Raw genomic sequence first — 57,671 nt, 5'->3', positions numbered from 1 at the left:
GCGGCGTCGGCGCCGAGTCGGGCGGTTTGGCCGCTGCCCATGCGATTCATAACGGCATGACCGCCGTTCCGTCGCTTCATAAGGCGCAGCATGGGGAGAAGGTTACCTTTGGGCTGCTTGCCCAGCTTGTGCTGGAAAATGCTCCAAAGGAGGAGCTGGAGACAGTAATCGGCATCGTGAAAGGGGTCGGCCTTCCTCTAACCTTAAAGGATCTCGGCGTAACCAAATTCGTCGAGGAGGAATGGCGCCAAGTGGCCGAGGCGGCCTGTGCGGAAGGCGATACGATGGGAAATATGCCATTTCCGGTCACCCCGGATGACGTGTATAGTGCCATTGTGGCGGCCAATGCGATTGCAGAATCGTATCGCAACGAGTAATCCACTGTCATGACGTCTATGATATTTTCAGGGATAATCCGCTATAGGCGGATATAATCCCTTTTGCGTTATAGTTAAAACCTATAGCATTAATAGATTCTATATCTTTGTTTATCCTTACCCGTTATGTTACAACTAGAAGAAGAGTATTGTTCGAAGAGTATAGTGATGAAGAGGGAGTTGTAAGTCATGACAGAAGTGAAGAAAATTGCGGTTATCGCTGGAGATGGAATCGGCCCTGAGGTTGTAGCTGAAGCAGAAAAAGTCCTCAAGCGTACGGAGGAAGTGTTCGGATACCGTTTTGAGACGGAGCATGCTTTGTTTGGAGGCATTGCAATCGATGAGAAAGGCACTCCGCTGCCGCAGGAAACCTTGGAAATTTGTCAGCGTGCCGACGCTGTTCTGCTTGGGGCAGTTGGCGGTCCAAAATGGGACAACAATCCGAAGGAGCTTCGTCCGGAGACAGGGCTGCTGGGCATCCGTAAAGCGTTGGGGTTGTTCTCGAACCTACGTCCGGCAGTTGTGTTCGATTGCCTGAAGGATGCTTCCACATTGAAACCGGAAGTGCTTGAAGGAACCGATTTGATGGTTGTTCGCGAACTGACAGGCGGTATTTATTTCGGTGAGAAATTCCGCCGCGAAACCGAGAACGGGCAGGAAGCTGTGGACACTTGCGCATACAATGTAAACGAAGTGGAGCGCATCGTGCGCCAGGCGTTCGAGATTGCCCAGAAGCGCCGCAAGAAACTGGCTTCTGTCGATAAGGCCAACGTTCTGGAAACTTCACGTCTCTGGCGCGAAGTCGTCAACCGGGTTGCTCCCGAATATCCGGATGTCGAACTGGAACATGTGCTTGTAGACAATTGCGCGATGCAGCTGCTGCGCCGTCCAGCCAGCTTCGACGTTATTGTTACGGAGAACATGTTCGGCGATATTCTTAGCGATGAAGCAGCGATGCTGACAGGTTCGATCGGTATGCTCTCGTCCGCATCCCTTGGGGAAGGCAGCTTCGGTCTGTATGAGCCTGTTCACGGTTCTGCGCCTGACATTGCCGGACAGAACCTGGCGAACCCGATCGCGACGATTTTGTCCGTCGCTCTGATGTTCCGCCTGACCTTTGGTTACGCCGATGCTGCAGATGCCATCGAGGCAGCCGTAGCTGAAGTATTGGACGCGGGTCACCGTACCGGGGATATTGCGGTCGACAAGAGCAAAGCCATCGGCACGAAAGAAATGGGCGACCTGATTGTAGCGGCTATCCGCAAATAAGGTTCTAAGTTTATAACAGGATGCCCTAGGCATCCGAAGTGGACTGGAACGAGGCGATAATAACTTGAGCTTATGAACGGAATAATGATGTCCCCTGTCTGGCGGTTTGACCAGAGGCAGGGGGCTTTTTTTCCCTCATATATAGTGGGGAAATTTAGTTCTTTAAGCTCAAAAATCGCAAAAAGAGTGTATAATTACAATGATTCGAAGGAATCTAAAGCAGCGGTCACGAATAAATTAAAGGAAATACCGAAGTCTAAATCGGGAAAGGGTGATGGGGAATGAGTTTTTGCTGTGGAGCCAGTATGGTCGGGACTAAGGGGACGTTGAAGCATTATCGTACACAGGTTCATAATGTTCCCCTGCTGCTTTGTCCGGTATGCCATCGGGTGGAAGTTCATTATAAAGTAGAGCATGAATATGAGATACTGGCGGAATATGCGCATGGTGACGGCGTTTCGGAAATCGACTTCGGGGATTTTATTATGGAGGACGAGGAGACGATTTTTGGCAATTGCGTCAACGTTGAGGATGAGGATCCTCTGGATATCGTGCAGAGTCAAATTGATATGGCGCTGGATCTGCTTGCGGTCGCCAAAGGCATTCAGGACGCGAAATGGGAAAGTGAGTTGAAGAAGCGTCTCGCCGTCATGAGCCGCCGTAAAGCACGGCTGCAATACAATAAATAGGACGATAGTATGAAGTGGCCCCCAAGCGGGCTGCTTCATTTTTTTATCCATCTTTTTTCGACAGTATCTCTGATTGACGTTAAATAAAAATGTTTACTATGATAAGAGTGATTAAAATTCTCTATTTAGGGTAATAACATTTGATATTTGTCTGACTATAAATGGGAGAATCTAATCGGTTCTTTGTCTTAGGGAGCCCGATGTTTGAAATGGTAAGGTTGCAGCGTGGAGTAGGGTTGAATGTTGTCGGATTGGCAGGGATACCATTGTGGGAAAAGGGGGAATCAACTTGTTAAGTGAGTTCCAAGAAACTTTGCTGCAGTCTGTCAAGGCATTTCAATCGACGCAGCTTGTCAAGAACAAGTATGAGAATGTCCTAGAAAATCTCGATAGTGGGATTATACTGTTTGATAGCGAAGGCGTATTAACTTTTATTAATGTGCAAATGGCCAAGCTTATGGAGATCCCACGCCAGTCGCTTATCGGCTGCAACTTGCTGCAAATGCTGCGTCACCCTCACCTTAGTCGTTTCAAGAAGCGAAGAATATTACGAATATATAGAGAAGCTATTTTTCATCGCAAAAAATATCATGAGCTCATTGACGAATACGGTCGTCATTGGCTGATCACGATTACTTACGGGGATCAGATGGATGGAGATTATTTGCTCAGCGTAAAGGATGTATCGGATTACAAGCAGATCGAGCAGACGGCTTACCAGAACGACAAGCTCGCTATGCTCGGTAAAATCTCCGCGGCGATCGCCCATGAAATTCGCAATCCCTTGACCGCAATCCGTGGATTCATTCAGCTATTACGTCCGCATTTGATTCAGCTTGGCCGCGATGAGTATGCGCGAATCATTTTGACGGAAATCGATCGGGCTAATGACATTATCCATGAATTTCTGAACTCTTCCAAACCGTCTGCTCCCCAGAAAAGCGTCATCAGCGTTTCTTCTTTGCTGAAGGAAGTCGTTCTGCTGACAGAGAGCGAGGCACTGATGAAAGGGTGCGAAATCCATTTGCAGGTCATGGATGGAGAATTATACGTATCTATTGACGTTAAGCAGATCAAGCAGGTTCTGCTCAACATCATCAAGAATGCGATGGATGCGATTGAGGAAGTAAGCGATGCAGAATATACCGGAACTATACATCTAGATGCGAAGCTGGTAGATAAGTACGTCCATATTTCAATACAGGATAACGGGAATGGCATGGACAAGGGGTTATTAAGCCGATTGTTCGATCCGTTCTTTACGACGAAAGAGAAGGGAACCGGTCTTGGGTTATCCGTCAGCTACCGGATCATCAGAAATCATAAAGGCAATATTTCTGTCGATAGTATGAAAGGGATTGGGACTGTTTTTGTGATAGCGCTTCCAATTGTGTCGAATAAAGTCGTTTAACCTTAAGAGAACTCCGTTAAGTATGAGCATAACCGAATATTAGTTAGAGCTGGAGGAAGGTGCTGAGGCATTATTGCAGCCTGCTGAACGGGAGTTTTTCTGGGAGCAGGAGGCGCAGGCGCCTTTTTTGCTTTTTTAATAATTAATACTAGGAAGACGGTTATGATGTCAAACATGGAAGTGAATCAGTCCCGCTGACCCCTAGGCCAGGTGCTCACATATTCATTAGAAGAGGTAGCTTACAAATAAGGAAGTTCCCGCGTTGGGATTGCCCGTCAGATTGATAACCAGTCTCAATTAGATACAAAAATAATAGGTCATGTGAAATTTATCATCCCTGTGATAAAGTTCATGACAATAATTACTTTACTTTTTGAATTCTATTAAAGTAAGATGGATAGTAAAACATACGACGAAGGGAATCGGTAACATGAAAGTGAATCAGAGCAAGATTGTAGATTGCACCATTCGCGACGGCGGATTAGTCAACAACTGGGATTTCAGTGTGGAGTTTGTGCAGAAGCTGTATGCCGGACTTAATGAAGCTGGCGTTGATTATATGGAAATCGGATATAAAAACTCTCCAAAGCTCTTGAAGGGGGCCGATGATGCAGGTCCTTGGCGCTTCCTAGACGATGAATTTTTGCGTACAGTAATCCCGCAAAAGGGTCATACTAAGCTTTCCGCGCTTGTAGATATTGGCCGCGTTGACGAGAATGATATTTTGCCGCGCAGCGAGAGCCTTCTCGACCTCATTCGCGTGGCGTGTTATGTTAAGGACGTAGATAAAGCTTTGCAGCTTGTTCAAGTATTCCATGACCGCGGATATGAGACAACGATTAATATCATGGCGCTGTCCAATGTGATGGAGCACGAGCTGCTCGAAGCGTTTGAAATGATCAAGGAGAGCGTCGTAGACGTAGTTTACATTGTAGACTCCTACGGCAGCCTGGATTATAAAGACATGGAGCACTTGGTGAACAAATTTAAGACGCATTTGCCCAATAAGCGGCTTGGGGTCCATACGCATAACAATATGCAGCTTGCATTCTCTAATACGCTGGTCGCTGCGGACCTGGGCGTAGAGCTGCTGGATGCTTCTGTATACGGCATGGGCCGCGCGGCGGGCAACTGCCCTACGGAGCTGCTCGTTACTCATTTGAAAAATACAAAATACAATCTTCGCCCTGTACTTGGGGTGTTGGAAGAACTGATGATTCCGCTTCGCGAGAAGGAAGAGTGGGGTTACCTTATCCCTTACATGATCACGGGAACTCTGGATGAGCATCCGCGTTCGGCCATGGCTTTGCGCGCTTCGGCTGACAAGGATAAAGCGGTGGAATTCTACGATAAGCTGACGACGCCTGAAGTGAGCTTTGAGAAAAAGTAATGTAATGTTAGCGTCATGGTGACACAAACCATGGCGCTTTTTTTTGCTAAAGAAGCAGGAAAATAAACGAAAAATGTTGAAATATTAATAGCTGCAAACCATCGGGATAATACCTAGTTTCGTTAAGCGCAACATGACTGGGCACCGCATTTTACCATTTCCGGGGGTTGAATATTATGGAAATCAGGAAAGAAGAGAAGTCTACGATCATTCAGGGCTCGCTCGGTTTGCTGGCGATGCTGGGTGTTGTATATCTTTCAACAGCCATTGATACTCCTGTTATCTCTGCTTCGGCCCGTCTGGCGATGTATTTGCTCGCAGGGCTGATGTATGGAGCGGTTGCCTTCGCAGTCTTTGCACAGGGCTGGATGCTATTTACGGACAAACTGTCCAGACAGCGTCTTTATTCTGCCGTGTTGTTTTTCATCGTCGGTATATTGGATGTGCTTCATATCGCCACTTTCGTCGGCGTTTCTTTGTTTGGTTTTATGCCTGGATATACGCTCTCCGCGTGGTTCATGTTATTATCCCATTTGCTCGGGGCGGTAGGGATGCTGTTTATTTTCAGTGTGCCGGACAAGCAAGTATCCATGCGCCATAAAGCGGCTGCTTTTTCAGGAGCTTCAGTCTTACTGCTGGTAGGTATCGTACTGCTGTACAAATACCAGTTTCAGCTTCCCCAGCTTCTTGGGAATCAGGCTCCCGGCACAACGAAGCAGGCGGTCTGGATTGTCGTGCCCTTTCTATATACGCTCGGAATATTCGCAATATTGTACCGGTACCGGAAGGAGCGTCCGCCAGCGGCATTAACAGTCGTCTGTGCGCTTTTATTTATGATGATCGGGCATATATTATTGACGGCAGCGGATCCCTCCGATATTGGCATTGCGCATGTTGCCGGGGAATGGTTTACGGCTATTTCCTATTATTATGTGCTAAAAGGGGTCTACCGCCTAACGATTGAGGAGCCGTTTCGCGGCCAACAGCTTGCGGAGGCTCAAATGATGCATATGGCCTATCACGATGATTTGACGAATCTGCCTAATCTTCGAAGGCTAAAGGAACGGCTGGCCGGCCATCTGGTCCCAGAAGGCAGGACGGGGCTTTACACGGGAGTGGCCGTCCTGAACATCAATCGCTTCAAGGCGATTAATGATGCTTTCGGATATCGTGCGGGCGACAAGCTGCTAACTGATTTAGGAGCACGGGTGAGCCGGCGCTGTTTACCGGAGGAGGGCGTCTACCGTATGGGAGAAGACGAATTCGCGGTCACGATCCCGGAATATTCGGATCCGCGTGCGATTGAGATCAGGGCATTGCAGTTGCTTAAATCGATTCACCCTGCGGTAACGATTGAAAATACCGAGTATCATATTTCCTTGAGCATGGGGCTCTCCATATATCCCCTTGACGGCCAAAACGTAGAGCAAATCATTCAAAATGCCGATATGGCTGTACATAATGGCAAGGAACAGGGACTGGAATTCGTCCGCTATACGCCTGCGATCAAGAATCAGACCCAATCCCGAATAGAGCTGGAGAACGATATGCGTAAAGGCTTGGAGCGGGAGGAATTTTTCCTGGAATTTCAGCCTCAGGTCAGCCTCGACAGCGGCCGGGTAGTTGGCGTGGAGGCCCTGGTGCGCTGGAACCATCCGCGCCGGGGAGTGCTTTCGCCGGGCGAGTTCATTCCGGTCGCTGAAGACAGCGGACTGATTGTTCCACTGGGGGAATGGGTGCTGCGTACCGCCTGCAGCTATAACAAGAAGTGGCAGGACGATGGTTATACCCCGATATGCGTGTCCGTCAACTTATCCATGCGGCAATTCCGCCAGCACAATTTGGCCGATAAGGTCGATTGCATTTTGCAGGAGGTCGGCCTGGAAGCAAAATATTTGGAGCTGGAGGTAACGGAAAGCATGACATTCGACATCGACACGGCTTTTGAGCAGCTTCAGAGGTTGAAGCGGCTAGGTGTTCACATTAGCATCGACGATTTCGGCACGGGCTACAGCTCTCTTTACTATTTGAAGACGCTGCCGATCGACCGTCTCAAAATTGATCGTTCCTTCGTCAAGGAGGTTATGTTGGACGGAAGCGGAGCGGCTATCGTCTCCACGATTGCGATGATGGCCCATCATCTGCAGCTGAAAGTCACAGCTGAAGGGGTCGAGAACGAGGAACAGCTTGAATTTCTCAAGCTTCAGAATTGCCATGAGGGGCAAGGTTATTTGTTCAGCAAGCCGGTGCCTGCAGGGTTGTTTGAGCGCCGTTTCCTCACCCGTATCGCCGGATAGGGCAATCCTCAATGTTATAACAAAGTTATACAGGTGCGCGGGCCAATTGTAATAAATTAGCTGTTGCATTGATGGAACAGAAGTGGTATATTTATTTTTGTCTTCACGAGCAGCTTGCTCGATTGAAGCCTCGGGACGTAGCTCAGCTTGGTAGAGCACCTGGTTTGGGACCAGGGGGTCGCATGTTCAAATCGTGTCGTCCCGACCATAATATAGTAGCCCTTGCAGAAGCAATCAGTTTTTACTGAAACTTATCTTCACTTTTGTGGGTAGAGCTGCGGGTGTAGTTCAATGGTAGAACTCCAGCCTTCCAAGCTGGTAGCGTGGGTTCGATTCCCATCACCCGCTCCATAATGCAATTGATAAACTGCCTATTGGCAGTTTTTTTGATTTGGCGGGTAGGGAAGAGAACCCGCAAAGGGGTTCGACCGTCCGTGAAAGCATCTCGATAAATTCCCGAAAGGACGCGCGTCAGCCATAACCTCTAATCGCGAGCCGAGGGATCGCATTTTAATCAAGTGGCTGAGTATTCCCATCACCCGCTCTATAAACAAATGACAAACTGCCTAGTAGGCAGTTTTTTTATTTTACTGGGGGCGGGGAAGAAAACCCGCCTGCTTTCTGCGTTTAGATGTCGGCATAATGGTTAATTATCCAGTGTAGCGTATTTGATCAGACATTCCTGAGGAGGTATGCGGTATGATGCACAAAATTGTAGGCGTCTTTGCTTCGGAACAGGATGCAACAAATGCAATAGAGGATCTGAAACGATACGGCTTTTCAACCGATGACATTTCTGTGGTTGGACGGAACAAAGACAACATGGATGCCATGCGCGAGGAGACGGGAACGAAAGCGCCGGAAGGCGTCGCTTCGGGAGCGGCTGCCGGAGGCCTCGTAGGCGGCCTTACAGGACTGCTGGCAGGGCTGGGAGCGCTGGCGATACCAGGGATCGGCCCGATCGTTGCAGCCGGCCCTATTGCAGCTACACTTACGGGTGCGGCGGTTGGCGCGGGAGCAGGAGGACTGGTCGGAGGATTAATTGGCTTAGGCATCCCCGAAACTGAAGCCAAGGAATACAGCAGTCACGTAGAGCATGGTAGAATTCTAGTCATCGTGGACGGGAATGATGCTCAAAGAAACGATATATATCAGATTTTCCGCAATAACCAGGCCATGAATTCCCGGAACTTCGGACTAACCGGCGTTCATCCTGCGAATTCCACCATGCCTAGAGAGACTGAAGCGCCAAGCACTGGAACGGGAATGGAGACGAGAGAAACAGCGGGAACTTTCTATCAAGAAATTCCGCCGGAGAACGGAGAGCAAGCCCTGAGGGAACGGGATGAAGATGGGGAGCAGACGAATTATCGCAGAACAAGAGATATAGGGAAGGATCGCAGAACTTGGTAACGTAATTTCTGAAATGTTAGAAAATACAGAAGAAGGACGGGCAGCGCTTGCTGCCCGTTCTGTTTTGGTTATAGAATCCCGAATTTATTCTGTCGTCTGTATTTCGTTATTGGAGTCGGCTATAATCGTTTTAACGCGGCCTACCTGGCCATCCTGCAGGCGAACTTTGACTCCATGGGGATGGTTCGGCGAGTTGGTCAGGATGTCCTTGACGATCCCGCGGGTCAGCCGGCCGGTGGCCTGATCTTTTTTGAGAACGATATCAACGGTAAGGCCAGGTTTAATATTGCTGCGGAGGTTGCCGTTCATTTTGTCAGCTCCTTGAACATTAGGTCAGTGTATTTAATTTAACATAATTACGGGATATGATAAAATAAAGCATGGTCAAAGACTCCAGCCTTGCTATCGCTGCGAACTTTTCATATAATAACAGATAAGCCATCGCCTTAGGGCTATGAATGACGAGGCGATAATTAAAATAAATGCAATGATGGAGAAGAGTAAGCAGAAGCCTCCTAACAGGGAAGAGCCGCCGTAGATTGAGAGCGTCTCTAGGGAAACAGACTGCCGAAGTTCGCTCCTGAGCAGTTCCTTGAACCCGCATGCAGCAATGTTTTGGGCAGCGATAAGTAGGGGATACCGGCCGCGATCCGTTATGTCGTTCGAGTGAGAGTCAACTGGCAGGTAAGCGTTTGTCCTGAATTGCGGCAATGCTTTGCGAGGCAAGTATGTGCAAATCCTGCTTATGCTCTAACAAGGGTGGTACCACGGTCTTTTCGTCCCTTTCAGGGAGAGAAGGCCTTTTTTTGTTGGATATCAGCGGTTTGTCTGCTGAGAATGTACGTCGATAGACGTTTTTCTTTTATTCAATACTAAGGAGGATTATCCATGAAAGAACGTTTGGAAGCACTCAAACATGAAGCTGTGGCTCAATTGAATGCCGTGGCTGATGCAGCTCAATTAAACGACCTTCGGGTCAAATATTTGGGCAAGAAGGGTGCATTGACTGAAATTTTGCGGGGCATGGGCGCGTTGAGCGCGGAGGAACGTCCCGTCATCGGGCAGGTAGCGAATGAAGTCCGCTCGGCGATCGAAGAGCTGGTGGAAGAGAAGCAGCAGTATTTCCAAAGACGCGAGACGGAAGAGCGTCTTGCAGCGGAGAAAGTAGACGTCACCTTGCCTGGCCGCCCATTAAAGCAGGGAGGCATCCATCCGCTCAACCAGGTTATCCAGGATATCGAGGATATATTTATCGGGATGGGTTATCGCATTGCGGAAGGTCCAGAGGTTGAGACGGACTACTATAACTTTGAGGCGCTGAATCTGCCCAAGAATCACCCAGCTCGTGACATGCAGGACTCATTCTATTTGACCGAAGATTTGCTGATGCGCACGCAGACTTCTCCGGTTCAGGTTCGGACGATGGAAGCGATGAAGGGAGAGGTCCCTGTCAAGGTGATCTGCCCGGGGCGCGTGTACCGGCGCGATGATGACGATGCTACGCATTCGTTCCAGTTCCACCAGATCGAAGGGCTCGTGATCGGCAAAAACATCCGGATGAGCGATTTGAAGGGCACCTTGCTCCAATTTACGCGCGAGATGTTCGGGCCGAACACGCAAATCCGGCTGCGGCCAAGCTTTTTCCCGTTCACCGAGCCTAGCGTCGAAGTGGACGTTACCTGCGTCAAGTGCGGCGGAAACGGCTGCCGGGTATGTAAACAGACCGGATGGCTGGAGATTTTGGGCAGCGGAATGGTACATCCTCGCGTTCTGGAAATGAGCGGCTACGATCCGGAGCAATACAGCGGTTTTGCCTTCGGGATGGGTGTAGAACGGATTGCGATGCTTAAATATGGCGTAGACGATATTCGTCATTTCTTTAATAATGATTTGCGCTTCTTGGGGCAGTTCGCCCGAATTTAAACCTGTATAAGAAAGAAGGGAACTGGCATGAAAGTATCAACCGGATGGTTGTCGGAATATGTATCACTGGAGCAAGTCAACATCGAGGATTTGGCGGAGCAAATTACCCGCTCCGGCATTGAGATCGATGCAATTGAGGACCGGAACAAGGGAGTTACGAAAGTAGTTGCCGGTTATGTAAAAAGCAAGGAGAAGCATCCTGATGCGGACAAGCTGAACGTATGTATCGTCGATGCCGGCCAGGAGGAAGACCTGCAGATCGTCTGCGGTGCCAAAAACGTGGATGCCGGCCAAATGGTGCCTGTCGCGCTCGTCGGCGCCAAGCTGCCGGGCGGACTGGACATCAAGAAGGCCAAGCTGCGGGGCGTGCTCTCCCAAGGGATGATCTGCTCGGCCAAAGAGCTTGGCCTGAATGACAAGCTGCTGCCGAAGGAGCAGCAGGAGGGCATTCTCGTACTGCCGGAGAGCACCGAAATCGGTACACCGATCTCGCAGCTGCTCGGGCTTGACGATAAAGTGCTTGATTTCGATCTTACGCCGAACAGATCGGACTGCCTGAGCATGCTCGGAGCAGCCTATGAGGTGGCGGCGATTCTTGGCAGGGACGTGAAACTGCCGGAGCCGGACAAGAACCTGATCGAGGCAGGAGAGCCTGCCAAGGAACGGATTTCTGTCAAAATCGATGCGAAAGGGCTGTGCAGCCGCTATGCCGTCAGATATATTTCCGGAGTGACGATCGGCTCCTCCCCGCAATGGATGCAAAATCGTCTGATGGCAGCGGGCATCCGTCCGATCAATAACATTGTGGACATTACGAATTACGTCATGCTGGAATACGGCCAGCCGCTGCATGCTTTTGACGCGGATACCCTTCAAGGCGGCGTAATCGGGGTACGCGAAGCGAAAGCAGGCGAGAAACTGGTCACGCTGGATGGCCAGGAGAGGGAACTGGAAGCGGGCGCCTTGTTGATCGTCGACGGCGAAGATCAGCCAGTCGGCCTCGCCGGAGTCATGGGCGGTCTTCATACCGAGGTTACAGAGAACACGGTAAATATCGTTCTCGAATCGGCTAAATTCGATGGGGGCTCCGTACGCAAAACATCGCGTAAACTGGGAATGCGTTCAGAGGCTTCGCTGCGATTCGAGAAGGAGGTCGATCCCGCTGCGGTGCTGCCTGCTCTGAATCGGGCTGCTGAATTGATGGCGCTCTATGCCGGGGGCAAGGTGCACCAGGGAATCGTTGAATCCGTTGTGACAGAGGCGGAGGACAAGATCATTCGTCTCTCTTTGGAGAAATTAAACGCGTATTTGGGAACGGATATTTCCACGCTGGAGACCAAGGCGATTTTTGCAAGACTGCACTTCGAGTGCGGGGATTCAGCGGATAATGTGCTGGAGGTTCGCGTGCCGACACGCCGCGGCGATATTACGCGTGACGTGGATCTCATTGAGGAGGTAGCGCGCCTGTATGGCTACGACAACATCCCGACGACAGCAATCGAAGGGCCAACGACGGCAGGCGGATATACGAAACCGCAGGCGCTTCGCCGCGCTTTAAGAGGTTTGCTCGTACACGGAGGCTTGCAGGAGGTTATGGGATACTCCTTCATCCATGAAGGTTTTGGCCCGCAGTTTCCTAAGCTGGGGGCAGGCGGAAAGGAAGTCAAGCTGGCGATGCCGATGAGCGAGGATCGCAGCGTGCTCCGCATGAGCCTCATTCCAGGCCTTATTCAGATTGCCGCCTACAACCGTAATCGCAAGCAGGACAATCTGGCCTTGTTCGAGATGGGCAGCGTCTTCCTGACGGACGAGGAGAAATTAACGAAGCAGCCTGGGGAGATTCCTGTGCTGGGCTTACTGCTTGCAGGGGATCGCGAAGAGAAGCGTTGGAACGCAAATCCGGAGAAGGTCGATTTCTTCGATCTGAAGGGTGTGCTGGAGAGCATTTTCGCATATCTTGGAATCAGCGATCTTGTCAGCTACGAAGCGAATGCGCCGGAAGGCTTCCATCCTGGACGGTCGGCTTCCGTCTATTTAAATGCGCCTGCAGGCAAACAACATCTCGGCTCGCTTGGTCAGCTTCATCCTGAACTGCAGCGTGAGCACGATCTTGAGGATACTTATGTTGCGGAGCTGCTTCTGGAGCCGGTATACCAGTATGCGGGGGATACTGCCATATACCGCGAGCTGCCTAGATTCCCTTCCATGCAGCGCGACATTGCCGTTGTCGTGGATGCGGACGTAGAGGCGGGAGCTCTTCTGGCTGCTATTCGGAATACGGCTGGAGAACTGCTGGAAGAACTGAATGTATTTGACGTCTATACGGGCAGTAAACTTGGTGAGAACAAGAAGAGCGTCGCCTTGTCTTTGGTATACCGCCACAAAGAGCGCACACTGACCGATGAGGAGATCGCTGCCGTTCATGGCCAAGTCGTGTCGGTGCTTGAGCAAACTTTTGCAGCTGAATTAAGAAAATAGCAGGAATTGAACAGAGTCACATCGAATCAAGTTTAAGCATCGATTCGATGTGACTTTCGTGCAAGGACAGACACCTTAGATGAAACGTAAGGACCGAAGGAGGCACAACATTTTGACTACCCCTGACCGTATTAGTGTAAATGTTGAAATTTACGGTACATCTTATAAGATCGTAGGCAGCAGCGCAGATTACATGAAAGAGGTAGCGCGCCGCGTCGATAACCATATGCAAGCCATAGCCAAAATGTACTCCCATTTGGACACCCCGCGTTTAGCGGTGCTCGCTGCTGTCCGCATGGCCGAAGAGGCGATGAAGACGGAGCAGCTCAAGGAAGAACTGCAGAAAATGGAGAATGAGAAGGCGGGTCTTGCTCAGGAAATATCCGTGATGCAGGCGCTCCAATCCAAGCATGAGAAGGCGCATCAGCAGCTGCAGGAGGAGCATCACCAGCTCAAGAGCGAGAAGAAAGCGTCCTCCGAGCAGCTGACCAAGGCCGAGACGTCGCTCAAGGAGCAGGAAGCGATCGTCCGCAAGCTTCATGCTCGTATCAGCGATCTGGAGCGCGAGCTCAAGGAGCAGAGAGCGAGCTCGTCTCAGCTGCAGGCGAAGCTGCGCGGGACGGAGCAGGAGGTCAAGCGCGAGAAGGAAGAACGTGAGAAGCTCGCCGAGCAGTTGAAGGGAGCCACGCAGCGCGAGCATAGTGCGAAGGCTGCGGAGCAGCGCTTGAAGGATAATGTCGCGAAGCTGGAGCGGCAAACGAATAGCCTTCAGCAGTCGCTGCAAGCAGCTGAAGAGGAGAAGAAGCGGCAGCAGGGGCAGCTTCAGGAAGCCAAAGCCCGTGAGGAGAAGCTCCGTGTGGAAGCATCCGAAGCGGCTCAGAACGAGAAATCATGGCAGAGGCTGGCAGAGAAAAGAAATGAGGAGATCAGCAGGCTTGAAATCAGCCTCTTAGAGGCTTCCGAGCTGGGAGAACAGCTGCAAGCCGAATTAAATTCGGCGAAGAAGGAAGCTGCGGCTGCTCGGGAGAACTACGAGAGCGAACAGGCTAGCGCAGCCAAGCTGACCCAGGAAGCGGAATTTCTTAAATCCGAATTAAACCGGGTCAGACAAGAGCATGAGAATACCCTGCAATCTGCGGGGACAACCGCACAGGAAAATGCCCGCTTGCGAGAGGAAGTGCAGCGGCTTGGCGACAAGCTCAAAGAATTGGAACAGGAGTTGCAAGGCTATGTCTCCCTTGCCGAGGATCAGGAGAACTCTCGCCTTGCTGCCGAACGGAGAGAGCAGGAGTGGAGACAGCAGCTCGCTTCGGCCGAGCAGGAGCTCGTCTCCTGGCGCGAGACGGAAGCTGAGCTTCAGCGCCAGCTGCAGGATTGGCAGCAGCAGTGCGCGGCAGGCGGAGAACAGGTGATGGATCTTTCTTCACAATATCGCGAGCTGGAGGAGCAGAAGCAGCGGCTTGAAGAGCAGCTGAAGGAAATCTCGGGCAGCTATGAGGTCGTTTCCCATGAATATAGGCTGCTGCAAACGGCTCGAGAAATGGAGCGCGAGAGCATGGAGAAGACGAAGGCAGAGTACGACCGGTTGAAGGACGACTACACGAAGCTCCAGACAGAATTCAATGAGTGGATCGAACTGATCGAACAGGCCGGAAGTGATTGATGGCATAAGAGAAGAGCCCTCGGATGACCGAAGGCTCTTCGTTATGGTCTATTCTTCGACGATCAATTTGGAGATCATTGTGGAGTGTCCGGCTCCGCACATAATGGAGCAGGCGATTTCAAATTCTCCAGTTTCTTTAGGAACAACCACTTTGGATTGGCTTTTGCCTTTAAGCTCCAGCTTAAGGGCAGGAATGATGATTCCGTGGTTGCCTTCAACGTTCTTGAACGTAATTTTTACCGGAGAGTCCTTTTTGACGCGATATTCTTCCTGATCGAATTTGAAGTTTGTCGCCTCGATGACGATTTCCGATTCGGGTGTCAGATTGCTCTCCCCGGCACCGCTGCTGGAGCCGCCGCCGCATGCAGCCAGGAGAACCAATAGCATAGAACTAATCATAATAGCAATGGTTTTTTTCATAAAAATCCCCCTAAATACAAAGTATTTTGTGACAAATCACGAATTTATTTATATCATAACGCAAAAAAATGGACTTGACTGCCAAGGATTTGAAATATTCATGAACTCTCGGGCTGAATGCAAGCAGCTCCCTGCTTATAAGGCAGGGAGCTGCTTGCAAACCGGCAGTCTGAAGGCTAACGGTCTGATTTGTTCTTCGCTGCATCGAACGGCGAGCCGGCCGGGATGAACAGGTCGATAATCCCAATGACGAGAGCGGCCAGCAGCGCTCCGAGAATCGAGACGGATACGCCCGAGATGATAAACTGCGCAAGCCAGATGACCAAAGCGCTGGCGAGAAAGCCGACGATACCGCGGCCGAAAGGGGTAACCCGTTTGCCGAAGATCCCTTCAATAGCCCAGCCCAGAAGCGCGATGACTAGAGCAAGCAGAAGGGCGCTGCCGAATCCGCCTACGCTGAATTGCGGGACGATCCAGCCTACGACGAGCAGTACCAGAGCGGATACGATAAAGCGAACGACGTGTCCCAGGAAATTCATGGCACAAGGCCTCCTTTGTCAAATTAACGTTTCGTATACGTGTATATAATGTTCCGTAAGTGCATTTCTTATGTGTGTTACTTTGCAAAATGGCGCAAAATGTGTGATTTCGCTATAATAGGAGTTGTTCAAAAAGCTCCATTTTGATCACGCTGAAGTATTAGAACATAGTCCCGAGGGGAGTTGTGATCGTTTTTGGATGAGAAAATTTTGAAAACGATGGAATATCATAAAATTATAGATATGCTTGTGAAATATGCTCAGACATCGCTGGGCAAGACGGCGGCGGAACGCCTATCACCCGTCTCCGACCTTGATGAAGTCAAACGCCTGCTGCAGGGAACAGACGAAGCCTTTAAGGTGGATCGGCTAAAAGGCGCTCCATCCTTCGGCGGGATTGTCGATATCATACCTGCCGTGAAGCGTGCGCGGATCGGCGGTACACTGAATCCGCATGAGCTGCTGGGCATCGCTACCACGCTTGAGGGATCGCGCCGTGTGAAGCGGTATATTGCCAACATCCATGAGGATGAACCCGTAGATCTGCTGTTTACGTTAACCGACATGCTCAGCGAGCAGAAACCGCTCGAGGATAAGATCAAACGTTGTATCGACGACAGCGCGGAGGTGCTGGATTCGGCCAGTCCCGAGCTGGCACAAATACGCCGGGAGCTGCGCGGCGGCGAAGTGCGGATTCGTGAGAAGCTGGAGGCGATGATTCGTTCCTCCAGCGTTGCGAAGATGCTGCAGGATCAGCTGATCACGATCCGTGGAGACCGTTTCGTTATTCCCGTGAAGGCGGAGTACCGCGCGCATTTTGGCGGCATTGTCCATGATCAGTCCGGCTCCGGTGCAACCTTGTTCATCGAGCCTGAATCGATCGTAGCCATGAACAACAAACTGCGGGAGACGAGGCTGAAGGAAGAGCGGGAAATCGAAGTGATTTTGCAAAAGCTGACGGCGCTCGTCGGCGAGCAAGCCGAGCTTCTCAGCTACGATAGCGACGTGCTGGCCCAGCTCGACTTCATTTTTGCGAAAGCCCGCCTGGCCAGAGAGATGAAGGCTGAGCTGCCCCGCATGAACGACCGCGGCTTTCTGAAGCTGAAGAAGGGGCGCCACCCGCTTATTCCGGCGGATCAAGTCGTACCTATTGATGTGGAACTGGGTAACCAGTATACCTCGATCATCGTTACTGGCCCAAATACCGGGGGGAAGACGGTAACTTTGAAAACGATCGGACTGCTGAGCCTGATGGCGATGTCGGGCTTGTTTGTTCCGGCGGAGGATGGCAGCCAGCTCTGCGTGTTTGATGCCATCTATGCCGATATCGGCGACGAGCAGAGTATTGAACAAAGTCTTAGTACGTTTTCCAGCCATATGACGAATATTATTTCCATTTTGCGCCGGATGACGGCCAAGAGCCTGGTGCTGCTGGACGAAGTCGGAGCGGGAACGGATCCGGCGGAGGGCTCGGCGCTCGCCATTGCCATTCTGGAGCATATTCATTCGCTAGGATGCCGGATGGTAGCGAGCACGCATTACAGTGAACTCAAAGCCTATGCGTACGAACGCAAAGGCGTCATCAATGCGAGCATGGAATTTGACGTGAACACGCTGAGTCCGACCTATCGGCTGCTCGTTGGAGTTCCTGGGCGAAGCAACGCGTTTGCGATTGCAGAACGCCTGGGATTGTCGGAGCAGATCCTCGATTTTGCCCGTGGTGAAGTCAAGGAAGAGGATTTGCGGGTCGAGCACATGATTGCATCGCTTGAAGAGAACCGTCTTGGCGCCGAGCAGGAGCGGGAGACGGCGCAGCGGCTGCGCAAAGAGCTAGAGGAGCTGCGGAAGAGGCATGAAGCCGAGCTGGACAAGCTGACGCGTGAACGCGACAAGCGGATCGACAAGGCCGAGGAAGAAGCGAGAGCGATCATAGCCAAGGCGCGCAGCGAAGCCGAGCGGATCATTGAGGACCTGCGGAAGCTTGCCCTTGAAGAGGGCTCATCCGTGAAGGAGCATAAGCTGATTGCCGCCAGGAAGGAACTGGAGGAGGCCGAGCCTAAGCGGAAGAAGAGCGGGCCGGCTCGCCAGGGGAATAAGGCTCCGCGCAAAATCGAGGCCGGCGACGAGGTTATGGTCTACAGCCTGAACCAGAAAGGGCATGTCGTGGAGCTCGCCGGCAAAGAGGCGCTTGTTCAGCTGGGAATTATGAAGATGAAGGTCAGCCTTGATGATCTGGAGCTTATATCAGCCTCGGCCCCGTCTGCGGCGAAGGCAGCTCAAAAGGCTGTAGCCAGCGTCAAGCGTACTCGCGATGAGAACGTGCGCAGCGAACTAGATCTGCGGGGCGCTAACCTGGAGGAAGCGCTGATTGAGGTGGACCGCTTCATTGACGAGGCATATCTCGGCAACCTGGGGCAGATTTACATCATTCATGGTAAAGGAACGGGAATTTTGCGGACGGGAATATCGGAGTATCTCCGCAAGCATAAACATATAAAAAGCTACCGGTTGGGCAATTACGGAGAAGGCGGTACGGGAGTCACGGTAGCCGAGCTGAAATAAGCGGGAGGAGCGAAGGCGAATTGACAGGAAACATTGAACCGTTGCTGGAGCAGCCGTTCGGGCTGATGATCGGTTATCTATCCATCGCTGTAATGGAATTGATCGTGTTTTTGTCCTGCTTCGAATTGGTGGCCAAGTATCGCTGCTGGCAGGAAATCAAGCAGGGCAACCTGGCGGCGTCGATCGCCACGGGCGGCAAAATCTTCGGTATCAGCAACGTCATTCGTTATGCTGCAGTCCATTCCCCGATTTATGAATTCATGATTTGGTCATTGGTCGGGGCCGTACTGCTTTTTGCAGCTTATATTTTGTTTGAATTTTTAACCCCGGTGTTCCGCATCGATGAGGAAATCGCCAAGGGCAATGTCGCTGTTGGATTCATTGCGATGTCTGTATCGGTATCGGTATCTTTTTTGATCGGAGTCTGCATAGGATAAGGGGGACGTCATGCGAAATTTTATTAAAAACCTGACAAGCGTCATATTTGTGGCCGCCATATTGTTCCTGATCGGCGGGATTGTTTTTCTGTGGAAGTCATAACCGAGTTAGAAAGGACGGGCTGTATATGGAGTCGACGATTTGTCCCTGGTGTCAAACGGAAATCGTGTGGGATGAGGAGCTTGGAGCGGAGGAGCAATGCCCTTATTGCCATAATGAGCTGAAGGGCTACCGCACCTTGAACATTCAGCTTGGAGATGAAGAAGAGTTCGAGGACGAAGCTGACGGTGATGAGGAAGGGGCGGATTATTGGGAAGAGGGCGATACGCACCTGGACGCGATTCGCCGGGTTGAGAGCTTTGTAGCCGGCGGAGGGGATCTGCTCGCTTATGAATCCGGCGTAGAGAAAGTGCTGGATGGCCAGGATGAAGTCCCGGAATGCCCGCATTGCCGCGAGTACATGCTGCACGCAGGGCAACAGGAGATCAGCGGCAGCTCGTTTGAACCGGTCGTCCCGAAGGGGATGCAGAGTCCGCTGCTGTCCGGAACGCTGAAGCTTAACGTGTATGTATGTTCGGCCTGCTTCAGCGTAAGCCGCTTTTTGGCCGAGGAAGAGCGCAACACCTTTATTCGCACAGTGAGTGAAAAAGCATGATTTGATCATGCTTTTTTCTTTTTTTGGGCATCCTTACTGGGGAAATCAGTAACCTGTGGAGGAGCAAGCATGAAGAGCGCGCTAGATCAACAATGCAAGCTGCTGTTAACTGTTAATAGTTTATTCGTACTCGCTGGAGCATTGTCCGGCACCTTCCTGAACGTATACTTATGGAAATTCAAGCAGGACTTCACAATGATCGGCTGGTTCGCCTTTAGCCAGCAGTTGGCTATAGGCCTTACGTTCTGGATTGCCGGCAAATGGGTGAAGGAGCGGGATAAAATGATTATTCTGCGGTTGGGGATCATCATTTCTGGACTGTTCTATTTGCTGGTGCTGGCGACCGGCGCTCGAATGGTGCATTATATTTGGCCCCTTGGCATCCTATCCGGCATTGGGGCGGGGATCTTCTGGCTCGCGTTCAACGTCGTTTACTTTGAAGTGACCGACAAGGCTAATCGAGATCTCTTTAACGGTTGGGTAGGTGTTATGGGGTCGGTGATTGGGATCATCGGTCCGTGGCTGTCCGGATGGCTGATTTCAGTGATGCCTGGCGTACGGGGGTACAGAGTTATTTTCACGGTATCGCTGATCGTGTACGGAGGAGGAGTCCTGCTAAGCTTCCGTTTAAAAAAACGGGAGAGGGGCAAGGGGTACCGATGGCTGGAGCCCGTGCGGCGCCTTAAGCCAGGAAGCCCCTGGAGACAGGCCGTTCCCGCGTCGATCGTTTACGGTCTTAGAGAAGGGGTCTTCATATTTATGATTAATTTGCTCGTCTATATTAGCACGTCTTCGGAGTGGAAGGTCGGGCAATATATGCTGATCACTTCCCTGGTATCCTTGGTCAGCTACTGGGCGGCGGGCAAGTGGCTGGCCATACGTCACCGCTGGTTGGAGATGCTGATAGGCGCATTCATGATGACGCTCATCGTCATTCCGCTGCTATGGAAAATGAGCTATATGACCTTGCTTATATTCGGGGTAGGCACCTCGTTGTTCATGCCACTGTACATTATCCCCATGATCTCTTCGGTGTTCGATTTAATGGGTCGGGACAAAACGGATGCCGAGCATCGCGTGGAATTGATCGTTCTGCGCGAAATCAGCATGATGGTCGGGAGATTAGCAGGCATAGCTATCTTTATCTGGCTCTACACCCGTTCCCCGCATATGTCGACGATCTTATGGCTGATGGCCGGTCTAGGGGCCGCTCCGCTGATGAGCTGGCTTGCCATGCGGAAGCTGCTGGCGGCATAGGCCTTGAAACTCCTTCAGTTTCAGGGCCTGGTTCTTAAGCGGCTTGCTGCCGGGGCTGGTTTCGAGGTTCTTGTCAGCGAAAACCATTCCATGTCTGGCCGATTCTTTCCAAGAAGCACGTCGGTCAGCATTTCCGCGGCGATCATGCTGTATACTGTGCCATTGCCTCCATAACCCTCGATGAAATAACAGCAGGGAAAACTCGGGTGAGTGCCGATGAACGGCAATCCGTCCCGGCTTTGTCCAAACACGGCGCCCCAAGCATAATCAGCCTTCAACTCCCGCTTACCCGGAAACAGCTCATGCATCTTCTTCAGCAGTCTCTTCCCCTGGTTCAGATACCGGCTCTCATTCAGCTTCCCGCCTGGCAGCGGCTCGTCGAGGCCGCCAATTAATATGCGCTTGTCCGGCGTTGTCCGCAAATAAAGATACGGCCGGGCTGTCTCCCAAAGAAGGCAGCGTTCGAACCAATCGTCAAAATGCTCAGCGGGTTCGGTGGCCACCACATAGCTTGATGACAAATATGCGCCTCTTTCTTTATGGAACTCCTGAGTCTCATATCCCGTTGCAAAAATAACATGCCGTGCCCGGATCACATAGTTCCCAGTGCGGCACAGGACACCTTGTGGCTCAAAGTCAAAGCCGGTCGCTTCGGTGTTCTCAAAGACGGCTAGTCCCATGGCGGAAGCGGCTTCGATCAGCCCATGAACGAAAGCGACGGGATTTCCCTCACCATCTCCATCGTTATAAATAGCTCCCGGCTTCTCGAATGGGAAGCGGTCTGCAATATGCGTTCTGTCCCACCATTCGACCGGAAAATGGTATTTTCGAAGCGTTTCATATTCCTGATGCAGCATGCCTACATCGTCATCGGTACTAGCGAAGTACAGGCTGTTTCTCGTAAGGAAACGAGCTTCCGGCTTCAGGCCCTGACTAAGCTTAAACAGCTTGCTTACGGCTTCCCGGCACATTTGATAGAAACGGACGGCCTGCTTCTCTCCAAACGTATGGATTAATGATCTCAATGTTTTGTCATTTGAAAATTGTATTAATCCAGTGTTCGCCAAGGTGCTCCCCGATGCTATTTTTCTTTTGTCAATCAGTACGGTATGGATGCCGGATTCAGCTAGGAAATAGGCGCACAGCGCCCCGCTGACTCCTCCGCCAATAATAAGACAATCGCAGGATATATCGTGCTGGAGCGTTTCGTATTGCGGTGGAACAGGCAAGGTATTTTGCCAGGCGAAATTTCCGCTGTGCAGCTTCATGAGTGGCTATCGCTCCTTTATCACATGGAAATGGTCAAGATCTTGTTTTTTACTTTAAAATGGTGCGCAAAATATCGCTCCATATGTATAAAACTTGTACATTTTATGCGCGGTTACATATCCATGGTCCCCTTGGACATAATATTCCTGAATGGAATGCAACCAATTTTTCAGGAGGTAATCTTAATGAATGCTTCGCAAATGCAGCCGCTGACGGCCAAAGAACTAGAGTATATTTCCGATTCGGTATCCAATGAAGAAATGCTGCTAAAATTGACTGCGGCAGCTTTAGCCGTATCGCAGAATCCGAACATCCAGAACGTGATTCAAAGCCAGCTCGGAACGCATGAGCAGCATATCAATCAGCTTATCCAAGCCATGCAGCAGCATCAGGCGCTCGCCCCGACGCAAGCCCATTAAATCATTCGAACTTTGAACAGGAGGAATTCCTTTGACCCCTACTTCACAATTTCAAAATGCACACCTGCTGCCCGAGGAAGATTTGCTAAATGTCATTTTGGCCGACCTTAAACGGACCGTACGGGAATATACGACAGCGACGACCGAGTCCGCATGCCCTTCCGTTCGGCAAATGTTTACTCAATTGACGGACAGCACGCTGCAGCTCCAAGGACAATTGTTCCAGCTGCTGAGCAGCCAAAATATGTATACGGCACCCTCCAAGGCGATTCGTACGGAGGTTGACAAGAAGCTGCAGGAGGCTCAGCAGACCCAGCAGCAGCTTCAGCAATTTACGCAGCAGCGCACCGCGCAAATGAGCAGCGGCAGCCAGGCGCCGCAAGCCAATATGCAGCAAAATGCAGGAAACCATACTTACAGTTAATAACCCGTTTTTGCAGCGGCTCAAGCACAAGAGTTAAGAGCAGCCCCATACAACCGTCCGCCTAAGGAGCGCCTCCCGAAACGGACGGTTTTTCTTTGCAGGACTCCTAAATTCATGTAATATAAGTATTAAATTTAGATTCCGGTGAGCAGGGGGGAACGAGTGTCCTGCTCCACTGGAACAGCGCTGGAGGATGAAGCATGAAACCACTTAGCGAATTGAAACTGAAAGTGCTGGACCTTCTGAAAGAAGACGCCCGAAGAAGCCCTGCTCTTCTGGCAACCCTGCTGGGAGTAACTGAGGATGAGGTGTCTGTGGCGATCGCGGAGCTAGAGGAAGACAACGTCATCGTCAAATACGCGACGGTCGTCAACTCGGGCAAATTGGATGATGAGAAAGTAACCGCCTTGATCGAGGTGCAAATTACCCCGGAGCGCGGGCGAGGGTTCGAGGCCATTGCCGAGCGGGTTTATTTGTTCCCTCAGGTCAAATCGGTCTATCTCATGTCAGGAGCCTACGACTTGCTAGTAGAAGTCGAAGGGCGCACGCTCAAAGAGGTAGCCAGCTTCGTCTCCGACAAGCTGTCGACACTGGAGTCGGTGCTCTCGACAAAGACCCATTTCATACTTAAGAAATACAAACAGGACGGCATTATCTTTGAAGATCCCGAAGAAGACCGCCGTCTCATGATTTCTCCGTAAAGGAAGTAATATTATGACAGTAGAATCGCAACAATATTCGGACAAATCGATGTTATCTTATTTGGCCCCCCGGGTAAGAGAGATTCAGCCTTCCGGGATCCGGAAGTTCTTCGATCTTGCCAGCGGCAATAAAGATATCATCACTCTCGGCGTGGGCGAGCCTGACTTTATTACGCCATGGCATGTCCGGGAAGCCTGTGTCTATTCTTTGGAGAGGGGTTACACGAGCTATACCTCCAACGCCGGTACGCCCGAGCTGCGCGAGGCCATTGCGGAGTATTTGCACAATGGGTTCGGCCTGAACTATGATCCCAAGGATGAAATTCTGGTTACAGTAGGCGGGAGTGAAGCGATTGATTTGGCGCTCCGGGCGCTGATTGAGCCAGGGGATGAAATACTTGTTCCAGCTCCTTGCTACATCTCCTATTCCCCGATATCTTTTATCGGCGGAGGAGTCCCCGTGGAGATCGAAACTTACGCGAAGGATAACTTCAAGCTAAAGGCGGAGCATCTAGAAGCGAAAATATCGCCGAAGTCCAAGGTGCTGATTTTGAACTATCCCAGCAATCCAACGGGCGGAATCATGACTTACGAAGACTGGCTTCCGATTGCCAAATTGGTGGAGAAGCATGATTTGATTGTCATTTCCGACGAGATTTATGCCGAGCTCACTTACGGCAGCAAGCATGTCAGCTTTGCCTCCCTTCCGGGAATGAAGGATCGCACGATTCTTGTCAACGGCTTCTCGAAAGCCTTTGCCATGACGGGCTGGAGAATGGGTTATGCCTGCGGCCATCCGGAACTGATTTATGCGATGCTAAAGATCCATCAGTATACGGTGATGTGTGCGCCCGTGATGGGACAGGTCGCTGCTTTAGAAGCGCTCAAGAATGGCTTGGAGGAGAAGGATCAGATGGTCGAATCCTATAATCAGCGAAGAAGGCTGATTGTCCAGGGACTTCGGGACATCGGATTATCCTGCCACGAGCCGCAAGGCGCGTTTTACGCTTTTCCCGGTATAGAAACTACCGGCCTTAGCTCAGATGAATTTGCCCAGCGACTGCTGCTCGAAGCTAAAGTGGCAGCTGTGCCCGGCACTGCTTTTGGGGCTGGCGGCGAAGGGTACCTGCGCTGCTCCTATGCGACTTCGGTCAATCAAATTAATGAAGCGCTGGACCGGATGGGGAAATTCGTTCATAAGCTGAAGCAGGGCTAGCTTCCGGTGATTTTTAGTAAATGGGGGTTATTAACAAATTTCTCATTTATTATTTGATCATTGTCCAATAATCATGTTATAATTTGGTTTTGGTAGAGCTTGAGTTTCGCAGGGAGGGATTACTTTTGTTTTGTGGTGAATACAACATGCCGTACGAGAAGATGGGCGGTCATATTGCTGAAGGCGATGCAACGAATCAATGGATGGGCGAAGAAGGCCGGACGATATCACCACAAGCATTGACATTGGAAGATGAAATTCAACTGCTCCGTACTAGAATGGAAGAAATATTTTTAGAGGAGAAGTCTTTTACATCAGACATTGTCATCGAGATCAGCAGCCTGCTTGATTTAAAAATCAATGAATTTATGAAGAGTCAGAAAGCAAAATAATCCAGGCTCGTATCTATAGCATCCTGCGCAAAGAGGTGATCCGGAAGACGGATCGCCTCTTTTATGTCCGGCGACGCTGCAACGGTCCACGCTGAGAAGGGGACGATGGAGTAAACGAGGGCAGGAATATGTTATATTGGACATATATGATTTTTGCTTGAATGGGGGATTAAAGTGAATTTGTACACAAGAACCGGGGATGCGGGACAGACCTCCATCATCGGCGGCAGAGTGGATAAAGACGATGCCCGAATCGAGGCTTACGGAACGATTGATGAGCTGAACAGCTTTGTCGGTCAGGCAGTGAGCTTGATTGGTGCCAATACCGAGGTATTCGCGGACCTGAAGGAAGAACTGCTGCAAATCCAGCATGAACTGTTCGATTGCGGCTCTGATCTGGCTTATGCCAGATTGAACGAGGACCGCTACAAGGTCGGAGCCGAGCTGGCTGAACGGCTGGAAACATGGATAGACCGCCTTGAACAGAATAACCCTCCGCTGGAAAAGTTCATTTTGCCCGGAGGGACTTCCCTGGCAGCTATACTGCATGTATGCCGGACGGTGTGCCGCCGCGCCGAGCGCCGGGCGGTTACCTTGGGTCATCAGCATGAGGTCAATCCGGAGGTGCTGACGTATTTGAACCGTCTGTCGGATTACTTCTTTGCCGCGGCCCGGACGGCGAATGCCCGCATGCAAGTGCAGGATACAGAATATGTGCGCAGCGCAAAGGTGTTCGGTCGGAAATCATGACGCAATACTACGACCCTATTGTATACGTAGTAACGGAGGACGAGGACGGCTGGCAGCTTAAGAAGCTCCTGCAGCGCCGGCTGGGCGTATCCAGAAAGCTGATGTCCAGATTGAAGCTGACTGAGAAGGGGATAACACTGAACGGAGAAAGGGTGTATATCAGCGTTCCCGTAAAGATAGGGGATATCGCTGCCATTTCTCTGGAAAAGGAGACATCCGAGGACATTTTGCCGCAGCCGATTCCTTTTGAATGCATTTATGAGGACGACGCACTGTTAATCGTCAATAAGTCGCCAGGAATGATCGTCCATCCAACCCACGGACATTATACGGATACATTGGCGAATGGAGTGGTGCATTATTGGCGGGAGAAAGGCGAAATGTTCCGATTCAGGCCCGTGCACCGTTTGGACCAGGAGACAAGCGGCGTGCTGGCCATCGCCAAAAATGCTTACGTGCATCAGCATATTTCCGAACAGATGATCGCAGGACAGGTGGACAAAAAATATGTGGCGTTCGTGCATGGGACGCCGGATCCGCCAGAAGGAACAGTTGACGGGCCGATTGACCGCGATCCCGAGCAGCCGCATCTCCGGATCGTCATTTCGTCCGGTTATCCGGCGCTGACCTATTATTCAACGGCACAGACGATGGGGCCGGCATCCAAAGTTGAGCTGCGTCTGGGCACGGGCCGGACGCATCAGATTCGGGTGCATATGACTTCGATTGGGCATCCGCTTATCGGGGATAAGATGTATCAAGGGCCGGGCAGTTCAGGTTCACAGGATCAGGCCGATTCAGATGAGGCTAAACCCGGCAGAATGCTGGATGGTCTTATCCAGCGTCAGGCTCTGCATGCCTCCGAGTTGGCCTTCCGTCATCCGCTGACCGGAGAATTTATGAGCTTTCATGCTCCGTTTCCTCCGGATATGGCAAGTCTGGAACAGGCATTGATAGCTATGATTTAATCATAGAGATGATAATATTATGTATTGGATCAGGAGGTTGTACAGCAATGAGTAAGCTGATTGTGTATCAATACCCGAAATGCAGTACCTGCCGCAGCGCGGTAAAGTGGCTGGAGGCGCAAGGCCATGAGCTGGAGCTTCGCGACATTAAGGAATCTCCGCCGGACGCGAAAGAATTGTCCGCTTGGATTGACCGAAGCGGTTTTGAACTGAAGAAATTCGTCAATACGTCTGGAGAGATATATAGACAGGAAGGATTAAAGGACAAGCTGCCAGGCATGTCCCGCGAGGAGCAGATCGAGCTGCTCTCATCCAGGGGAATGCTGATCAAACGTCCATTGGTCAGTGACGGCAAACAGGTCACGGTTGGCTTCAAGGCTGAAGAATACGAACGGGTCTGGGGCAATTAGCTCCAAGCCGATACAGGGAGAGAGTAATTTGACGGTTATACCTAACAGTAAAGACAGCATGCTGCTGGTGGACGGGATGGCGCTCATGTTTCGCGCTTATTACGCCTCGGCTGCCACAGGCTATATACGCAGAACGAAAGCCGGACTGCCGACAAATGCGGTATACGGCTTCATGAGATATTTCTGGGACGCGGTGCAGAAATTCAACCCGACCCATATCGCCTGCTGCTGGGATTTAGGCAGTAAGACGTTCCGGACAGAGCAATTCGCCGCCTATAAAGGCAATCGCTCCGAGGCTCCTGACGACCTGATCCCGCAGTTTGCGCTCATTCAGGAAGTCATGGATAGTTTGGGAATACCGAACGTCAGCGCTCCGGGATTTGAGGCGGATGACTGCATCGGAACACTAGCCGCCCGTTTTAGCGAGCAGATGGACGTCTATATCTTGACGGGCGATCATGATATGCTCCAATTGGTCAATGAGACGACAAGCGTAATCATTATGAAAAAGGGTCATGGCAACTATAGTGTGTATACCCCGCAAAGCTTAATGGAGGAGAAGCAGCTGGCTCCTGCCCAAATCGTTGATTTTAAAGGATTGATGGGGGATACGAGCGACAATTATCCTGGAGTTCGCGGCATTGGCGAGAAAACCGCGCTCAAGCTGGTGCTGGAGTTCGGTTCGGTCGACGGCATCCTTAGCAATCTGGACAAGCTCTCCAAGTCGATTCGCGCCAAGATCGAGGCTGACCTCGACATGCTGCATCTGTCCAGGCAGCTTGCGGAGATCCGCTGCGATGTAGAGCTTGTATGCGATCAGGAGGCTTGCCGCCTTGAGCTGAACCATGCTCAAGTTGCCGCTAAATTCGAAGAATTGGAAATGGCAAGCATTATCCATTGGATGGGAGTGGCTGCGACAAATGAATAAGCATCATTGGCAAAGATGGGCCGCAGCCTGCCTTGCAATTTTCCTGCTTGCAGGCTTGATCACAGCTAGCGGGGGGAGCGCAGCAGCGGCCCCGTATTCAGGCATCAAGCAAGAAACGAAGAAAGTGAAGGTTGGCAACAAGAGCTTTACCGTGCAAACCGTACGTATTCCAAAGGGCACGCCGGTCACGGTAGGGTTAGCGAAAAGGCAGGTGGGCAGCACGGAGGAATTTGCTTCGATCGTCAAAAGCTACAAGGCGGAAGCTGCGATTAACGGAGCTTTCTTTGAAGCTTACGGCGGGCCGCCGGATCCATACGGAACGCTTATCGCCGATGGTGAAGTGATGCACAAGGGCGGCAATGGCACGACGATCGGCTTTAAGAAGGACGGCACAGCAATCATGGACGAGCTGCGCATTTCCATTACCGGGACGGTCGTCTCTCCGGAAGGCAAGTCCAGGGGCTGGTACGCAACATTTATGAACCGGGTGCCGCTTACGGGAAGCAGCGTCAGCATAATGTTTACGCCGGCCCGGGGCGGCAAGGTCGGATTCTCCGGCGGTCTGGCCGTTACGGTAATCGAAGGCAAGGTCGCTAAAAATGAAGTCAACGCCAATGCCGACATTCCAAAGAACGGGTATGTGCTTGTCTTTACGGGAACAGAGAAGAACATGGCGGAGCGGTTTGTAATCGGAAGCGAGGTAGCACTGAGCCTCAGTTACAAAAACCCGCAAGGCGATCCGCTGCCTGCTTGGGAGGAAGTCGTTACCGCTGTCGGTGCAGGGCCTCGCCTGGTGAAGGACGCCAAGGTTGCTTTGAATGCGGCTGCTGAGGGGTTCAACGATCCGAAGATATTGACCAGCTCGGCAGCCCGCAGCGGAATCGCCATCATGCCGGATGGTTCCATTATGCTGGCGACAGTCCCTGCAGCCACGATGAAGCAATGGGCGGATATTATGAAGACGCTTGGAGCGAAGCAAGCGATGAATTTGGATGGCGGGGCATCCTCCGCGCTTTATGGCGGGGGCAAGATGCTCACCACGGCCGGGCGGCATCTTAGCAATACTCTAGTCTTTAATTCAAAGGGCTTTAATCCGTAAAATAAGGGTCGCCCACAACTTGATACAGGAAGGATTTCAGCTCATCGGCTTCTTCCTCTTCCAGATTGTAGACATGCTCCAGATAGCCTTCCTCTTCCAGATCATCTGTGCCTAGAATCGCTGTTTTGCCATTTTGCAAATCAGTAACGAGCTTCTTGCCGTAGAAGCGGTTGGTCGTAGTTATCGCCAGATCGAAACGTTTTAGGGATGCTCCAATGAAGGTCACGAACCGGGTGGAGGTGCTTTCCGTGCTGTCGGACAGGAAGTCGAGCTCTTTGTGCGGGTTAGTCATTGATATTGCCTCCTTGAACAAATAGTGCGCGTATCGCGTTTTGTATATTTTAGAATTAAGCTGTTACTTCTAGATATTATAGCGGATAAATGCAGCTAATGGGAAAAAACATGCCAAGCATTGACATAGATCCTTAAAATGGTATCATTGGTTATAACAGTATATGAATGGGGGAGCACCTCTTCTGTAACTTTGCAGAAGGGGTGCTTTTTTTGCGTGCATTAGAAATGCTCCAGCCGGATGTCCGTTCAGATACTGAATTTTAAGGGAGGGAAATGATCGTGAGAATCATATTTTTGAACAGTCTGGAGAAGCGGGAGGCCGGCGCCGTGGTCGGAAGCGCACAGGTTTGGATGGGAGAGGAGGAGAGCATGTGGCGCATGGGGTGGAATGAAATTACGGCCGACGGCGAGCAGGAGTACATCTGGTATGAAGGCTCGTCCTGGTCGGAGATGCTCCATGTCTACCGACATCGCCTGGTTATCAAGCTGGGGGAAGGGTTCCAGCCGACGGTCGAAGGCGTTTGGGAGGATAAGGAACAGCTTCGCGGCAAGGCGATGACTGCCCAGAAGCTAATCTGTTATAGCGAAGGGCATCCCAATGAACCGGTCTATACCGAGCTGTGCAATTGGAGGAGGAAAAAAGCCTCCACGGAACGCAAGGCGCCTTATTTGATCGCGAGCAATCGCCTGCTTAGGCTGATTAGCGTATTTCTTCCCCATACACTGGAGGAATTGCTGCAGCTGCCGGGGGTAGGCCAGAATAAAGCGGGGGAGTTTGGTGACGAGCTGCTGGAGATGACCCGAAGACACTCGCAGCCGAGTCCTTTCCCGCTGGATTGGGTTGAGGAAGAGGTCAATCAGGAAACGCTCCGCTCCTGGCTGTATAAGCAGAAAGAAGCGAAATTCCGGGTAGAAATGGAGAAATACGGCGTGCGCCGAAAGCTGCTTGAAGGCATTGCCGAGGGGTTGAGCGTGGAGCAGATTCGCGAGCGCGTAACCATGGGCCGCCGGGAGATGATTGAATTACTTGAGGAACTTGAGAAGGACGGATACAGTACTGAGCAGTTGGTGAACAAAGAATTGCAAGAAATGCCCGATGAGGAGCAGGCGGCGGTCATGCAGGCTTATGAAGAGCTCGGAGACGCCTTCCTAAAGCCGGTGCTTCAACGGGTCTATGGCCAGGAAGCAGCGGAGGCCGAGGACCGGGAAATGCTGTATGAACGCCTGCGCCTGATCCGGATTCGCTACCGGAGAGACAGAAGCACCGTGCGTGATGCGGGCTAGCAGCGGAGCGAATATATAGTCAGATGCAAGCAAAAAGGACGAAAGCTGTCTCCGGGAATACGGAGGCCTTCGTCCTTTCCTGTTTCAAATCCAGTCCCGCTTGCGGAACAAATAGTACATTCCTGCACCGAGAACAATCATGATCCCGATTACCACGTAATAAGAATATTTCCAATGCAGTTCCGGCATGTTGTCGAAGTTCATCCCGTAAATACCGGTAATCAACGTAAGCGGAATGAAAATCGTTGTAATTGCGGTAAAGACGCGCATAATCTCGTTCGCCCTGTTGGCGATCGAAGACTGGTAGGCTTCTCGCAAGTTGCCCATCAGCTCCCGGAACGTCTCAAAGTTCTCGGAGATTTTTACAGCGTTCTCGTAAATATCTCTAAAATATTTCTGGAGCTGATCATCGATCAGGCGCAAATCCTTTTTGTTTAAAATATTGATAACTTCCTTCTGCGGCCCAAGCATCTTCTTCAGCCACAATATTTCGCTTCGCAGGCCGATGATCTCGCTTAGATGAGATCGCTTCGTATGCATGAGAATATCTTCTTCAAGCTTCTCGATCTTCACTTCGATCCGGTCGCTGACCGTGAAATAGTTGTCCACGACAAGGTCAATGAGCAGATACAGGAACCGGTCAGGCTCACTAACCTCCTGCTCCCAAAGTATCGGCTTGACCGCGCGAAGCTCGTTAATTTTTTGGTTGGTTACCGTAATAATATAATGCCGGCCCAGGAAAATATTCAGAGCCCGCAGGAAGATCTCTTCATCGTCAAAGCGGATGCTGTTCACGACAATGAAATAGTGATTGTCATACGTTTCGATTTTCGGACGCTGCTCCTCTTCCGTTAAACAGTCTTCTACAGCCAGGTCATGCAAGGAGAACAGCGGCTGCAGTATTTGCAGATCCTCACCGTCCGCATCAATCCAGTAAAAGCCTTCCTCCGGTGCCGTGGTCGTTAGCTCCACATCATCAACCGTTGTAAATACGCCGTCTTTGACATGACGAATTTTCAAGGGTATCACTCTCCTTTTCCCCAAATCCCTCGGATAATATGCTCTAGGTTGAGCACAGGAAAAAGGACCAGCAGCCGGCAACGCCTAAACGGGCGTTTTATGAAAACACCGGGAAACGAAAACGAAAGAGCCCCAATTCATCCGTGAGCGCTCTGCTGATCGATTTCCTATGCCATTGTTGTTGTGGGGCAGTTCTCTGCGGACTCGGGTCGCCTTCCATAATCGGTTTCACCTCTTTGCAAATAAGCTGATTAACACTTGTCTAGTATAACCCTGACATATGACATGATCAAGCCATACCTAGCATAATGGGGCTATTTTTCAGCATATGGCGAAGACATGCAGGTGGTGATCAAATCAGTGCTGGGTTCTTGACGGAAGCCTATTTATCCTTTAAAGTGATCTCAGGGAACGAAAGTGTTCCGTAAAAAATCAAATATGGCGAAATCTTATCAAGAGCAGGTGGAGGGACTGGCCCGATGATACCCGGCAACCGGCGATTTAATCGTACGGTGCTAATTCTTGCAGATCCGTTGACGTATAGACGTTTTCGGTTTCTGAGAGATGAGAGAGGCGCATTCATGATACCGATGAAGACCTTTCTCTAAGAGAGAAAGGTTTTTCTTGTATCGGCTGCGTCCGCTTTCTACTATAGGATGACTGCGCACAACAACAACGATTTGTCGAAAGAAGGAGTTGAAGAAAGTATGCCAATTAAAGTTCCTGATCATTTACCGGCAAAAGAAGTACTGGAGAACGAGAATATATTTGTAATGGATGAATCCCGGGCTTATCGCCAAGATATTCGTCCGCTGCGAATCGCCATTCTGAACCTGATGCCGACGAAGGAGACGACCGAGACACAAATTTTGCGTCTGCTCGGGAATACGCCGCTGCAGGTGGAAATCGTTCTGCTTCATCCCCGGTCCCATACGTCCAAAAATACACCCGCCGAGCATCTCGAAATGTTCTACCAGACGTTTGATGAAATCAAATCCCGCCGGTTCGACGGACTGATTGTTACGGGCGCGCCGGTCGAGCAGCTGGAATTCGAAGAAGTGAACTATTGGGAAGAACTGAAAGGGATCTTTGAGTGGAGCAAGACAAACGTCACTTCGACCCTGCATATTTGCTGGGCGGCCCAAGCCGGCTTGTACTATCACTATGGGGTCCGGAAGATCCCGCTTCAAGAGAAATGCTTCGGCGTGTTCCCGCACACCGTAAACATTCCCAACGTCAAGCTGCTGCGGGGATTCGACGAGGTGTTCCAGGTTCCGCATTCCCGGCATACGGACGTGGAACGCAGAGACATCGAGAAGGTGCCGGAGCTCGATATTCTGGCCGAATCCGAGGAAGCGGGCGTGTATCTTGTTGCGACGAAGGACGGCAAGCACATTTTCGTCACCGGGCATTCCGAGTATGATCCCTGTTCACTTAAATGGGAATATGACCGCGATGTAGCGAAAGGACTGGATATTGCTCTGCCTGTCAACTATTTTCCAAATGATGATCCGTCCCGGACACCGAAGTCGACCTGGAAATCCCATGCAAATTTATTATTCTCCAATTGGTTGAATTACTATGTGTATCAAGAGACGCCTTATGATATCGATCAGCAGGGCGGACTCATTTATCATATATAGGCTGTGGAGGGATTGTTAAATGTCAGAGAAGAAGTACCGCATTGAAAGTGTACTTGCGCAGATCGGATCGGTTGAGGAGCCGGTTACTGGCGCAGTAAACTATCCGATCTATCAGGCAACGGCTTTCCGCCATCCGCGTCTCGGACAAAGTACCGGTTTCGATTATTCACGGACGAAGAGCCCAACCCGTGCGGTGCTGGAGGAAGCGGCGGCCGCGCTCGAGTCTGGAGACGCTGGTTTTGCCTGTAGTTCCGGCATGGCTGCGTTACAGACGGTATTCACTTTGTTCGCCAGCGGCGACCATTTAATCGTATCGCTCGATCTGTACGGGGGAACATACCGCCTTTTGGAGCGGGTATTGTCCAAATACGGAGTTACCGCATCTTATGTAGACACGAATGATTTAAGCGCGCTTGAAGAAGCTAAACAGCCAAACACGAAGGCGATAATCATCGAGACGCCTACGAATCCGCTGATGATGGTCACGGATATTAGAGAGGTCAGCCAGTGGGCGCGTGATCACGGCCTTTTGACGATTGTCGACAATACGCTGCTGACTCCGTTCTTCCAGCGCCCGATCGAGCTCGGGGCCGACATTGTGGTCCATAGCGCAACGAAGTATCTCGGGGGGCATAACGACGTATTGGCGGGTCTTATTGTGACCAAAGGCAAAGAGCTGTCCGAAGAAATAGCTTTTCTGCATAATTCTATCGGGGCAGTGCTTGGACCGACGGATTCCTACCAGCTTATGCGGGGAATGAAGACGCTGGCGCTGCGTATGGAACGGCATCAGAGCAATGCGCTAGCCATCGCAAAATATTTGCAGAACCATCCACAGGTGACTGAAGTATTTTATCCGGGGCTGCCGGATCATCCGGGCTATGAGATTCAGAATGCCCAATCGAGCGGAAATACGGGGATTTTCTCATTTAAAGTCTCCGACGCGCGTTATGTCGATCCGGTGCTTCGCAACCTGAAGCTAATCGCCTTCGCCGAAAGCCTCGGCGGAGTGGAGTCTTTAATGACGTATCCTGCCGTGCAGACGCATGCCGATATCCCGGCTGAAGTTCGTGACGCTGTTGGCGTGGATGACCGCCTGCTGCGCTTCTCCGTCGGAATCGAGCATGTGGATGATCTTATCCAGGATCTGGAGCAGGCGCTGGAGGCAGCGCGGGCAGAAGTTGAAGGAGGCAGCAAGAATGAGTGATCAGGGCAACCCAAATGAATTATCGGGGGCAGGAAAAGAGGACAGGAAGTTCGATACGAAGCTGATTCATTTCGGCGGGGAAGTGGATGCTGCAACCGGAGCATCCAGCGTGCCGATCTATCAGGCGTCGACCTTCCATCACCACGACATCTATAACCCGCCTTCTTATGACTACAGCCGGTCGGGGAATCCGACGAGGCAGGCGCTTGAAGACTATATTGCCGTGCTAGAAGGCGGCCACCGCGGACTTGCCTTTTCCAGCGGAATGGCAGCGATCTCGACGGCCTTCATGCTGTTCTCGGCGGGGGATCATATCATCGTCACCGAGGATGTGTACGGTGGTACATATCGCCTGCTGACCGGCATCCTGAATCGGTTCGGAATCGAAGCAACCTTCGTTGATATGACGAAAATCGATGAAGTGAAGGCCGCGCTCAAGCCGAATACAAAGGCCGTCTATCTGGAGACGCCTTCCAACCCGACGCTGAAAATTACCGACATCGCCCAGGTAACGGAGTGGGCGCATGCCCATGACCTGTTGAGCATCCTCGACAATACGTTCATGACGCCTTATTATCAGCGGCCGATCGAACAAGGCGTTGATATCGTTCTACACAGCGCGACTAAGTTTTTGGGCGGCCATAGCGATGTTCTTGCCGGACTTGCCGTGACTAGAACAGAGACGCTGGGCCGCAAGCTGAAATATATGCAGAACGGCCTTGGCACCGTATTGGGCGTGCAGGACTCCTGGCTGTTGATGCGCGGAATGAAGACGCTCGGCGCGCGCATGGCGCACAGCGAGAAGAGTGCAGCGAAGCTCGCCAAGTGGTTAAGCGAACGCAGCGACATCAAGGCCGTATTCTATCCCGGCCTGGACAGTCATCCGGGACGTGAGATTCATGAGAAGCAGTCTTCAGGTTACGGCGCGGTTGTTTCCTTTGACGTAGGCTCCGGGGAGCGGGCCAAGCGTGTGCTCAGCAGTGTTAAGCTTCCGCTGGTTGCCGTCAGCCTGGGTGCGGTGGAGAGCATTTTGTCCTATCCGGCAATGATGTCGCACGCATCGATGCCTAAGGAGGTCCGCCACGAGCGCGGTATTACCGATGGCTTGCTTCGTTTCTCCGTGGGTCTCGAGGATATCGGCGATCTTCTCGCCGACTTGGAACAGGCATTGGAGAGGCAATAAATTGCCGCGTGATCCAGCAATAAGATTTCTATTTGTCTATATAGAGCAGCGGCATCCGATCTTGGATCGGGTGCTGTTTTTCTGTCTCGATTATGTTACGATAAAATCGTACTATTTAATTTCTAAATTTTTGATATTTATATCAGGGCAAGTGAAATAGAGCTCAAAGATTCTAAGGGAGAAGAGGAGGCAGCCCATGACTGCAATCGACGGCATATTAGACAAAGCACTTCGCGGAGAACGTCTTGACTTGAAGGATACGATCGCTTTATTCGAATCTGACGAAGTAGAGAAAATGGGGCATGTAGCTAATATTCTGATGGAACGGATGCATCCGGAACCGGTAGCGACCTTCGTTATCGGACGGAACGTAAACTATACGAACGTATGTGACGTATACTGCCGGTTCTGCGCCTTTTATCGCAGACCGGGGTCGGAAGAAGGATACGTGCTTCCGGATGAGGTCATTTTTCAGAAAATCCAAGAAACGATCGATGTAGGCGGTACCGAAATTCTGATGCAGGGCGGTACGAACCCAAACCTGCCGTTTAGTTATTATACAGACCTGTTGAAGGCGATCAAGCAAAGATTTCCTGATATTACGATGCATTCCTTCTCGCCGGCAGAGATTATGAAAATGAAGGAAGTGTCGGACGGGTTGTCTTTGGAAGAGGTCGTTCGGCAAATTCATGAGGCCGGTCTCGACTCCTTGCCTGGCGGGGGAGCGGAAATTCTTGATGATCGGACGCGCCGTAAAATCAGCCGCATGAAGGGCTCCTGGAGAGACTGGATGGACGTCATGCAAACGGCTCACCGGATCGGCATGAATACGACCGCGACGATGGTCATTGGTTTTGGCGAGTCGATGGAGGAGCGTGCGCTTCATCTAATGCGGGTCCGGGATGCCCAAGACGAGTGCCTGCAGAAGGGCTATGACTCCGAGGGTTTCCTGGCCTTCATTCCATGGACGTTCCAGCCGGACAACACGAACTTGAAGCGGGAGAGACAGACTCCGCGGGAGTATCTTAAGACTGTGGCGATCAGCCGGATCGTGCTGGACAACATTAAGAACATTCAATCGTCCTGGGTGACCATGGGACCTGAAATCGGCAAGCTGTCGCTTCAATACGGCTGCAACGATTTCGGCAGCACGATGATCGAAGAGAACGTTGTCTCCTCTGCAGGGGCCACTTACAAGGTCAATATCGAGTCAATTCTGTCTATTATCCGCGAGGCCGGCAAAATCCCGGCACAGCGCAATACGAAATATGAGATCCTGCGTGTATTCGATCAAGACAGCCAGGTTGAAAAAGACTTTGTCATGCAGAACTGATATACTTCGTAATCAAAAGGTTACCTTTTCAGCACCGAAGCTGTTTGCCAAAACAATGGAATAGCTGTTGATGTTTCCATGGACCGTCCCGTATATCTGCTACCTCCTCACCATATACTTTGAGAAGGAAGCGGAAAGGGGCGAGTTCATGGATTTTTTTACAATTAGCACGAATGTCGCATCCGCGGCGTCAGCAAGCCAATTCGCCGAGTATATGCAGCGGTTGACCAAGGGTTTACATAAAGGGAGCATCAGCTCTGGATTTGTATATATGCCCGAACACGCTAGAGCGGAATGGAGCATTAGCCTTAAGCCGAGAAAAGGCTCCCAGTCCGTATGGAGTAAGATAAACCTTGAATTGGCTAACGCTGTCGCGGAGTATGTCGTTGATGTTAAGGAGCCGGGAATCGTCCGCAAAATTCTCACGAAGGATTATGAACTCGACGAAAGCGAGAAGCAGGCCATAGAAGCGATATATCGCAGGTTTCTAACCGCGGAAGAAGGACAGGCCGAGGCTAGAAATGCGCGAATTATGCTTGTTGAAGCAGCGTTTCTGCAAATGCTCGAGCAGCAGGAGGCGCTTGATCTTGACGGTTTTATCACCTTTAGGCTGAAGGACTACGGGTTGAAGCTGCGCGAGATAATTGATTACGCGGTGGAGGAGTTTTTGCTCGACAAGCAGTATGAGGATTTTATCGCGCTGCTGCAATACTTCGTATATTTTCAGGAGCCGCTTACGCCGTTTATTCACGTTATGCACAAGCAAGGCAGCGAATTCGTCATCCTGAACGAAGGGTTAAACCAAATTGAAGTTTCGTCCGGAGACGTCGTCATGCGCCTGGCCGATCAGGAGCTGCAGATGGAAAATATGATCGTCAGCACATTGATATCCTTGTCTCCGGAGCGCATTCTTCTGCACACCTGTGAACCGGAAGCCTTGGCGATAAAGACGATCCGGCAAATTTTTGGGGATAGGGTCGAGCTCTGCTTGCGTTGTCCGCAGTGCAAGGATTTCCTGCAGGAAACGAGGCAGCGTGATCAGGTTAAGTAACGTCGGGCGAACCAAGGTTCTTGACGGTCCCCCCCGTTAGCATTATAATTACAAATATTCAAGCGAAAAGCGTTGACAAAGACATGAACCAGAAATGCGAACGGTACAGAGAGAGGGAACGGTCGGCTGGAATTCCCTTCGGAGTCGGTTTTGGTTTACCCCTTTGTAGCTGTATTCCCGAACTTTGGGCTATCGCCCGAATATTAAGGAATGCCGGTTCATTACCGTTATATAATGCCTAAACAAGGACTTGTTCCAATGCTGTCTTGCTGCAGCTTGCGAACGGTCGAATGAGGGTGGAACCACGGGTATATAACGCTCGTCCCTTTCCGGGACGGGCGTTTTTTGTTTGTCCGCTCCCGGCAATGAATTACGAAACTAAGGGAGGAACAAAAAGTGGCAGTATCAATTTCTTTACCGGACGGCTCAGTTCGGGAGTATGCAGACGGAAGCACTCTGGAGGATGTGGCAGCATCGATCAGCAGCGGCCTGCGCAAAAATGCGCTCGCGGGAAAGCTGAACGGTTCAGCCGTTGACCTGAGTACGAAATTAACAGACGGCGCAGCGGTCGAAATCATTACGCCGGATTCCAAGGAAGGCCTTGAAATCATGCGGCACAGCACGGCTCATCTTCTGGCGCAAGCGGTCAAACGGCTGTTTGGCAGCAAGGAAGTCAAGCTGGGCATCGGTCCGGTCATCGAAGACGGTTTCTATTACGATATGGACCTCGAGCATCCGGTCAATCCGGAGGATCTGCAGAAGATCGAGAAGGAAATGGAACGGATTATCGGCGAGAATCTGCCGATTACCCGCCGTGAAGTGAGCCGCGAGGAAGCGGTGGCGATTTTTACGGAGCTGGGCGATCCTTATAAATTAGAGCTTATTCGCGATTTGCCTGAGGACAGCGTACTGTCCATTTACGATCAAGGCGAATTCTTCGATTTATGCCGCGGGCCGCATGTGCCGTCTACGGGCAAAATCAAATCATTCAAGCTGCTGAGCGTGGCGGGAGCCTACTGGCGCGGCAACAGCGACAATAAGATGCTGCAGCGAGTATACGGTACGGCCTTCTTCAAAAAAGCCGACCTGGATCAGCATTTGCATATGCTTGAGGAAGCCAAAAAACGCGATCACCGCAAGCTCGGCAAAGAGCTGAGCATCTTCACCTTCTCGAATCTCGTAGGCCAAGGCCTGCCGATCTGGCTGCCAAAGGGTGCAACCTTGCGCCGCACGCTGGAAAGATACATCGTTGATATCGAGGAGCGCCTGGGATACCAGCACGTGTACACTCCGGTGCTCGGTAACGTGGAGCTCTATAAAACTTCCGGCCACTGGGAGCATTACCAAGAGGACATGTTCCCGCAAATGGTTATGGACAATGAGGAGCTTGTGCTTCGGCCGATGAACTGTCCGCACCATATGATGGTGTATAAGAGCGAGATGCACAGCTACCGCGATCTGCCGATCCGCATCGCCGAGCTTGGCATGCAGCATCGTTATGAAATGTCGGGTGCGCTGACTGGCCTGCATCGCGTGCGGGCGATGACGCTGAACGATGCGCACATTTTCTGCCGGCTGGATCAGATCAAAGACGAGTTCAAACGCGTGCTTGCCTTGATCAGACAAGTCTATAAAGATTTCGGGATTAACGATTACCGGTTCCGCTTGTCCTATCGTGATCCAGAGGATACCGAGAAATATTTCAAGGACGATAATATGTGGAACACGGCACAGCGCATGCTGCGCGAGGTCGTCGAGGAGGAAGGCCTGCCATTCTTCGAGGCGGAAGGCGAAGCTGCGTTCTACGGACCGAAGCTGGACGTGCAAATCAAAACGGCTCTTGGCAAGGAAGAGACTTTATCCACCGTACAAATCGACTTCCTGCTCCCAGAGCGCTTTGAGCTCGAATATGTCGGTGATGACGGCGCCAAGCACCGTCCGGTCGTATTGCACCGCGGCATTCTCGGCACGATGGAACGCTTCACGGCCTTCCTGCTGGAGAATTTTGCAGGCAATCTCCCGCTTTGGCTCGCTCCGGTACAAGCGAAGGTCATTCCGGTATCCAGCAATTTCGAAGCTTATGCGCGCGAAGTAGAGGAGAAGCTCCTTGCCGGCAGAATTCGGGCCGAAAGCGATCTTCGTAACGAGAAGCTGGGTTACAAAATCCGCGAAGCTCAGCTGGAGAAAATACCTTATATGTTCGTCGTCGGCGAGAACGAGCAAAGGGAAGGAACCGTCTCCGTTCGTAAACGCGGCGAAGGCGATCTCGGTGCGAAGTCGCTGAACGAAGTCATTTCAATGCTGCAGGACGATATCCAGAACCATAAGATATAGGAAGATGCATTAGATCTAGCAAAGGTATAAACCTTGGCGCATGTGGACATCCTCTGGAATAAGGGAGGAGATTGTCACATGCGCCAAACTATTTTTTGGGATCGGCTTGGTATGTGTTGTACGCTGATATTCGTGCTTGTGTCATCGATGAGTAAGGATAGTACGGTTTATGCCAATCCGGTTCAGCAGCAAAATTATGAACAAATCGCGGCGATGAATACGTTTAAGACGACTGCGATCCTAGCTCGGCAGGGAGTTATTCCACAGCCGGTATATATTACAAGCTCATCTGAGCAGCACGATAAAAGAGCGGGCGCCAATGCTGGAGAAAAGACGGCCAAAGCGAAGTTTCAAACGGTGAAAGTGGTAGCTACCGGTTATACGGCGGGTTATGAATCTACAGGCAAACGACCCAGTCATCCGGGATACGGCATCACTTATTCCGGAGTCAAGGTGCGCAGGGACAAGGATACCATTTCGACCATTGCCGCCGATTTAAAAGTGTTTCCGCTCGGGACGATTTTGTATATCCCGGGTTATGGATACGGTGTCGTAGCGGATAAAGGATCGGCGATCAAAGGAAACAAGATCGATCTGTATTTTACGACGACTAAGCAGGTATTTAAAGAATGGGGCAAAAAGGAAGTCGAAGTGCAGGTGATCCGTAAAGGCACGGGCAAGCTGACGGAGGAGATGTTCCGTGAGCTGGGCAAGGCGCTTCAGGTCGATAAAGAAATTCCTGAGGATATTTGGGACGAGGCGATTTGATTTAGGTTTGCATAATATCGCTTCCCGGGTTGCATAATACGAATGCATCCACGCAGTCGCTGCATATCCTGCACGCGACGGCTTAAGGGAGGTGAATATAGATGCCAAATCAAAATCAGAATCAAAAGAATGCAGCTTCTCCAGGCTACAAAACGCCAAACGAGAAATACAATGAAGAATTCGCTGAAGAGAGCATGGCAACGGTCGCTCAAAAAGCGAAAGCTTCTCGCAACGCTGTTTCGAACCCAAGCAACCAAAGCGGAAAATAATGCAGCACGAGCGTCCTGAATAGGGCGCTCTTTTTGATGTTAGAAGCAGGGATTTATTTTTGATACATACCAGCAAATGGAATCATATCGGTCTCGGGACGGAGATGGCTTTCCATCTGCCGCCGCTGTCCCTTCCCTGCAGGATGGTGTACACTTAGAACAGATTCAAGGAATAAGATCGTGCTTCTTAAGATGGAGGGAATGTAAATGAAGAACGACATGTCAGGCCGAATATTCGGAGGACTTGTGCTTATTGGAGTCGGCGTCGTCTTTTTGCTGAATCAGCTCGGCTACACCGATATTAGTCTCGGCTATTTGTTTTCTACCTATTGGCCTGTATTTTTGATCATCGCCGGAATATTGCATCTGGTGAACAGGGAGCGCGGAAGCTCCAGCTTCGTTTGGAGCCTGGTTCTGATCGGATTAGGCGTGTTTTTCCTGGGCAAAAATGTAGGATTTCTCGATATGGATGCTTCCGATTTCTTCAAAATGTTTATTCCGGTCATGCTCATTATATTCGGTCTATCTATTCTGTTTAAACCGAGGGATCGCCAGGAGAAAAAGGAGGATCTGCCTCCTATGCCGCCACCCCCGGTAGGCAATCCGTTCGAGGCGCCGATCGATCCGGCCTTTCATCCGGAGATGGAGTCGCCGCTTGATAAAATCTTCGGTACGACGAATAAAGGCGATGCGCAGTTCGGCGAGAAGCCGCAGGACGAGAAGATGAACTATAATTCTTATCACGGCGGCAGCACGAAATCCGGCAAGCGGGAAGTGATAACAAAGGCGGGGTTTATTGGCGACGTTCATCTCGGACAGGATTATTTTCAACTTCAGCCCATGAATATATCGCATTTCATCGGAGATACGGTTATCGATTTAACGAAAGCGCAAATTCCTTATGGGGAAACCAAAATCAATGTCTCGGCCTTTATCGGCGACGTGAAGGTGTTCATTCCTGAGGATATGGACATCGGCATTACCGCTACCTCCAGCGCGCTCATCGGCGATTTGAAGGTTCTGTCGCAAAAACGCGGAGGCTTCTTAAGCAATGTTAATGCCCAGTCGCCGCATTATGGCGAGGCCGGCAAGCGGATTAAACTGGTCGTCAGCGTGTTCGTCGGCGACGTAAAAGTGAACATGGTGGGCTAATTATGATCGTGCAGCGTATATTGAAAAATACAAAATGGGAGCTGCTGCTCTACTTCCTGCTCACAGGTAGTCTGACAGCAGTAGCTCTTTATGTCGGCTCGATCTTCGGAGCCGTCCACGTTATTGATCCTCGGGTATGGATTTACATCATCGCGGGGATTCTTGTGTTTATTCTGATTATCGGATATATTGCCGGACAGCGCATACAGCGTCGGCTGGATTACCTGCATTTGAACATGCTTCAGGTAGCGAAAGGGAATCTAGCAGTTCGCATGCCGGAAACGGCTGACCAGACGTTTTCCGGCGTCTATCAGGAATTTAACAATATGACAGAGGCCGTCGAGAAGAAGATGAAGCTGCTTCAGCAGTTTGGCGAGCAGGAAGTGGTCGAGAAGGAGCAGGCTGCGGAGAAAGCGGTGCTCGAGGAGCGAAGGAGGCTTGCCCGCGATTTGCACGACACGGTAAGCCAGCAGTTGTTCGCGATTCATATGGCGGCATCCTCTTTACCGAAGGTACTGGAGATGAACGAAGCCCAGGCGCAAACCGTGCTGGATCAATTAATCCAAATGTCCAACATGGCGCAGAAGCAGATGCGTGCGCTTATTGCGCAGCTGCGTCCGATGGAGCTGGTGGGCAAGACGCTGGCCGAGGCGCTGGACCAGTGGTTTCCCGATTATTGCCGGCAGAATGGCCTGAGGGGAATGAAGGATATGGATCTGCAGGGAGATCTGTCGGAAGCGAAGGAGCATCAGCTGTTCTTGATCGTGCAGGAGGCGATGGCGAATATCGTCAAACATTCCGGGGCTAAGCTGGTTAGCCTTTCACTGAGGGAAGGGCCGCGGCAGGTCGTACTGAGCATCAGCGATGATGGGCAGGGGTTTAGTAACGGTGCTCAGAAGCAGGGCTCGTACGGGCTTACAACGATGAAGGAACGCGCGGAGAAGCTCGGCGGCAATGTCGAAATCATTAGCAAGCCAGGGGCAGGGACGACGATTCGCGTTCATATTCCAAAGTTTGAAGAAGAGTAGAGAGGAGAAGGCCAGATGAGCGACAAGAAAATTAGAGTGATGATCGTGGATGATCACGATATGGTTCGTATGGGCCTCAAGACGTACTTAATGCTTGATCCGGGCTTTGAAGTCGTAGCGGAGGCCAGCGACGGCGATCAGGTTGTCAAGCTGCTGGATCAAGGCATCGAGGGCGGGCTGCCGGATATCGTCCTGATGGACTTGATGATGCCCTCCATGAACGGGGCTGAAGCGACGAAGGAGGTACTGGGCCGATATCCGGAAATAAAGATTGTTATCCTGACGAGCTTTCTCGAGGATGATCTTGTCGTTCAGGCGATTGAATCGGGTGCGGTCAGCTACGTGCTGAAGACGGTTTCGGCCGCCGAGCTCATTTATGCCTTGCAGGGAGCATATCGGGGCATGCCCGTTATGACTGGAGACGTCGCCCAGGCGCTAACGCGCGGGCTGCGCCAGCGCACCGTACAGGGCGATGATTCCGGCATGACTGAGCGGGAAAAGGAAGTTCTGCTGCTGATTGCCGAAGGAAAGAGCAATAAAGACATCGCCGAGGAGCTTCACATCAGCATCAAGACCGTGAAGACCCATGTCAGCAATTTGCTGATGAAATGCGAGTTGGAGGATCGGACGCAGCTGGCGATTTATGCCCACCGGCAAGGATGGGTGACGGGTTTCTAGCATGACTTGCTCTGCTACTGCATAATAGTGGGTTGTTTCAGGCTTTTATCTCCTTTTTAATTGTTTTTAAGGTACGTTTAAGGTTTATAGTACAAAATAAGAACAGTAAACAAGAACCCCAGCAAGGCCGGGGGCAAGGAGGTATTCATCATGGACGATCAAAAAAATAAACCGGGTCAAGGCTTTGGAGAGAACGGAAATGACAAACCGCAGCAAACTCCGGAGTCCGGCTCGTCCTCTTCATATTACTATTCATACGGACCTTTTCAATCCTATGGCAAAAACGGCGAGGAATCCGGGCAAGGCCCGTCCTACGAGCGCCGTCAGCCGGAGGAGGTAGAAATCACCAGGCCGCAGCCAGTAAAGCCAATCCCTACATCTTCTTTTACAAGCTATAATTCTACGGAAGGCTCGCCTGGCGCATTCGGCGGCAGCGGTATGGGAAATTCGGCACCGCCAGCAGCAAGGAACAACTGGCAGTACAATGAACGGCCGAAGCGCTCGTCCTTCAAATCCGTATTGGCGGGCATGCTGGCAGGCATGCTGATTCTGACCGGAGCGATGGTGTTCGCGGACCGGACCAATCTGTTCACGCCTGAATCAGCAGCACATGTTCCAGCAGCAACAGCACCGGAATCCAAGGCGGCGGCAGGGGACGGCGGCACATCATCCAAGACTTCGACAGCCGTCTTCCCGATGACAAATCCCGGCGACGTTACCAGTGTCGTACAGCAGGCCAGTCCTGCTGTCGTGAAGATCGAGACTCTGGTAAAAGCCGGCAGACAAAGCCAGCGGAGCCAAAGCAACGATCCGTTCTACCGCTTCTTCTTCGGCGACGACCTGTATGGAAACAATGGAGGCGGCAGCGGCGGGGGCAGCTCCTCCAATTCAAACCAGCTGGTGCCTACCGGTATCGGATCCGGCTTCATCTTCGATAAGACGGGTTACATCCTGACGAACGAGCACGTCGTGCATAATGCCGATATCGTTCAGGTAACACTTCAGGACAGTGAGAAGCCTTATGAAGCGAAGGTGCTTGGTACAAGCTATGAGCTCGACCTCGCTGTACTCAAGATCGAAGGAGACAGCAATTTTCCTTCCATTCCGCTCGGCAACTCCGACAATACGCAAGTAGGCGAATGGCTGGTAGCGATCGGCAACCCGCAGGGCTTTGACCATACCGTTACAGCAGGGGTTCTGAGCGCCAAGGAAAGAGGCGGCATCCGCATCGCTGGCGAGAACGGCGAGAAGGACCGGGAATACGAGCATTTGCTGCAAACCGATGCATCGATCAATCCGGGGAACTCTGGAGGTCCGCTGCTGAACCTGAACGGAGAAGTTGTGGGAATTAACGTGGCGGTGAGCTCCGATGCTCAAGGGATCGGATTCGCGATTCCGACGTCTACGGTGTCCGAAGTGCTGGATAAGCTGAAGAATAACGAGGAAATTCCGAAGAAGCCGGTGCCGTTCATTGGAGCTACTCTGATGACAATGACGGATGAAGTGGCGAAACAGATGGGAACCGATGTGAAGGAAGGCTCCGTCGTCTCTGATATCGTCTACAAATCTCCGGCATACAATGCGGATCTTCGTCCATATGATATCATCACCGGAGCAGACGGCAAGAAATTTGTGACGAAGGAAGATCTGATCGCTTATATTCAGAAGCAGACGGTAGGTACGGTTGTTACATTCAATATCGTGCGCGACGGCAAGGATATCGATCTGAAGGTGACGATCGGCGACAAAAACGAGTTTCCTAACCTCCAGCAATAAAACCGGATGAGAAGTCTGCAGAAACAAAGAGAGGCGGCACGGCTAATTTGCCCTGCCGCCTCTTAAATATAGCCGATAAGGTATGTATGGACGAAACAAGCAGACATTTGTTGTACAATATAGATATGAAGCCGCAAGACGAGAGTTAAGCTGACAGTGGCTTTGGTAAAAAGGAGAGATGGCCGTGAGATCGGGAATACTGGTAATCGATGATGATGAGAAGATTACTTCCATGCTCCGCCGAGGCCTGGCATTCGAAGGGTATGACGTATATACGGCGAATGACGGGATGGAAGGTCTGTCGATGCTGCTGACTGCAGATCCGGATTTGATCATATTGGACGTGATGATGCCTAAGCTGGACGGATTCGAGGTGTGCCGCCGGCTGAGGGAAGGGGGCAGCACGGTTCCCGTACTTATGCTGACGGCGAAAGATGAGGTCGAGAACCGGGTTAAGGGGCTAGACACCGGAGCAGACGACTACTTGGTGAAGCCGTTTGCGCTTGAGGAGCTGTTGGCCCGGGTACGCGCGCTGCTGCGGCGCAAGGATTCCACAGGAGGAGAGGCGGGAAGCCACAGGCTGATCTTCGAGGATGTCATTATGGATATGGATTCGCGCGAGGTGCTTCGCAGCGGCCAGCGGCTGGAGCTGACCGCCAAGGAGTTTGAGCTGCTGCATCTGTTCATGCAAAATCCGAAGCGGCTGCTGACGCGCGACCTGATCATGGATAAAATTTGGGGCTATGACTACAGCGGAGAATCGAACGTGCTTGAGGTGTATATTGCAATGCTCAGGCAGAAGACGGAAGAGCATGGAGGGAAGCGCATCATTCAGACGATCCGCGGCGCCGGCTATATTCTGAGAGGGGATTCCTAGGCATGTCGATCCGGTTACGTCTAACCGCGTGGTATACGGGGATTTTAGCGATTACGCTTATTATGTTCGGTGCATCCATATATGGAATAGTAAGGTATAACATTTTTCTGGAAGTAAAGAAGAAGGTCGAGGAGCACGGGGCTCAGATTGAAAAATCCCAGAATGTCAGCCTGTCTCAAGGGCTGGATCTGCAAATGGACCGAAGCCAAATCCTCCGTTTGGAGGATGCCCGCATCTTCTGGCAGCTGAACAACTATGTCAAAAATTCCATGCGCATTTCCGAAGGCATGCTGAACCGCGAAATGGTATTCCCGGTTCCTGACATCGATCAGATCGGCAAAAAAGGTGTGTTTCAGAGCATTAATATCAATGGAAACTCTTATATGCTGTATGAAAGGCCGCTTGTCTATGGCAACACGATCGTCGGTCTGCTCCAGCTTGCCGCGGATACCAATGCGGAGAACCGGATCATGGATCAGCTGAAAACAGTGCTGCTGTTCGGATCATTTATTACGATTGCCGTAGCAAGCACATTCGGCTTATTCCTGGCCCGGCAGTCGATGGCGCCCATCGGCAAGGTTATCGAGGCAGCTAATGGGATTCAGAAGGGTACGGATCTGAGCGTCCGCATTGAATATGACGGACCCAGCGATGAGATCGGCAGGCTGATCGGCACCGTAAACAGCATGCTGGCCCGGACAGAAGGGTTCTATAAAGAGCTGGATGAGGCGTATGCGAACCAGCGCCGCTTTGTATCCGATGCTTCGCATGAGCTGAGAACGCCGCTGACGACCATTCGGGGGAACGTTGATTTGCTGAAGAAAATCTGGGTCCGTGAAGGCGAGGAGCCGGGAGCAATGGATGAGGAGCAGCTCCGCAAATTCTCTCTGGAAGCCGTAAGCGATATCGCTGACGAGTCCGAGCGGATGAGCCGCCTGATCAATGATATGCTGTCGCTCGCCCGGGCCGATGCCGGCCAGACGATCGAGAAGCAGCCGCAGTTGCTGGGCCCGATCGTGGAGGAGGTCGTACGGCGGGCTAATTTCTTGCCGCGCAAGGCTTTATGGCTGCAGGGGGATTTAACGGCCATCCAGGACGCCTGCATCGACGGCAATAAAGATTATCTGCAGCAAATGCTGTTCATTTTTATTGAGAACGCCTTTAAGTATACTCCCGAAGGGAAAGTCATCATCGATGCGGTCAAATCGGGCAACCAGGTCGGCATTCGGATCAAGGACAGCGGAATCGGCATGGATCGCAGCGAAATTCCGCAGATTTTCGAACGCTTCTACCGGGCGGATCCATCCCGGGGAGTCACTCAGGGTACGGGGCTCGGCCTTTCTATTGCGAAGTGGATTATCGATGAGCATCAGGGCTCGGTCGAAGTGGTTACCCGGCGCGGCGAGGGAACAACTTTTGTGATCTGGCTCCCTGTTGTCTTTAATGACCAGCCGGAATAGGCTATAATTAAGATTGTTGCCCTTTAATCAGGATCCGGTATGGATACGAGGGAACAAGAAAGCGAGGGTGCAAATCATGGAAGTGATCAAAATTTCGCCGCGTGGTTATTGTTACGGGGTCGTAGACGCCATGGTGCTTGCCCGGCAAGCCGCCAAGAATCTCGATTTGCCGCGGCCGATTTATATACTGGGAATGATTGTCCACAACAGTCATGTGACCCAATCCTTTGAGGATGAAGGAATCATCACGCTTGACGGGCCGAACCGTCTGGATATACTCAGCCAGGTGGAGAGCGGCACGGTGATTTTTACCGCTCATGGGGTATCGCCTGAAGTGCGGAAAATCGCCCGTGATAAAGGGCTGACTACGGTGGACGCCACTTGTCCGGACGTGACCAAGACGCATGTCCTGATCGAGGAGAAGGTCGCGGAAGGGTATGAGATCATTTACATCGGCAAGAAAGGGCATCCCGAGCCGGAAGGGGCGATTGGGGTTGCGCCAGAGCACGTGCATTTGATCGAGAAGGAAGAGGAGATCGATGCATTGAATATCGCTTCGGACCGGATTGTCATCACGAACCAGACGACGATGAGCCAATGGGATATCAAGCATATCATGAAGAAGCTGCTGGAGAGATTTCCGGGAGCAGAGATTCATAATGAAATATGCCTGGCAACCCAGGTGCGGCAGGAGGCGGTAGCCGAGCAGGCCGGGCAGGCGGATCTCGTTATCGTTGTAGGCGATCCGCGCAGCAACAACTCCAACCGTCTCGCCCAAGTGTCGGAGGAAATAGCCGGGGTAAAGGCATACCGGATTTCCGATGTCACCGAACTGAAGCGCGAATGGCTGGAGGGAGTCGGCAAGGTAGCCGTCACCTCGGGGGCGTCTACGCCGACGCCGATTACGAAGGAGGTTATCGCTTATTTGGAGCAGTATGACCCGGATAACGCGGATACCTGGGAGATAGTACGGACGGTGAACATGCAGAAGCTGTTGCCGCCCGTTAAGGCCGCCAAGAAATCTTAATATGCGGAATCATTCCTAAGAAGCCGTCTCGATGGCCGGGTATATTGGCCGGAAGAGACGGCTTTTTGCTGTTGTTCGCGGCGGGGATGGAACGAGAGCTGAATGCGTCCATAAAGTCATAAAAGTGTTGTTAATAGCATGATTGGTCTATTGCTATTCCCTGTTGGAGTTGTAATCGCATAAAACGGGTGGAAAAAACAAAATTTGCAGATGGATAATGGATCCTGTCCCGATTAGACTGAAAGAAAGACAACGAGAGTATGGGGGCTGAATTATGCTTTGGAAGCGGTTATCTTACCATCATAAATTATTTATTGTACTCATTATCGCCAGCAGTTTGCCTGTCTTATTGCTGGGAACGATCGCTTACAAAAAATCCTCGGAAACTTTAATGCAGCAGACAGAGCAGGACTTGCAGATTATTGCCGGGCAATTGATTACGGCGATCGAGAAGCAGGTTAGTGATTTCGACCGCTTCAGCATTTTGCCTTACTATATGCCGGAAGCGTTTACAATATTTAATCAGCCTTACGTTCCCCAGGAAGAATGGGGCTCCGCGGAGCTGAATGCGCAGAGACAGCTCATTCGCTTGATGAGCGCCTATCCCTCGATTAATAAGTCGATCAAAGGAATGGTGTTCTACGGAATGAACGAAAGCATCAGCGGTTACCGGCTCAGCGGCTCATCTACAATGAACAAAAATTATGATGTGAGTGAAGAAAAGTGGTACCAGGAGGCTCTGGAGAAAAACGGGGGATTTGTCGTCTCGGGCGTACACGAGGTTAAACAATTCGAAGGAGAAGTATTCAAGGCCGTAACGGTGTCCAGATTGCTGCTGGACGAGCAAATGCGGCCGCTTGCCGTCATTGCTATCCACATTTCTCCCGATTTCATCGAGAGAATCATTACCTCATCGCAGCTCCGCGATACGGTCGTCACGGTCGTCGATGCGGATAATCAGCTAGTTTATGCTTCCGACGAACAATTGGCGGCTCATTTGTTGGAGCATCCTCTAGAGAGCGGTGCGGATGGAACGTGGGTTGCCGACAGCAGTCTGGAACAACGAAATGTGAAATACAGCGGCGTTGTACGGGTGAACAAGTATTTAGGCTGGACGATTTATATGGGCAAAAATCAAAGTGATATCCTGCAGGGAACGAGCAAGATACGCCAATATACCGTCGTAATCGCCATAGTGCTGATGTTCGCCTCGGCGGCGGTATCCTGGCTGCTGGCCAACGGATTGGCTGGGCCGATTCGCCGCTTAATCCGTTCCATGCGCAATGTGGAGACCGGCCGATTCGAAATTCTTGAGGCGCCTAACCGGTATGACGAAATCGGCCAGCTGCATTTAAGCTACGTCCGGATGGTCAAACGTCTAAATGAGCTGATTCACTCGATTGCCGAAAAGGAAAGGCAGAAGCGGAAGGCGGAGCTGTATGCGCTGCGGGTCAGGATACAGCCTCACTTTTTGTATAATACGCTGAATTCCATCCGGATGCTGGCCATATTGCAGCAGTCTCCGCAAATCGCCAAGCTGATCCATTCGTTAAACCGTTTGCTGCAATCCTATCTCAAGCTGAATGATGAGCTGATGCCGCTCTCCAGAGAAATCGAGCTCCTGCAGGACTACGAGAAGCTGATGGATTTGCGGTATACGAATACTTTTGAAGTGAAGTGGGATATCCCTGATTCGTTGGCGGATGCAGGCATACCGGCCATGCTGCTTCAGCCGGTTTTAGAAAATTCAATTTTTCATGCTTCCAGGGGACTAAGCCGTATTTTGATGATTATCGTTAGGGCGCGTCTGTTAGAGGATGGCCGTACCTTATGCATTGAGATCATGGATGACGGAACAGGAATTACCGAGGAACAAATCCAGAACCTGCTGCAGGAAAGGCGGGAAGACGATTGCGCCAATATTGGAATAAACAATGTGAATGACCGGATACGGCTATGGTTCGGCCGAGAATACGGTCTGACGCTGAGACGTTTGGAGCCGGGAACGGCAGTTATAATTACGATACCCTATAAACCGGTAAGGAAGGAGATTTAGAATGTGGAATCTTCTTGTCGTTGAGGATGAAGCGATTGTCAGAATGGGATTACGTTACATGGTGGATTGGGAGGCGCAGGGCGTATGCTGGAAGGCTGAGGCGTCCAACGGGGAAGAAGCGGTAAAGGTTCTGGATGCCGAGGACATTCACATCGTGATGACCGACATCCGCATGCCCGGCATGGACGGGCTCGACCTAGGCAGGTATATCCGCGAAAAACACGGCGGGCACATACAGGTAATCTATTTAAGCAGCTATGACGATTTTCCCTATGTAAAAGAGGCGATTCGCCTTGGAGCGCTGGATTATCTCCACAAGCCTACCATGGACGAGAAGGAAGTGACAGCAGCGCTTCACAAAGCTATTCAACTGCTGGAGCAGAGCACGGCGAGGGCGCCTGAAAAAAAGTGGTCAGAGGATGAGCGGAACGATTGGCTGGTTTCTTTGCTGGATGCTTATACGTATCCAAAAAAAATGCTGCTTCCCGAGCTTGCGGAAGGACAGTTTAACGAGGGGCTGTGGATTACTGCGATGCGGCTTCGCGATGATGCAGCTGACCATATGGCCGCGGCCTCTGTCAGGGATCATCTCAAATTCATGTCCATTCGGTATTTGATCGACGAATACGTAGCCAGGGACTGGGGAGGTATTGTGTTTCACCGTAATCACCGCGAAATACTGTGGCTGGCGCCGGCTAAATCCAAGGAAGGCCTGGAGGATCACCAGAGCAAGGAGCAGTACCTGGACAGGCTGCGGGGCAAAGTTTTCGAGCTGCTCAACGCCTCAATCATTTACTCCTGCAGTTCGGTCTATGATGATTTTCGGCAAATACCGGAAGCATATCTGGAGGTTGAGCTGAAGTTCCCGGTGAATCAGCAGAGCGACAGCCTGCATGTCAGGTTGGCTAAAGAATATGTCGACAACCATCTTTTAGAGGATATTACCTTGATGAAAGTAGCGGAATCCATTCCGATCAGTTCGAGTTACTTGAGCCGGATTTTCTTGAAGGAAGTAGGAGAGAGTTTTAGTGATTACGTCATTCGCAACAAAGTGATATACGCCCAAAAGCTGCTGCGGGAAACGAATAAAAAGATTTACGAAATCAGCGAAATTCTGAGTTATACGAACCCGCACTATTTCAGCAAGCTGTTCAAGGAACGAACTGGTATGACCCCACTGGAGTATCGGAACCGTTAGTGCATAGGAATGTAGGATACAGCATGATTCGTCTATTTTAGGAGGAAAATGCCCGGTTTGCGGGCGGAGCAAGACGATATGATCGCGTAGAAAATGACATGCTTCCCTCATACCCGGCACGGCTTCTCGGTAGTAGACTTAGAAGCAAGCCAATAGGCAGCCATGATTTAAGAACATCAAAAGAGGGGGTTATTCAATGAATAGCAAACGTATTTCAGCCATGCTGGCGGTCGTGATGTCAGCCGTCCTGATGTTATCGGCCTGCGGCGGAGGGACAGGTACGGAGAAAGCTTCCGGCAGCAGCGGCTCAGGCAGTGGGGAAGGGCAGAAGACTACCGTAACGGTATGGGTGCTCAATGATCAGAATTCTTATCTGGAACCGATCATCAAAGCATTCCAGAGCGAAAACCCGGATATTAAAGTGGAGCCTACTTATTATGGAACAGACCCGCTAAAGGAATCTCTGAAGGTAGCGGCGTCTTCCAAAACGCTGCCCGATATGTGGTTCACCTGGGGCGGTTCGCTCGGCTCCTTTTACCCGGAGAACGGCCTAGCTATGGATTTGACGCAGGTTGCGGCAGACCATGGATGGGAGAACATTTATAATCCCGCAGCACTTGATTTGGTACAATATGACGGCAAAACCTACGGGGTGCCGTTTCATCTAGCATCTCTCTCGGTCTTCTACCCGAAAGAGCTGTATGCAAAATTGAATTTGACGCCGCCGGCTACGTTCGCCGAATTCGAAGGGCAATTGCAATTCATGAAAGATCAGGGGATTACGCCGTTTGCCGTTGGAGGCAAAGGCGGCTGGATGCTGATGCGCTGGGTGGAGCAGCTTATCGAGCATTACGGCGGGACCGAGCTTCATGACCGGTTGAACGCGCTGGAAGCCTCCTGGGATGACCCGGCCGTCGTACAGACTTTCCAGAAGCTGAAGGATTGGTCCGATAAAGGTTATTTCGAGAAAGGCTTCATCACCCTGGACCCGCTTGAAGCGGAAACGCCGATGTATCATGCGCAGCAAGGTTTTGCGCTGGAGGGAGCATGGGTTGATCTGAGCATTAGCCAGGCTGGAGCGGATCCTAACGATTTCGGCACCTTTAAATTCCCGACGGATCAGGAGCCAGTCCGGATGTCGAGCTTTGCGGAAATGTTCCAAATTAACGCCGGATCTGAGCCACAGGTGCAGGAAGCAGCCTTGAAATTGGCTGAATATATTACCGGAGAGGAAGTCGTTAATGAATATATCGATGTATACGGCTCTCCGGCCTTAAAGCAGTTTAAAACTTCGGAGCAGTCTCCACATACATCAGAGATGGCGGAAATGATCAAGGACGGTAATTTCCTGATCGCGGATCAGGCGCTTCCCCAGACGGTTGTACAGAAGCTGTTTGAAGCTCAGGATGCAGTCATTTTGAACGAATGGACGCCAGAACAGGCTGCGAAGGAAATTCAGAAGGCAGCCGAGTCGTACAAGAGCAACAGCAATTAGAAGAGACAGCAGCATAGCTTGGGAGAACAGCCGGAAGGCTGTTCTCTTGGATATCAGAAAGCAGTAAGCACGGAGCTTTAGCTTCCTGATATCACAAGGAAAACTACCGCAAAAAGCGGTCGGGCTCCATAGAAAGTACGTTGATAAACGTGTTTCTTATGCTGGGGCCTTGTGCGAGGGAGGCAAGGTATGAAACTCAAAGCTTGGAAGCCATGGACGTTTCTGCTGCCGGCGCTGCTCATTTATCTCGCCGTCATCGTGGCGCCATCGCTGTATACCCTTCAGCTTAGCTTTTACAAGTGGAATGGGATATCTCCGGACAAGCAGTTTGTCGGATTGCAGAACTACATTTATTTGCTGACAGAGGATACCGTATTTCAGACGGCCTTGAAAAACAACGTGTTGTGGCTGGCCGGTTCATTAACCATCATTATCGGACTAGGATTGTTGTTCGCCCTGCTGCTAAACCGGAAAATAAAGGGCAGATCGCTGTTTCGCGGCGTGTTTTATTTTCCTTATGTATTATCAGGCATTATCGTCGCCCTCATGTGGACCTGGCTGTATCATCCAACGAGGGGATTTTTCAATACGGTGCTGGAGGCCATCGGGCTTGGCAATTTGGCTCACACGTGGCTGGCCGATCCGAAAACCGCCCTATATGCGGTATTCATTGCCGCAGTATGGCAGGGCGTAGGGCTGCCAATGGTTTTGTTTCTTGCCGGCCTGCAGAGCATTCCGAAGGACTGCTATGAGGCGGCGATTATCGACGGAGCCAGACCGATGCAATCATTTCGCTTCATCACGATCCCGCTGCTCAGCGAAACATTCGTCATCGTGTTCGCGACGACAATGGTTAATGCCATGAAGGTATATGACATCATCTACGGCATGACGGCCGGAGGGCCGGCACAGAGCACGCAGGTGCTCTCTTCATGGATGTATTATCAGACGTTTAAATTCAACAATATCGGCGTAGGATCGGCTATTTCGTGGTTCCTTGTCCTTGTCGCAATGGCTGTTATCATTCCTTACGTCTTCTATACAAACAAGAAATCGCATCTGTGATTTTCGGGAAAGAGGGTGAAGTCCCTATGGAAGAAGTGCAACAATCCGCTGTTTCGAAGGCGGCTACCTATATATTACTCATCGTCCTGAGCCTGCTCTTTCTTATTCCTATCGCATTCATCGTCATGACGGCCTTGAAATCCAATGCTGATTTGATGAGAAATCCGGTGTACCGCTTGCCGGAAGTATTTCAATGGAGCAATTTCGCAGAGGCCTGGGATAAGATGAAGCTGTATATCCGCAATAGTCTCGTTATTTCCGTCGTGAAGGTTCCGATTGGGATTCTGATTGAAGCGCTGGCTGCCTACGCGATGACCCGGATGGGGTTTAAATGGGCAAACGCGCTGTTTGCGGTATTTCTGGTCGGCATGATGATCCCGTTCCAGGCAACGTTAGTTCCGCTCAATATGATGCTCAATTATTTCGGGCTTGAAAATACGTATCCTGGTATTTTTATCGTATACATCGGCTTTGGGATTCCGTTTGGCATTATGGTGCTGAGAGGCTTTCTTCGCTCCATTCCGAAGGAACTGGATGAGGCGGCTTATATTGACGGATGCGCGGAGCTGGGCAAATTTTTCCGCATAATACTGCCGATCGCGATGCCGGCGATTGCGACCTTGATCATTCTCGACTTTCTGTCGACCTGGAATGAATTTTTACTGGCGCAAATTTTTATTACGAAGGATTCAATGCAGCCGGTTACTGCAGGCCTGCTTACGTTTCAGGGCCAGCATTCCACGAACTATACGCTGCTGAGCGCGGGCGTGCTTATATCAATCGTACCGATTTTGGCTGTCTACTTGTTCTTTCAGAAATATTTCGTTTCGGGGATGGCCGGAGCCGTAAAAGGCTAATGAAAAGGAGGATATATGATGTTTACGGAGCAGGATAGAATTGGAAGGATATGGACGGATCCATCGGCTGGGAGCATATTAGAAAAGCATTTTTCATTCCTTGCAGAGGAGAGGCATCTCGCCTTTGCCTATAAAATTATGACGCTTCGGGAGTTTCTAGATGCCCGGCAGGAGCTGGGCTTCACGGATCAAGAAAGGGCCGCATTTCTTCAAGAGCTCGCTCAGCTGCCTTCCAGCAAACCGCTGGAACGGCGTGGGGAAATGGTGAGCAAGCCGCAGGAAGCTTCACAGGATGCTGCGGAGATTGGACGCCATAGCGAAGGCGCAGGTCTGGTAAGCTCTCCGAAATCTGCTGCCAAATGGGATGTCTATGAGCTGGAGCTGAGAGGGCCGTCTTATGGAAATCCGTATACGGACATCGATCTGAAGGCGACGTTTGTCTGTGAGGAAGATGGACGCAGCATACGTGTTCCAGGGTTCTATAACGGGAACGGAGTTTATAAAATTCGTATGATGCCTGGTGAGGAGGGGCGTTGGACTTACCGGACGGAGAGTACGGCAAAAGCGCTGGACGGACATGAGGGAACCTTCGTTTGCACTGCCCCTGAGGCGGGGAATCATGGCCCGGTCCGGGTTCGTGATAAATATCATTTCGCCTATGAGGATGGCACAGCTTATTTGCCGTTTGGCACAACCTGCTATGTCTGGACGCATCAGGGGGAAGAGCTGGAACAGCAGACACTGGAGTCGCTCGCGCGCTCACCATTCAATAAAATGCGGATGTGCGTTTTTCCAAAATCATACCTTTATAACCTGAACGAGCCCGAGCTCTATCCTTATGAAGGCTCTATCCGGGAAGGCTGGAATTTCAGCGTATTTAATCCTGATTTCTTCGAGCATTTAGAGCAGCGGATCGCCGATTTGGGACGCCTTGGCATCGAAGCGGATCTTATACTGTTCCATCCGTATGACAGATGGGGGTTTTCGGAAATGAGCCGGGAGGAGGATGACCTCTATTTGCGTTATATCGTGGCCCGCTTGTCCGCTTACCGTCATGTCTGGTGGTCGCTCGCCAATGAATATGATTTGATGTGGGCTAAAACCGGCGAGGATTGGGAGCGTTATGCCCGAATTATTACGGAGAACGATCCATATGGACATTTGCTGTCGAATCACAATTGGCTGACTTTTTACGATCACAGCAAACCTTGGCTGACTCACTGCAGCCTGCAGAGAATCGATGTCTACAAAACCTCGGA

Annotated in this window: 52 protein-coding genes, 2 tRNA genes and 1 riboswitch (2 of these 55 cut by a window edge); of the genes, 48 read left to right on the top strand and 6 right to left on the bottom strand. The window is 51.2% G+C overall.

Going from position 1 to position 57,671, the window contains the following annotated elements; genetic code table 11:
* From GNP95_RS02805 to GNP95_RS02765, 9 genes are all read left to right on the top strand, one after another.
* Window positions 1-377, top strand: the end of a protein-coding gene (locus GNP95_RS02805) for a glycerol dehydrogenase (RefSeq protein ID WP_155609370.1). 730 nt of this gene lie to the left of the window's left edge; only the last 377 of its 1,107 coding nucleotides appear in the window; its start codon lies beyond the left edge, outside the window; it ends in the stop codon at window positions 375-377.
* 189 nt (window positions 378-566) lie between these two features.
* Entirely contained in the window at window positions 567-1,646 is a 1,080-nt protein-coding gene (gene leuB, locus GNP95_RS02800; RefSeq protein WP_155609369.1) for a 3-isopropylmalate dehydrogenase, read from the top strand.
* Between the two features lie 281 nt (window positions 1,647-1,927).
* Complete coding sequence (locus tag GNP95_RS02795; RefSeq protein WP_155609368.1) at window positions 1,928-2,335, top strand: hypothetical protein; 408 nt, start codon at window positions 1,928-1,930, stop codon at window positions 2,333-2,335.
* A 289-nt stretch (window positions 2,336-2,624) separates the two neighbouring features.
* Complete coding sequence (locus GNP95_RS02790; RefSeq protein ID WP_155609367.1) at window positions 2,625-3,746, top strand: ATP-binding protein; 1,122 nt, start codon at window positions 2,625-2,627, stop codon at window positions 3,744-3,746.
* A 430-nt stretch (window positions 3,747-4,176) separates the two neighbouring features.
* On the top strand, window positions 4,177-5,136 hold the full coding sequence (locus GNP95_RS02785) for an aldolase catalytic domain-containing protein (RefSeq protein WP_155609366.1): 960 nt from the start codon (window positions 4,177-4,179) through the stop codon (window positions 5,134-5,136).
* A 176-nt stretch (window positions 5,137-5,312) separates the two neighbouring features.
* Complete coding sequence (locus GNP95_RS02780) at window positions 5,313-7,433, top strand: putative bifunctional diguanylate cyclase/phosphodiesterase (protein ID WP_155609365.1); 2,121 nt, start codon at window positions 5,313-5,315, stop codon at window positions 7,431-7,433.
* 131 nt (window positions 7,434-7,564) lie between these two features.
* A tRNA-Pro gene (locus tag GNP95_RS02775) sits at window positions 7,565-7,641 on the top strand.
* A 69-nt stretch (window positions 7,642-7,710) separates the two neighbouring features.
* Window positions 7,711-7,784 (top strand) — tRNA-Gly (locus tag GNP95_RS02770).
* A gap of 348 nt (window positions 7,785-8,132) precedes the next feature.
* Window positions 8,133-8,846 carry a general stress protein gene (locus tag GNP95_RS02765; protein ID WP_155609364.1) on the top strand — a complete coding sequence of 238 codons (714 nt, stop codon included), beginning with the start codon at window positions 8,133-8,135 and terminating at the stop codon, window positions 8,844-8,846.
* Between the two features lie 84 nt (window positions 8,847-8,930).
* Here the strand turns inward: GNP95_RS02765 and GNP95_RS02760 are convergent, their stop codons facing one another.
* Window positions 8,931-9,155 carry a YwbE family protein gene (locus tag GNP95_RS02760; protein ID WP_155609363.1) on the bottom strand — a complete coding sequence of 75 codons (225 nt, stop codon included), beginning with the start codon at window positions 9,153-9,155 and terminating at the stop codon, window positions 8,931-8,933.
* Window positions 9,156-9,734: 579 nt separating this feature from the next.
* On the opposite strand from GNP95_RS02760, the gene pheS reads away from it, so the two are divergent.
* The 3 genes from pheS (at window position 9,735) to GNP95_RS02745 (ending at window position 14,910) form a co-directional block, all read left to right on the top strand.
* Window positions 9,735-10,769, top strand: coding sequence for a phenylalanine--tRNA ligase subunit alpha (pheS, locus tag GNP95_RS02755; protein ID WP_155609362.1), 1,035 nt, complete (start codon window positions 9,735-9,737; stop codon window positions 10,767-10,769).
* A 27-nt stretch (window positions 10,770-10,796) separates the two neighbouring features.
* Window positions 10,797-13,247 (top strand): phenylalanine--tRNA ligase subunit beta, encoded by a 2,451-nt coding sequence (gene pheT, locus GNP95_RS02750; RefSeq protein WP_155609361.1) that lies wholly within the window; start codon window positions 10,797-10,799, stop codon window positions 13,245-13,247.
* A gap of 112 nt (window positions 13,248-13,359) precedes the next feature.
* The gene (locus tag GNP95_RS02745; RefSeq protein WP_155609360.1) at window positions 13,360-14,910 is read left to right on the top strand and encodes a cell division protein ZapA; all 1,551 of its coding nucleotides are present in this window, start codon (window positions 13,360-13,362) and stop codon (window positions 14,908-14,910) included.
* Between the two features lie 48 nt (window positions 14,911-14,958).
* Here the strand turns inward: GNP95_RS02745 and GNP95_RS02740 are convergent, their stop codons facing one another.
* Both GNP95_RS02740 and GNP95_RS02735 read right to left on the bottom strand, forming a co-directional pair.
* The gene (locus GNP95_RS02740) at window positions 14,959-15,330 is read right to left on the bottom strand and encodes a cupredoxin domain-containing protein (RefSeq protein WP_155609359.1); all 372 of its coding nucleotides are present in this window, start codon (window positions 15,328-15,330) and stop codon (window positions 14,959-14,961) included.
* Between the two features lie 176 nt (window positions 15,331-15,506).
* The gene (locus GNP95_RS02735; protein WP_155609358.1) at window positions 15,507-15,869 is read right to left on the bottom strand and encodes a phage holin family protein; all 363 of its coding nucleotides are present in this window, start codon (window positions 15,867-15,869) and stop codon (window positions 15,507-15,509) included.
* Between the two features lie 195 nt (window positions 15,870-16,064).
* Between GNP95_RS02735 and GNP95_RS02730 the strand changes: the two genes are divergently transcribed.
* The 4 genes from GNP95_RS02730 to GNP95_RS02715 all read left to right on the top strand — a co-directional run bounded on the left by GNP95_RS02730 (window position 16,065) and on the right by GNP95_RS02715 (window position 20,781).
* Window positions 16,065-18,431 (top strand): endonuclease MutS2, encoded by a 2,367-nt coding sequence (locus tag GNP95_RS02730; protein ID WP_155609357.1) that lies wholly within the window; start codon window positions 16,065-16,067, stop codon window positions 18,429-18,431.
* Window positions 18,432-18,496: 65 nt separating this feature from the next.
* On the top strand, window positions 18,497-18,868 hold the full coding sequence (locus tag GNP95_RS02725) for a DUF350 domain-containing protein (RefSeq protein ID WP_155610001.1): 372 nt from the start codon (window positions 18,497-18,499) through the stop codon (window positions 18,866-18,868).
* A 128-nt stretch (window positions 18,869-18,996) separates the two neighbouring features.
* The gene (locus GNP95_RS02720; RefSeq protein WP_155609356.1) at window positions 18,997-19,524 is read left to right on the top strand and encodes a hypothetical protein; all 528 of its coding nucleotides are present in this window, start codon (window positions 18,997-18,999) and stop codon (window positions 19,522-19,524) included.
* 69 nt (window positions 19,525-19,593) lie between these two features.
* Window positions 19,594-20,781, top strand: a complete 1,188-nt coding sequence (locus tag GNP95_RS02715; protein WP_155609355.1) for an MFS transporter — start codon at window positions 19,594-19,596, stop codon at window positions 20,779-20,781.
* Window positions 20,782-20,801: 20 nt separating this feature from the next.
* On the opposite strand, the gene GNP95_RS02710 is transcribed toward GNP95_RS02715, so the two are convergent.
* Window positions 20,802-22,049, bottom strand: coding sequence for an NAD(P)/FAD-dependent oxidoreductase (locus tag GNP95_RS02710; protein WP_155609354.1), 1,248 nt, complete (start codon window positions 22,047-22,049; stop codon window positions 20,802-20,804).
* 186 nt (window positions 22,050-22,235) lie between these two features.
* On the opposite strand from GNP95_RS02710, the gene GNP95_RS02705 reads away from it, so the two are divergent.
* From GNP95_RS02705 to GNP95_RS02660, 10 genes are all read left to right on the top strand, one after another.
* The gene (locus GNP95_RS02705) at window positions 22,236-22,469 is read left to right on the top strand and encodes a hypothetical protein (protein ID WP_155609353.1); all 234 of its coding nucleotides are present in this window, start codon (window positions 22,236-22,238) and stop codon (window positions 22,467-22,469) included.
* Between the two features lie 31 nt (window positions 22,470-22,500).
* On the top strand, window positions 22,501-22,893 hold the full coding sequence (locus GNP95_RS02700; protein WP_196427047.1) for a spore coat protein: 393 nt from the start codon (window positions 22,501-22,503) through the stop codon (window positions 22,891-22,893).
* 200 nt (window positions 22,894-23,093) lie between these two features.
* Window positions 23,094-23,594, top strand: coding sequence for an Lrp/AsnC family transcriptional regulator (locus GNP95_RS02695; protein ID WP_155609352.1), 501 nt, complete (start codon window positions 23,094-23,096; stop codon window positions 23,592-23,594).
* 13 nt (window positions 23,595-23,607) lie between these two features.
* Window positions 23,608-24,810 (top strand): aminotransferase class I/II-fold pyridoxal phosphate-dependent enzyme, encoded by a 1,203-nt coding sequence (locus GNP95_RS02690; protein WP_155609351.1) that lies wholly within the window; start codon window positions 23,608-23,610, stop codon window positions 24,808-24,810.
* 146 nt (window positions 24,811-24,956) lie between these two features.
* Window positions 24,957-25,202, top strand: a complete 246-nt coding sequence (locus GNP95_RS02685; RefSeq protein WP_155609350.1) for an aspartyl-phosphate phosphatase Spo0E family protein — start codon at window positions 24,957-24,959, stop codon at window positions 25,200-25,202.
* 174 nt (window positions 25,203-25,376) lie between these two features.
* Window positions 25,377-25,952, top strand: coding sequence for a cob(I)yrinic acid a,c-diamide adenosyltransferase (locus GNP95_RS02680; protein ID WP_330163285.1), 576 nt, complete (start codon window positions 25,377-25,379; stop codon window positions 25,950-25,952).
* Window positions 25,949-26,920, top strand: a complete 972-nt coding sequence (locus tag GNP95_RS02675; protein ID WP_155609348.1) for an RluA family pseudouridine synthase — start codon at window positions 25,949-25,951, stop codon at window positions 26,918-26,920. Before GNP95_RS02680 ends, GNP95_RS02675 begins: the two co-directional genes overlap by 4 nt.
* 47 nt (window positions 26,921-26,967) lie before the next feature.
* Entirely contained in the window at window positions 26,968-27,330 is a 363-nt protein-coding gene (locus GNP95_RS02670; RefSeq protein WP_155609347.1) for an arsenate reductase family protein, read from the top strand.
* Between the two features lie 58 nt (window positions 27,331-27,388).
* Window positions 27,389-28,258 (top strand): 5'-3' exonuclease, encoded by an 870-nt coding sequence (locus tag GNP95_RS02665; protein WP_155609999.1) that lies wholly within the window; start codon window positions 27,389-27,391, stop codon window positions 28,256-28,258.
* The gene (locus GNP95_RS02660; protein ID WP_155609346.1) at window positions 28,251-29,357 is read left to right on the top strand and encodes a phosphodiester glycosidase family protein; all 1,107 of its coding nucleotides are present in this window, start codon (window positions 28,251-28,253) and stop codon (window positions 29,355-29,357) included. Before GNP95_RS02665 ends, GNP95_RS02660 begins: the two co-directional genes overlap by 8 nt.
* On the opposite strand, the gene GNP95_RS02655 is transcribed toward GNP95_RS02660, so the two are convergent.
* Entirely contained in the window at window positions 29,347-29,649 is a 303-nt protein-coding gene (locus GNP95_RS02655; protein ID WP_155609345.1) for a DUF3055 domain-containing protein, read from the bottom strand. The two genes, GNP95_RS02660 and GNP95_RS02655, sit on opposite strands and share 11 nt — an antisense overlap.
* Window positions 29,650-29,930: 281 nt before the next feature.
* Here GNP95_RS02655 and GNP95_RS02650 point away from each other — a divergent pair, with 281 nt between their 5' ends.
* The gene (locus GNP95_RS02650; RefSeq protein WP_330163239.1) at window positions 29,931-30,935 is read left to right on the top strand and encodes an HRDC domain-containing protein; all 1,005 of its coding nucleotides are present in this window, start codon (window positions 29,931-29,933) and stop codon (window positions 30,933-30,935) included.
* An 84-nt stretch (window positions 30,936-31,019) separates the two neighbouring features.
* Here the strand turns inward: GNP95_RS02650 and corA are convergent, their stop codons facing one another.
* A complete protein-coding gene (corA, locus tag GNP95_RS02645; RefSeq protein WP_155609343.1) occupies window positions 31,020-31,955 on the bottom strand; it encodes a magnesium/cobalt transporter CorA in 936 nt (311 codons plus the stop codon).
* 446 nt (window positions 31,956-32,401) lie between these two features.
* Window positions 32,402-32,526, top strand: a riboswitch (SAM riboswitch).
* Between the two features lie 136 nt (window positions 32,527-32,662).
* Here corA and metA point away from each other — a divergent pair.
* The 21 genes from metA to GNP95_RS02545 form a co-directional block, all read left to right on the top strand.
* On the top strand, window positions 32,663-33,598 hold the full coding sequence (gene metA / locus GNP95_RS02640; RefSeq protein ID WP_155609342.1) for a homoserine O-acetyltransferase MetA: 936 nt from the start codon (window positions 32,663-32,665) through the stop codon (window positions 33,596-33,598).
* Window positions 33,599-33,617: 19 nt separating this feature from the next.
* Window positions 33,618-34,805: an aminotransferase class I/II-fold pyridoxal phosphate-dependent enzyme gene (locus GNP95_RS02635; protein WP_155609341.1), complete on the top strand. Its 1,188-nt coding sequence runs from the start codon at window positions 33,618-33,620 to the stop codon at window positions 34,803-34,805.
* Window positions 34,798-35,988 (top strand): trans-sulfuration enzyme family protein, encoded by a 1,191-nt coding sequence (locus GNP95_RS02630; RefSeq protein WP_155609340.1) that lies wholly within the window; start codon window positions 34,798-34,800, stop codon window positions 35,986-35,988. The genes GNP95_RS02635 and GNP95_RS02630 overlap by 8 nt, the downstream gene beginning before the upstream one ends.
* A 196-nt stretch (window positions 35,989-36,184) precedes the next feature.
* Entirely contained in the window at window positions 36,185-37,321 is a 1,137-nt protein-coding gene (gene mqnC / locus GNP95_RS02625; protein WP_155609339.1) for a cyclic dehypoxanthinyl futalosine synthase, read from the top strand.
* A gap of 148 nt (window positions 37,322-37,469) precedes the next feature.
* Entirely contained in the window at window positions 37,470-38,372 is a 903-nt protein-coding gene (locus tag GNP95_RS02620) for a putative sporulation protein YtxC (RefSeq protein ID WP_155609338.1), read from the top strand.
* 396 nt (window positions 38,373-38,768) lie between these two features.
* Window positions 38,769-40,706 (top strand): threonine--tRNA ligase, encoded by a 1,938-nt coding sequence (gene thrS, locus GNP95_RS02615; protein WP_330163237.1) that lies wholly within the window; start codon window positions 38,769-38,771, stop codon window positions 40,704-40,706.
* Between the two features lie 213 nt (window positions 40,707-40,919).
* Window positions 40,920-41,474: a 3D domain-containing protein gene (locus GNP95_RS26525; protein ID WP_155609998.1), complete on the top strand. Its 555-nt coding sequence runs from the start codon at window positions 40,920-40,922 to the stop codon at window positions 41,472-41,474.
* A 101-nt stretch (window positions 41,475-41,575) separates the two neighbouring features.
* The gene (locus tag GNP95_RS25665; RefSeq protein WP_196427046.1) at window positions 41,576-41,743 is read left to right on the top strand and encodes a hypothetical protein; all 168 of its coding nucleotides are present in this window, start codon (window positions 41,576-41,578) and stop codon (window positions 41,741-41,743) included.
* A 207-nt stretch (window positions 41,744-41,950) separates the two neighbouring features.
* Window positions 41,951-42,895 carry a cell wall-active antibiotics response protein LiaF gene (gene liaF / locus GNP95_RS02605; RefSeq protein ID WP_155609337.1) on the top strand — a complete coding sequence of 315 codons (945 nt, stop codon included), beginning with the start codon at window positions 41,951-41,953 and terminating at the stop codon, window positions 42,893-42,895.
* A gap of 2 nt (window positions 42,896-42,897) precedes the next feature.
* Complete coding sequence (locus GNP95_RS02600; protein ID WP_155609336.1) at window positions 42,898-43,923, top strand: sensor histidine kinase; 1,026 nt, start codon at window positions 42,898-42,900, stop codon at window positions 43,921-43,923.
* A 15-nt stretch (window positions 43,924-43,938) separates the two neighbouring features.
* A complete protein-coding gene (locus GNP95_RS02595) occupies window positions 43,939-44,601 on the top strand; it encodes a response regulator (RefSeq protein ID WP_155609335.1) in 663 nt (220 codons plus the stop codon).
* A gap of 150 nt (window positions 44,602-44,751) precedes the next feature.
* Complete coding sequence (locus GNP95_RS02590) at window positions 44,752-46,377, top strand: S1C family serine protease (protein WP_155609334.1); 1,626 nt, start codon at window positions 44,752-44,754, stop codon at window positions 46,375-46,377.
* 184 nt (window positions 46,378-46,561) lie between these two features.
* Complete coding sequence (locus GNP95_RS02585; RefSeq protein ID WP_330163235.1) at window positions 46,562-47,254, top strand: response regulator transcription factor; 693 nt, start codon at window positions 46,562-46,564, stop codon at window positions 47,252-47,254.
* A gap of 2 nt (window positions 47,255-47,256) precedes the next feature.
* Entirely contained in the window at window positions 47,257-48,714 is a 1,458-nt protein-coding gene (locus tag GNP95_RS02580; RefSeq protein ID WP_155609332.1) for a sensor histidine kinase, read from the top strand.
* A 76-nt stretch (window positions 48,715-48,790) separates the two neighbouring features.
* On the top strand, window positions 48,791-49,741 hold the full coding sequence (locus GNP95_RS02575; RefSeq protein WP_155609331.1) for a 4-hydroxy-3-methylbut-2-enyl diphosphate reductase: 951 nt from the start codon (window positions 48,791-48,793) through the stop codon (window positions 49,739-49,741).
* 274 nt (window positions 49,742-50,015) lie between these two features.
* Window positions 50,016-51,797 carry a cache domain-containing sensor histidine kinase gene (locus tag GNP95_RS02570; RefSeq protein ID WP_155609330.1) on the top strand — a complete coding sequence of 594 codons (1,782 nt, stop codon included), beginning with the start codon at window positions 50,016-50,018 and terminating at the stop codon, window positions 51,795-51,797.
* Between the two features lies 1 nt (window position 51,798).
* Complete coding sequence (locus GNP95_RS02565; protein WP_155609329.1) at window positions 51,799-52,995, top strand: response regulator transcription factor; 1,197 nt, start codon at window positions 51,799-51,801, stop codon at window positions 52,993-52,995.
* 196 nt (window positions 52,996-53,191) lie between these two features.
* Window positions 53,192-54,490: an ABC transporter substrate-binding protein gene (locus GNP95_RS02560; RefSeq protein WP_155609328.1), complete on the top strand. Its 1,299-nt coding sequence runs from the start codon at window positions 53,192-53,194 to the stop codon at window positions 54,488-54,490.
* Between the two features lie 189 nt (window positions 54,491-54,679).
* A complete protein-coding gene (locus tag GNP95_RS02555) occupies window positions 54,680-55,555 on the top strand; it encodes a carbohydrate ABC transporter permease (protein WP_155609327.1) in 876 nt (291 codons plus the stop codon).
* A 26-nt stretch (window positions 55,556-55,581) separates the two neighbouring features.
* Window positions 55,582-56,412, top strand: a complete 831-nt coding sequence (locus GNP95_RS02550; protein WP_155609326.1) for a carbohydrate ABC transporter permease — start codon at window positions 55,582-55,584, stop codon at window positions 56,410-56,412.
* Window positions 56,413-56,427: 15 nt separating this feature from the next.
* Window positions 56,428-57,671: the 5' portion of a DUF5605 domain-containing protein gene (locus GNP95_RS02545; protein ID WP_196427045.1), read on the top strand. 532 nt of this gene lie beyond the right edge of the window; 1,244 of the gene's 1,776 nt are visible here — the first part of the coding sequence; it begins with the start codon at window positions 56,428-56,430; its stop codon lies off the right edge, out of view.

The sequence above is a fragment of the Paenibacillus woosongensis genome, assembly GCF_009725165.1.
Classification (GTDB): domain Bacteria; phylum Bacillota; class Bacilli; order Paenibacillales; family Paenibacillaceae; genus Fontibacillus; species Fontibacillus woosongensis.
This window is presented reverse-complemented; position numbering and strand designations above follow the sequence as displayed.

Coding starts and splice junctions, on each gene's coding strand:
- GNP95_RS02590 (WP_155609334.1), top strand. CDS start 44,752: ATGGACGATCAAAAAAATAAACCGGGTCAAGGCTTTGGAGAGAACGGA.
- GNP95_RS02655 (WP_155609345.1), bottom strand. CDS start 29,649: ATGACTAACCCGCACAAAGAGCTCGACTTCCTGTCCGACAGCACGGAA.
- liaF (WP_155609337.1), top strand. CDS start 41,951: ATGAAGAACGACATGTCAGGCCGAATATTCGGAGGACTTGTGCTTATT.
- GNP95_RS02675 (WP_155609348.1), top strand. CDS start 25,949: ATGACGCAATACTACGACCCTATTGTATACGTAGTAACGGAGGACGAG.
- GNP95_RS02595 (WP_155609335.1), top strand. CDS start 43,939: ATGAGCGACAAGAAAATTAGAGTGATGATCGTGGATGATCACGATATG.
- GNP95_RS02665 (WP_155609999.1), top strand. CDS start 27,389: ATGCTGCTGGTGGACGGGATGGCGCTCATGTTTCGCGCTTATTACGCC.
- GNP95_RS02660 (WP_155609346.1), top strand. CDS start 28,251: ATGAATAAGCATCATTGGCAAAGATGGGCCGCAGCCTGCCTTGCAATT.
- leuB (WP_155609369.1), top strand. CDS start 567: ATGACAGAAGTGAAGAAAATTGCGGTTATCGCTGGAGATGGAATCGGC.
- pheS (WP_155609362.1), top strand. CDS start 9,735: ATGAAAGAACGTTTGGAAGCACTCAAACATGAAGCTGTGGCTCAATTG.
- GNP95_RS02795 (WP_155609368.1), top strand. CDS start 1,928: ATGAGTTTTTGCTGTGGAGCCAGTATGGTCGGGACTAAGGGGACGTTG.
- GNP95_RS02600 (WP_155609336.1), top strand. CDS start 42,898: ATGATCGTGCAGCGTATATTGAAAAATACAAAATGGGAGCTGCTGCTC.
- GNP95_RS02635 (WP_155609341.1), top strand. CDS start 33,618: ATGTCAGAGAAGAAGTACCGCATTGAAAGTGTACTTGCGCAGATCGGA.
- GNP95_RS02710 (WP_155609354.1), bottom strand. CDS start 22,049: ATGAAGCTGCACAGCGGAAATTTCGCCTGGCAAAATACCTTGCCTGTT.
- GNP95_RS02570 (WP_155609330.1), top strand. CDS start 50,016: ATGCTTTGGAAGCGGTTATCTTACCATCATAAATTATTTATTGTACTC.
- GNP95_RS02550 (WP_155609326.1), top strand. CDS start 55,582: ATGGAAGAAGTGCAACAATCCGCTGTTTCGAAGGCGGCTACCTATATA.
- GNP95_RS02780 (WP_155609365.1), top strand. CDS start 5,313: ATGGAAATCAGGAAAGAAGAGAAGTCTACGATCATTCAGGGCTCGCTC.
- GNP95_RS02690 (WP_155609351.1), top strand. CDS start 23,608: ATGACAGTAGAATCGCAACAATATTCGGACAAATCGATGTTATCTTAT.
- GNP95_RS02765 (WP_155609364.1), top strand. CDS start 8,133: ATGATGCACAAAATTGTAGGCGTCTTTGCTTCGGAACAGGATGCAACA.
- GNP95_RS02735 (WP_155609358.1), bottom strand. CDS start 15,869: ATGAATTTCCTGGGACACGTCGTTCGCTTTATCGTATCCGCTCTGGTA.
- GNP95_RS02685 (WP_155609350.1), top strand. CDS start 24,957: ATGCCGTACGAGAAGATGGGCGGTCATATTGCTGAAGGCGATGCAACG.
- GNP95_RS02785 (WP_155609366.1), top strand. CDS start 4,177: ATGAAAGTGAATCAGAGCAAGATTGTAGATTGCACCATTCGCGACGGC.
- GNP95_RS02575 (WP_155609331.1), top strand. CDS start 48,791: ATGGAAGTGATCAAAATTTCGCCGCGTGGTTATTGTTACGGGGTCGTA.
- GNP95_RS02670 (WP_155609347.1), top strand. CDS start 26,968: ATGAGTAAGCTGATTGTGTATCAATACCCGAAATGCAGTACCTGCCGC.
- GNP95_RS02695 (WP_155609352.1), top strand. CDS start 23,094: ATGAAACCACTTAGCGAATTGAAACTGAAAGTGCTGGACCTTCTGAAA.
- GNP95_RS02630 (WP_155609340.1), top strand. CDS start 34,798: ATGAGTGATCAGGGCAACCCAAATGAATTATCGGGGGCAGGAAAAGAG.
- mqnC (WP_155609339.1), top strand. CDS start 36,185: ATGACTGCAATCGACGGCATATTAGACAAAGCACTTCGCGGAGAACGT.
- GNP95_RS02720 (WP_155609356.1), top strand. CDS start 18,997: ATGGAGTCGACGATTTGTCCCTGGTGTCAAACGGAAATCGTGTGGGAT.
- GNP95_RS02725 (WP_155610001.1), top strand. CDS start 18,497: ATGATCGGTTATCTATCCATCGCTGTAATGGAATTGATCGTGTTTTTG.
- GNP95_RS02565 (WP_155609329.1), top strand. CDS start 51,799: ATGTGGAATCTTCTTGTCGTTGAGGATGAAGCGATTGTCAGAATGGGA.
- GNP95_RS02620 (WP_155609338.1), top strand. CDS start 37,470: ATGGATTTTTTTACAATTAGCACGAATGTCGCATCCGCGGCGTCAGCA.
- GNP95_RS02715 (WP_155609355.1), top strand. CDS start 19,594: ATGAAGAGCGCGCTAGATCAACAATGCAAGCTGCTGTTAACTGTTAAT.
- pheT (WP_155609361.1), top strand. CDS start 10,797: ATGAAAGTATCAACCGGATGGTTGTCGGAATATGTATCACTGGAGCAA.
- GNP95_RS02705 (WP_155609353.1), top strand. CDS start 22,236: ATGAATGCTTCGCAAATGCAGCCGCTGACGGCCAAAGAACTAGAGTAT.
- GNP95_RS02580 (WP_155609332.1), top strand. CDS start 47,257: ATGTCGATCCGGTTACGTCTAACCGCGTGGTATACGGGGATTTTAGCG.
- GNP95_RS02740 (WP_155609359.1), bottom strand. CDS start 15,330: ATGAAAAAAACCATTGCTATTATGATTAGTTCTATGCTATTGGTTCTC.
- metA (WP_155609342.1), top strand. CDS start 32,663: ATGCCAATTAAAGTTCCTGATCATTTACCGGCAAAAGAAGTACTGGAG.
- GNP95_RS02760 (WP_155609363.1), bottom strand. CDS start 9,155: ATGAACGGCAACCTCCGCAGCAATATTAAACCTGGCCTTACCGTTGAT.
- GNP95_RS02560 (WP_155609328.1), top strand. CDS start 53,192: ATGAATAGCAAACGTATTTCAGCCATGCTGGCGGTCGTGATGTCAGCC.
- GNP95_RS26525 (WP_155609998.1), top strand. CDS start 40,920: ATGAATACGTTTAAGACGACTGCGATCCTAGCTCGGCAGGGAGTTATT.
- GNP95_RS02555 (WP_155609327.1), top strand. CDS start 54,680: ATGAAACTCAAAGCTTGGAAGCCATGGACGTTTCTGCTGCCGGCGCTG.
- GNP95_RS25665 (WP_196427046.1), top strand. CDS start 41,576: ATGCCAAATCAAAATCAGAATCAAAAGAATGCAGCTTCTCCAGGCTAC.